This window comes from Mesorhizobium sp. M0437 (genome assembly GCF_040321335.1).
Taxonomy (GTDB): domain Bacteria; phylum Pseudomonadota; class Alphaproteobacteria; order Rhizobiales; family Rhizobiaceae; genus Mesorhizobium.
The window spans coordinates 54,217-108,591 of the sequence record NZ_JAMYRK010000019.1; the positions used below are offsets into that span (position 1 = coordinate 54,217).

General features: G+C 62.6%; 53 protein-coding genes and 2 tRNA genes (1 of these 55 only partly in view). 28 read left to right on the forward strand and 27 right to left on the reverse strand.

What is annotated here, in order from left to right:
• Nucleotides 1-1,044, forward strand: the 3' portion of a protein-coding gene (locus NKI72_RS14635; protein WP_352471988.1) for a polysaccharide deacetylase family protein. The gene continues 15 nt to the left of window position 1, outside the view; 1,044 of the gene's 1,059 nt are visible here — the last part of the coding sequence; its start codon lies beyond the left edge, outside the window; it ends in the stop codon at nucleotides 1,042-1,044.
• On the opposite strand, the gene NKI72_RS14640 is transcribed toward NKI72_RS14635, so the two are convergent.
• On the reverse strand, nucleotides 1,041-1,268 hold the full coding sequence (locus NKI72_RS14640; RefSeq protein ID WP_023674629.1) for a DUF2842 domain-containing protein: 228 nt from the start codon (nucleotides 1,266-1,268) through the stop codon (nucleotides 1,041-1,043). The genes NKI72_RS14635 and NKI72_RS14640 overlap by 4 nt on opposite strands.
• A gap of 151 nt (nucleotides 1,269-1,419) precedes the next feature.
• On the opposite strand from NKI72_RS14640, the gene NKI72_RS14645 reads away from it, so the two are divergent.
• Nucleotides 1,420-2,514, forward strand: coding sequence for a COX15/CtaA family protein (locus tag NKI72_RS14645; protein WP_352833314.1), 1,095 nt, complete (start codon nucleotides 1,420-1,422; stop codon nucleotides 2,512-2,514).
• On the opposite strand, the gene NKI72_RS14650 is transcribed toward NKI72_RS14645, so the two are convergent.
• The 3 genes from NKI72_RS14650 to speB are packed head-to-tail and all read right to left on the reverse strand — an operon-like array spanning nucleotide 2,504 to nucleotide 5,307.
• A complete protein-coding gene (locus NKI72_RS14650) occupies nucleotides 2,504-3,343 on the reverse strand; it encodes an aminoglycoside phosphotransferase family protein (RefSeq protein ID WP_352833311.1) in 840 nt (279 codons plus the stop codon). The two genes, NKI72_RS14645 and NKI72_RS14650, sit on opposite strands and share 11 nt — an antisense overlap.
• Nucleotides 3,344-4,270 carry an N-acetyl-gamma-glutamyl-phosphate reductase gene (argC, locus tag NKI72_RS14655; protein WP_352833308.1) on the reverse strand — a complete coding sequence of 309 codons (927 nt, stop codon included), beginning with the start codon at nucleotides 4,268-4,270 and terminating at the stop codon, nucleotides 3,344-3,346.
• A 29-nt stretch (nucleotides 4,271-4,299) separates the two neighbouring features.
• The gene (gene speB, locus NKI72_RS14660; RefSeq protein WP_352471982.1) at nucleotides 4,300-5,307 is read right to left on the reverse strand and encodes an agmatinase; all 1,008 of its coding nucleotides are present in this window, start codon (nucleotides 5,305-5,307) and stop codon (nucleotides 4,300-4,302) included.
• Nucleotides 5,308-5,611: 304 nt separating this feature from the next.
• Here speB and NKI72_RS14665 point away from each other — a divergent pair, with 304 nt between their 5' ends.
• Entirely contained in the window at nucleotides 5,612-6,670 is a 1,059-nt protein-coding gene (locus NKI72_RS14665; RefSeq protein WP_352745892.1) for a glycerophosphodiester phosphodiesterase family protein, read from the forward strand.
• Between the two features lie 336 nt (nucleotides 6,671-7,006).
• Here NKI72_RS14665 and NKI72_RS14670 read toward each other — a convergent pair whose 3' ends face one another.
• Nucleotides 7,007-7,885 (reverse strand): aldo/keto reductase family oxidoreductase, encoded by an 879-nt coding sequence (locus tag NKI72_RS14670; protein ID WP_352833305.1) that lies wholly within the window; start codon nucleotides 7,883-7,885, stop codon nucleotides 7,007-7,009.
• 94 nt (nucleotides 7,886-7,979) lie between these two features.
• Here NKI72_RS14670 and NKI72_RS14675 point away from each other — a divergent pair, with 94 nt between their 5' ends.
• Complete coding sequence (locus tag NKI72_RS14675) at nucleotides 7,980-8,888, forward strand: LysR family transcriptional regulator (RefSeq protein WP_352850240.1); 909 nt, start codon at nucleotides 7,980-7,982, stop codon at nucleotides 8,886-8,888.
• Nucleotides 8,889-8,975: 87 nt separating this feature from the next.
• On the opposite strand, the gene NKI72_RS14680 is transcribed toward NKI72_RS14675, so the two are convergent.
• From NKI72_RS14680 to NKI72_RS14695, 4 genes are all read right to left on the reverse strand, one after another.
• On the reverse strand, nucleotides 8,976-9,506 hold the full coding sequence (locus NKI72_RS14680) for a hypothetical protein (protein WP_352542425.1): 531 nt from the start codon (nucleotides 9,504-9,506) through the stop codon (nucleotides 8,976-8,978).
• Nucleotides 9,507-9,730: 224 nt separating this feature from the next.
• The gene (gene rpsI / locus NKI72_RS14685; protein ID WP_023674644.1) at nucleotides 9,731-10,213 is read right to left on the reverse strand and encodes a 30S ribosomal protein S9; all 483 of its coding nucleotides are present in this window, start codon (nucleotides 10,211-10,213) and stop codon (nucleotides 9,731-9,733) included.
• A 1-nt stretch (nucleotide 10,214) separates the two neighbouring features.
• On the reverse strand, nucleotides 10,215-10,679 hold the full coding sequence (gene rplM, locus NKI72_RS14690; protein WP_023674645.1) for a 50S ribosomal protein L13: 465 nt from the start codon (nucleotides 10,677-10,679) through the stop codon (nucleotides 10,215-10,217).
• A 214-nt stretch (nucleotides 10,680-10,893) separates the two neighbouring features.
• On the reverse strand, nucleotides 10,894-11,358 hold the full coding sequence (locus tag NKI72_RS14695; RefSeq protein ID WP_352542427.1) for a PaaI family thioesterase: 465 nt from the start codon (nucleotides 11,356-11,358) through the stop codon (nucleotides 10,894-10,896).
• A 156-nt stretch (nucleotides 11,359-11,514) separates the two neighbouring features.
• On the opposite strand from NKI72_RS14695, the gene NKI72_RS14700 reads away from it, so the two are divergent.
• The 5 genes from NKI72_RS14700 to NKI72_RS14720 all read left to right on the forward strand — a co-directional run bounded on the left by NKI72_RS14700 (nucleotide 11,515) and on the right by NKI72_RS14720 (nucleotide 15,169).
• Nucleotides 11,515-12,336 (forward strand): enoyl-CoA hydratase, encoded by an 822-nt coding sequence (locus NKI72_RS14700; RefSeq protein WP_352833301.1) that lies wholly within the window; start codon nucleotides 11,515-11,517, stop codon nucleotides 12,334-12,336.
• Between the two features lie 9 nt (nucleotides 12,337-12,345).
• Complete coding sequence (locus NKI72_RS14705) at nucleotides 12,346-12,768, forward strand: VOC family protein (protein WP_352833298.1); 423 nt, start codon at nucleotides 12,346-12,348, stop codon at nucleotides 12,766-12,768.
• Between the two features lie 76 nt (nucleotides 12,769-12,844).
• Nucleotides 12,845-13,366, forward strand: a complete 522-nt coding sequence (locus tag NKI72_RS14710) for a CoA-binding protein (protein ID WP_352682009.1) — start codon at nucleotides 12,845-12,847, stop codon at nucleotides 13,364-13,366.
• A gap of 166 nt (nucleotides 13,367-13,532) precedes the next feature.
• Nucleotides 13,533-14,813, forward strand: coding sequence for an O-acetylhomoserine aminocarboxypropyltransferase (locus NKI72_RS14715; RefSeq protein ID WP_352501542.1), 1,281 nt, complete (start codon nucleotides 13,533-13,535; stop codon nucleotides 14,811-14,813).
• Between the two features lie 5 nt (nucleotides 14,814-14,818).
• Nucleotides 14,819-15,169 carry a cupin domain-containing protein gene (locus NKI72_RS14720; RefSeq protein ID WP_352501543.1) on the forward strand — a complete coding sequence of 117 codons (351 nt, stop codon included), beginning with the start codon at nucleotides 14,819-14,821 and terminating at the stop codon, nucleotides 15,167-15,169.
• 159 nt (nucleotides 15,170-15,328) lie between these two features.
• On the opposite strand, the gene NKI72_RS14725 is transcribed toward NKI72_RS14720, so the two are convergent.
• Nucleotides 15,329-16,468: an LVIVD repeat-containing protein gene (locus NKI72_RS14725; protein WP_352682004.1), complete on the reverse strand. Its 1,140-nt coding sequence runs from the start codon at nucleotides 16,466-16,468 to the stop codon at nucleotides 15,329-15,331.
• A gap of 129 nt (nucleotides 16,469-16,597) precedes the next feature.
• On the opposite strand from NKI72_RS14725, the gene NKI72_RS14730 reads away from it, so the two are divergent.
• Both NKI72_RS14730 and NKI72_RS14735 read left to right on the forward strand, forming a co-directional pair.
• Nucleotides 16,598-16,768 carry a hypothetical protein gene (locus NKI72_RS14730; protein WP_352850241.1) on the forward strand — a complete coding sequence of 57 codons (171 nt, stop codon included), beginning with the start codon at nucleotides 16,598-16,600 and terminating at the stop codon, nucleotides 16,766-16,768.
• Nucleotides 16,769-16,895: 127 nt separating this feature from the next.
• Nucleotides 16,896-17,810, forward strand: coding sequence for a LysR family transcriptional regulator (locus NKI72_RS14735; RefSeq protein ID WP_352682001.1), 915 nt, complete (start codon nucleotides 16,896-16,898; stop codon nucleotides 17,808-17,810).
• A gap of 160 nt (nucleotides 17,811-17,970) precedes the next feature.
• Here the strand turns inward: NKI72_RS14735 and NKI72_RS14740 are convergent, their stop codons facing one another.
• Nucleotides 17,971-19,218 (reverse strand): cytochrome P450, encoded by a 1,248-nt coding sequence (locus NKI72_RS14740; RefSeq protein WP_352833292.1) that lies wholly within the window; start codon nucleotides 19,216-19,218, stop codon nucleotides 17,971-17,973.
• Nucleotides 19,219-19,314: 96 nt separating this feature from the next.
• On the opposite strand from NKI72_RS14740, the gene NKI72_RS14745 reads away from it, so the two are divergent.
• On the forward strand, nucleotides 19,315-20,418 hold the full coding sequence (locus NKI72_RS14745; RefSeq protein ID WP_352449347.1) for an NAD(P)/FAD-dependent oxidoreductase: 1,104 nt from the start codon (nucleotides 19,315-19,317) through the stop codon (nucleotides 20,416-20,418).
• A gap of 4 nt (nucleotides 20,419-20,422) precedes the next feature.
• On the opposite strand, the gene NKI72_RS14750 is transcribed toward NKI72_RS14745, so the two are convergent.
• Nucleotides 20,423-21,013: a hypothetical protein gene (locus NKI72_RS14750; RefSeq protein WP_352833289.1), complete on the reverse strand. Its 591-nt coding sequence runs from the start codon at nucleotides 21,011-21,013 to the stop codon at nucleotides 20,423-20,425.
• Nucleotides 21,014-21,356: 343 nt separating this feature from the next.
• On the opposite strand from NKI72_RS14750, the gene NKI72_RS14755 reads away from it, so the two are divergent.
• The 4 genes from NKI72_RS14755 (at nucleotide 21,357) to NKI72_RS14770 (ending at nucleotide 26,726) form a co-directional block, all read left to right on the forward strand.
• Nucleotides 21,357-21,986 carry an ATP-dependent Clp protease proteolytic subunit gene (locus tag NKI72_RS14755; protein ID WP_023674655.1) on the forward strand — a complete coding sequence of 210 codons (630 nt, stop codon included), beginning with the start codon at nucleotides 21,357-21,359 and terminating at the stop codon, nucleotides 21,984-21,986.
• A gap of 304 nt (nucleotides 21,987-22,290) precedes the next feature.
• Entirely contained in the window at nucleotides 22,291-23,565 is a 1,275-nt protein-coding gene (gene clpX, locus NKI72_RS14760; protein ID WP_006332719.1) for an ATP-dependent Clp protease ATP-binding subunit ClpX, read from the forward strand.
• A gap of 280 nt (nucleotides 23,566-23,845) precedes the next feature.
• Nucleotides 23,846-26,257 (forward strand): endopeptidase La, encoded by a 2,412-nt coding sequence (lon, locus tag NKI72_RS14765; RefSeq protein WP_352491903.1) that lies wholly within the window; start codon nucleotides 23,846-23,848, stop codon nucleotides 26,255-26,257.
• A gap of 196 nt (nucleotides 26,258-26,453) precedes the next feature.
• Nucleotides 26,454-26,726, forward strand: a complete 273-nt coding sequence (locus NKI72_RS14770; RefSeq protein WP_006201846.1) for an HU family DNA-binding protein — start codon at nucleotides 26,454-26,456, stop codon at nucleotides 26,724-26,726.
• A gap of 74 nt (nucleotides 26,727-26,800) precedes the next feature.
• Here the strand turns inward: NKI72_RS14770 and NKI72_RS14775 are convergent, their stop codons facing one another.
• On the reverse strand, nucleotides 26,801-27,823 hold the full coding sequence (locus NKI72_RS14775) for an aldo/keto reductase (RefSeq protein WP_352833286.1): 1,023 nt from the start codon (nucleotides 27,821-27,823) through the stop codon (nucleotides 26,801-26,803).
• Between the two features lie 184 nt (nucleotides 27,824-28,007).
• Here NKI72_RS14775 and hxlB point away from each other — a divergent pair, with 184 nt between their 5' ends.
• Nucleotides 28,008-28,574: a 6-phospho-3-hexuloisomerase gene (gene hxlB / locus NKI72_RS14780; RefSeq protein ID WP_352833283.1), complete on the forward strand. Its 567-nt coding sequence runs from the start codon at nucleotides 28,008-28,010 to the stop codon at nucleotides 28,572-28,574.
• Between the two features lie 5 nt (nucleotides 28,575-28,579).
• Nucleotides 28,580-29,323, forward strand: a complete 744-nt coding sequence (locus NKI72_RS14785) for a creatininase family protein (RefSeq protein ID WP_352833280.1) — start codon at nucleotides 28,580-28,582, stop codon at nucleotides 29,321-29,323.
• Between the two features lie 50 nt (nucleotides 29,324-29,373).
• Here the strand turns inward: NKI72_RS14785 and NKI72_RS14790 are convergent, their stop codons facing one another.
• The 3 genes from NKI72_RS14790 to NKI72_RS14800 form a co-directional block, all read right to left on the reverse strand.
• Entirely contained in the window at nucleotides 29,374-30,291 is a 918-nt protein-coding gene (locus NKI72_RS14790; protein WP_352833277.1) for a carbohydrate ABC transporter permease, read from the reverse strand.
• Nucleotides 30,292-30,304: 13 nt separating this feature from the next.
• Nucleotides 30,305-31,426 (reverse strand): carbohydrate ABC transporter permease, encoded by a 1,122-nt coding sequence (locus tag NKI72_RS14795; protein ID WP_352456633.1) that lies wholly within the window; start codon nucleotides 31,424-31,426, stop codon nucleotides 30,305-30,307.
• Between the two features lie 128 nt (nucleotides 31,427-31,554).
• Entirely contained in the window at nucleotides 31,555-33,219 is a 1,665-nt protein-coding gene (locus NKI72_RS14800) for an ABC transporter substrate-binding protein (protein WP_023674663.1), read from the reverse strand.
• A gap of 293 nt (nucleotides 33,220-33,512) precedes the next feature.
• Between NKI72_RS14800 and NKI72_RS14805 the strand changes: the two genes are divergently transcribed.
• Genes NKI72_RS14805 through rbsK form a run of 3 tightly spaced genes read left to right on the forward strand, consistent with a single transcriptional unit; the run spans nucleotide 33,513 to nucleotide 36,001 of the window.
• Entirely contained in the window at nucleotides 33,513-34,571 is a 1,059-nt protein-coding gene (locus NKI72_RS14805; protein WP_352449436.1) for an ABC transporter ATP-binding protein, read from the forward strand.
• A gap of 31 nt (nucleotides 34,572-34,602) precedes the next feature.
• Nucleotides 34,603-35,055, forward strand: coding sequence for an RbsD/FucU family protein (locus NKI72_RS14810; RefSeq protein ID WP_352471958.1), 453 nt, complete (start codon nucleotides 34,603-34,605; stop codon nucleotides 35,053-35,055).
• 4 nt (nucleotides 35,056-35,059) lie between these two features.
• Nucleotides 35,060-36,001 carry a ribokinase gene (gene rbsK / locus NKI72_RS14815; protein ID WP_352833274.1) on the forward strand — a complete coding sequence of 314 codons (942 nt, stop codon included), beginning with the start codon at nucleotides 35,060-35,062 and terminating at the stop codon, nucleotides 35,999-36,001.
• A gap of 93 nt (nucleotides 36,002-36,094) precedes the next feature.
• Here the strand turns inward: rbsK and NKI72_RS14820 are convergent.
• Nucleotides 36,095-36,171: transfer RNA gene (locus NKI72_RS14820), tRNA-Asp, on the reverse strand.
• Between the two features lie 217 nt (nucleotides 36,172-36,388).
• On the opposite strand from NKI72_RS14820, the gene NKI72_RS14825 reads away from it, so the two are divergent.
• Nucleotides 36,389-36,464, forward strand: a tRNA-Val gene (locus NKI72_RS14825).
• Between the two features lie 20 nt (nucleotides 36,465-36,484).
• Entirely contained in the window at nucleotides 36,485-36,988 is a 504-nt protein-coding gene (locus NKI72_RS14830; protein ID WP_352769716.1) for a hypothetical protein, read from the forward strand.
• A gap of 201 nt (nucleotides 36,989-37,189) precedes the next feature.
• On the opposite strand, the gene NKI72_RS14835 is transcribed toward NKI72_RS14830, so the two are convergent.
• The 6 genes from NKI72_RS14835 to NKI72_RS14860 all read right to left on the reverse strand — a co-directional run bounded on the left by NKI72_RS14835 (nucleotide 37,190) and on the right by NKI72_RS14860 (nucleotide 42,775).
• Complete coding sequence (locus NKI72_RS14835) at nucleotides 37,190-37,846, reverse strand: GNAT family N-acetyltransferase (RefSeq protein WP_352769713.1); 657 nt, start codon at nucleotides 37,844-37,846, stop codon at nucleotides 37,190-37,192.
• A complete protein-coding gene (locus NKI72_RS14840) occupies nucleotides 37,843-38,613 on the reverse strand; it encodes an SDR family oxidoreductase (protein ID WP_352766855.1) in 771 nt (256 codons plus the stop codon). Before NKI72_RS14840 ends, NKI72_RS14835 begins: the two co-directional genes overlap by 4 nt.
• Nucleotides 38,610-39,605: an ABC transporter permease gene (locus NKI72_RS14845; protein ID WP_352833269.1), complete on the reverse strand. Its 996-nt coding sequence runs from the start codon at nucleotides 39,603-39,605 to the stop codon at nucleotides 38,610-38,612. The genes NKI72_RS14840 and NKI72_RS14845 overlap by 4 nt, the downstream gene beginning before the upstream one ends.
• Before the next feature lie 162 nt (nucleotides 39,606-39,767).
• Nucleotides 39,768-40,808, reverse strand: a complete 1,041-nt coding sequence (locus NKI72_RS14850; RefSeq protein ID WP_292663104.1) for a sugar ABC transporter substrate-binding protein — start codon at nucleotides 40,806-40,808, stop codon at nucleotides 39,768-39,770.
• 39 nt (nucleotides 40,809-40,847) lie between these two features.
• Nucleotides 40,848-41,612 carry an ATP-binding cassette domain-containing protein gene (locus NKI72_RS14855; protein ID WP_292663106.1) on the reverse strand — a complete coding sequence of 255 codons (765 nt, stop codon included), beginning with the start codon at nucleotides 41,610-41,612 and terminating at the stop codon, nucleotides 40,848-40,850.
• The gene (locus tag NKI72_RS14860) at nucleotides 41,609-42,775 is read right to left on the reverse strand and encodes an ROK family transcriptional regulator (RefSeq protein ID WP_352833266.1); all 1,167 of its coding nucleotides are present in this window, start codon (nucleotides 42,773-42,775) and stop codon (nucleotides 41,609-41,611) included. The genes NKI72_RS14855 and NKI72_RS14860 overlap by 4 nt, the downstream gene beginning before the upstream one ends.
• Nucleotides 42,776-43,096: 321 nt before the next feature.
• Here NKI72_RS14860 and NKI72_RS14865 point away from each other — a divergent pair, with 321 nt between their 5' ends.
• Entirely contained in the window at nucleotides 43,097-43,888 is a 792-nt protein-coding gene (locus NKI72_RS14865) for an alpha/beta fold hydrolase (RefSeq protein WP_352501558.1), read from the forward strand.
• Between the two features lie 74 nt (nucleotides 43,889-43,962).
• Here NKI72_RS14865 and NKI72_RS14870 read toward each other — a convergent pair whose 3' ends face one another.
• Both NKI72_RS14870 and NKI72_RS14875 read right to left on the reverse strand, forming a co-directional pair.
• The gene (locus tag NKI72_RS14870) at nucleotides 43,963-45,243 is read right to left on the reverse strand and encodes a M23 family metallopeptidase (RefSeq protein WP_352833263.1); all 1,281 of its coding nucleotides are present in this window, start codon (nucleotides 45,241-45,243) and stop codon (nucleotides 43,963-43,965) included.
• 137 nt (nucleotides 45,244-45,380) lie between these two features.
• A complete protein-coding gene (locus NKI72_RS14875) occupies nucleotides 45,381-45,848 on the reverse strand; it encodes a peroxiredoxin (protein ID WP_352471944.1) in 468 nt (155 codons plus the stop codon).
• A gap of 96 nt (nucleotides 45,849-45,944) precedes the next feature.
• On the opposite strand from NKI72_RS14875, the gene NKI72_RS14880 reads away from it, so the two are divergent.
• On the forward strand, nucleotides 45,945-49,322 hold the full coding sequence (locus NKI72_RS14880) for a hypothetical protein (protein ID WP_352850242.1): 3,378 nt from the start codon (nucleotides 45,945-45,947) through the stop codon (nucleotides 49,320-49,322).
• Nucleotides 49,323-49,750: 428 nt separating this feature from the next.
• Here NKI72_RS14880 and NKI72_RS14885 read toward each other — a convergent pair whose 3' ends face one another.
• The gene (locus NKI72_RS14885; protein ID WP_352472054.1) at nucleotides 49,751-50,314 is read right to left on the reverse strand and encodes a TetR/AcrR family transcriptional regulator; all 564 of its coding nucleotides are present in this window, start codon (nucleotides 50,312-50,314) and stop codon (nucleotides 49,751-49,753) included.
• Nucleotides 50,315-50,424: 110 nt separating this feature from the next.
• Here NKI72_RS14885 and NKI72_RS14890 point away from each other — a divergent pair, with 110 nt between their 5' ends.
• Complete coding sequence (locus NKI72_RS14890) at nucleotides 50,425-51,213, forward strand: SDR family NAD(P)-dependent oxidoreductase (protein WP_352472053.1); 789 nt, start codon at nucleotides 50,425-50,427, stop codon at nucleotides 51,211-51,213.
• 58 nt (nucleotides 51,214-51,271) lie between these two features.
• Nucleotides 51,272-52,366 (forward strand): alkene reductase, encoded by a 1,095-nt coding sequence (locus NKI72_RS14895; protein ID WP_352501563.1) that lies wholly within the window; start codon nucleotides 51,272-51,274, stop codon nucleotides 52,364-52,366.
• Nucleotides 52,367-52,913: 547 nt separating this feature from the next.
• Here the strand turns inward: NKI72_RS14895 and tyrS are convergent.
• Complete coding sequence (tyrS, locus tag NKI72_RS14900) at nucleotides 52,914-54,167, reverse strand: tyrosine--tRNA ligase (RefSeq protein WP_352501564.1); 1,254 nt, start codon at nucleotides 54,165-54,167, stop codon at nucleotides 52,914-52,916.
• On the opposite strand from tyrS, the gene NKI72_RS14905 reads away from it, so the two are divergent.
• Nucleotides 54,154-54,375, forward strand: a 222-nt coding sequence (locus NKI72_RS14905) for a hypothetical protein (RefSeq protein WP_352850243.1), incomplete at its 3' end; no start/stop codon positions are given. The two genes, tyrS and NKI72_RS14905, sit on opposite strands and share 14 nt — an antisense overlap.

Genomic DNA, 54,375 nt, shown 5'->3' on the forward strand with positions numbered 1-54,375 from the left:
GAGGCAATCCGCAAACTGGCGCTCAATCTCGCCCGCTATTCCGGTCTCGCGCCGCTGGCCAAGCCGTTTATCGGCGGCCTTGGCGCCATCCTGATGCTGCATCGGGTAACCGCGACACCGGAGAAGCCGAACGGCGTCAACCGCCATTTGAACATCGCGCCGGGGTTTCTCGACACCGTGATCGCCGACATGAAGGCGAACGGCTACAGTTTCGTCACGCTTGACGAGGCGATCGAGCGCATCAAGGCCGGCGACAAGGACGGCCAGTTTGCGACGATCACCGCCGACGACGCCTATCGAGACAACATGACCGAGGCGCTGCCGGTGCTGGAGAAGCACGGCGCGCCGATCACCATCTACGTCGCGCCGGGGCTGATCGACGGCGCTGCCGATTTGTGGTGGGACGTGGTCGAGGACATCGTCAATGCGCGCGATCGCCTGACGCTGACGACGCCGGATGGCCCGGTGACAATCGACTGCTCGAGTCCGGGAAAAAAGGTCCAGGCCAATGCGCGCCTGCACGCTCATCTGACGCTGAAGGTGCGCGAGCAGGACCAGCGTGCGGTGTTGCGGGATCTGGCGCGCTCGAACGGCATCGAGTTGGGTGGTCCGCGCCCGAGCACGCTGATGAACTGGGACGAGATCCGCACCATGGCCGGGCACCCGCTGGTGGCGATCGGCGCACATAGCGTCAATCACTGCAATCTGAAGCGGCTTTCCGAGAGCGATGCGCGACATGAGATCGGCGACGTCAAGCGCATATTGCAGGCCAAACTCGGCGAGGAACCGCGCCATTTCGCCTATCCCTACGGTTATGCCAGTGCCGTCGGCCGCCGCGAAGTAGGCCTAGCCCGCGATGCCGGCTACGCCTCGGCGGTGACGACCCGCCACGGCATACTCCGCGCCGAGCATGCCGGCTTCCTGCACGCCCTGCCGCGCATTTCGGTCAATGGCCGCTATCAGAGCGTCGCCCACATCCGAACAATGTTGTCGGGCGTGACGACGCCGCTGGCCAATGCCGGCAAGACGGTGGTGACGATCTAACTGTTGCCTCGCCCCTTCGGCCGCGGCTCCAGGATCAGCCATTTGATGATGCCCATCGCCGGCAGCACCCACAAAAGCCCGCTGAGCAGGAAGAAGATGAAGTGCGCCAGCGGCCCGGACTGCGACAATTGGGCGACCGCCACGATCGAGGCGACCAGCGCATAGACAATGACCAGCACTACCAGCAGGAAGCTTCCGATCAGCTTTTTCAGGCGAATGGGCATGGCGCGATCTCGTTGATCGCTATCGCTTAGGCCGAACAGCCAATACGCGCAACCCGCCAGAAACGGCGCGACGGCGTGCCGCGCTGTCCGGTCTTGCAAGCCGGGTTGCGATGGTTCACCAATCCGCGACTTCAACTGCCGGGACAAATCCATGGCTGCTGCCATATCCGATGCCGCGCCTTTCGCCGCCCGCGATCGCGACCTTCGCAACCGCGCGCTGGTACGCGGTTGGCTCTATGTCGTGCTCCTGGTGCTGTTTGCGCTGGTACTGGTCGGCGGCGCTACAAGGCTCACCAATTCCGGCCTGTCGATCACCGAATGGCAGCCGATACACGGCGTCATCCCGCCGCTCAATGATGCCGAGTGGCAGGAGGAGTTCCTGCGCTACCAGCAGACCCCGCAATATGCCGAACTCAACAACGGCATGAGCATCGAGGCGTTCAAATCGATCTTCTGGTGGGAATGGGTGCACCGCATCCTGGCGCGTAGTGTCGGCGTGGTCTTCGCCCTGCCGCTGCTGTTCTTCTGGGCGACGCGCCGCATCGAGCGGGGCCTCGGCACGAAGTTGTCGGGCATCCTCCTTCTCGGCGCTCTGCAGGGCGCGATAGGCTGGTGGATGGTGGCGTCCGGGTTGGTTGACCGGGTTTCGGTCAGCCAATATCGGCTGGCGACGCATCTGACGCTGGCGGCGCTGATCTTCACGGCGACCATGGTGGTCGCGCGTGGGCTGGCGCCGCACTCGGAACCTGCCGCCGACAGCTCGACGCAACGTCTGGCCGGCTTTCTGGTGCTGCTGGCGCTGGTCCAGATCTATCTCGGCGGGCTGGTCGCAGGGCTAGATGCCGGCTTGAGCTACAACACCTGGCCGCTGATGGACGGTAAGCTGGTTCCCGGCGACCTGCTGCTGCTCGAGCCGGCATGGCGCAATTTCTTCGAAAACCCGAAGACGGTGCAATTCGTCCACCGGGTCGGCGCCTACACGATCTTCGCGGTCGCGCTCTGGCACATGATTGCGACACGCCGGCGCCTGCCGGGCACGACGCATGCCCGGCGCGCGACGCTGCTGTTCCTGATTGTCGCGGTGCAGGCGTCGATCGGCATCGGCACGCTATTGATGCAGGTGCCTCTGCACATGGCCCTGACGCATCAGGCATTCGCGCTGTTTCTGCTGGGCTTCGCCGCCGCGCATTGGCGCGGTACCAAGGGCGCTTACCCGCTGCCCCACGAGATCGCTCTCAGAGGCTGAGCCGCACCCGCCGGATTGCCGCGGCAATCGCCAGTTCGCGGTTTTCGTCGACCGCATTGCGATCTTCATGGTGCCATGCAGCCGACAGGCAGCCATAGGCGATGGCGTGGTCCAGTATCGCGGGCGGCGACTGGCCGAGCGTTGCTGCAAAGACATGCGCCATATGCGCGATCCGCCGCGGATCGGTGCAAAGATCGTCTCGGTCGAGTGGGTTGTAGAACACATTGGCGGCATCGAAGCCGGGGTCGCCGAGAACGCCCTTCGGATCGATCGCCAGCCAGCCGCGCGGACCGTGCATGATGTTGTCGTGATGCAGGTCGCCATGCAGCGGCCGTACGTCGTGCGGATTGGACAACAGCCGTTCCGCGATTTCGGCAGCTTCGACATACAGGCTCTTTTCGCCGGCGGCGCGATCAGCCTTCGCCTTTTTGAACAGGCTGGAAAACCGGATCCGCAACGGCTGAAGGTCCGGCGGGGCAGGGTGCTTCGACGGCGAGAACAGCTTGGCCATCACCTCCGCCGCGATCGCGGTGGCGGCATTGTCGCCGTGTTCGGCAAGATGGTGTGACAGCATCCTGTCGCCAGCATATTCGAGCAGCATGCACTGGCCATCGCGGCCCAGCAGCCGCACCGCGCCTTCGCCGCGTCGCCAGGCGAGGAAATGCTCGCCGCGCAACTCGTCCTCGACATCGTCGAAAGGCTTTAGATCCTTGACGATTGCCGGTGAGCCGTCTTCGCGAGCAACCTTCCAGATGCGGCTGCTGAACGTTTCGGCGATGAGTTCGGGCGCGCCGACCTTCCAGCGCTTCGGAAATGCTGGCGCATCCATTCAGAGGCCGAGCATCAGATCCATGTTCTGCACGGCAGCGCCCGAGGCGCCCTTGCCGAGATTGTCGTAGACGGCAAGCAGCAGCGCCTGCGCCCTGTTATCATTGGCAAAGACATAGAGCTTCATCCGGTTGGTGCCGTTGTAGATCTCCGGATCGATGTCGGGCATGCGTTCCTGATGCAGATACGGCGCTACCTCGACCACGCCGCCATCGATGGAAGCGAAATGATCGGCGATCGCCGCGTGAAGCTCGGCACCGCTGGGCACATGGTCGAGGCCGCCGAGTTGCAGCGGCACCACCGTGATCATGCCTTGCGCGAAATTGCCGACTGCCGGCTGCATGATCGGATCGTGCGAAAGCCTGGCATAGGTCCTGAGTTCCGGCACGTGCTTGTGCTGCAGCGTCAGTCCGTAGGGCAGGAATTCCGGCGCATCCTCGCCCTTGGCGACATAATCCTCGATCATCGGCCGGCCGCCGCCGGAATAGCCGGAAATGCCGTTGACGGTGACCGGAAAATCGGCCGGCAGCAGCCCCGCCGCAACCAGCGGCCGCAGCGTCGCGATTGGTCCTTGCGGCCAGCAGCCAGGATTGGCGACGCGCTTCGCCGAAGCGATCTTCTTCGCCTGGTCCTTGTCCATTTCGGCGAAACCATATTCCCACCCATCGGCGACACGATGCGCCGTCGAGGCGTCGATCACTTTGGTGGTGTCATTGGCGATCAGCGAAACGCTTTCCTTGGCGGCCGCGTCCGGTAGGCAGAGAATCGCGACATCGGCGGCATTGAGGAACTCGGCGCGCGCTGCCGTTTCCTTGCGGCGCTCGGTCGGGATGGAGATGATTTCCAGGTCGCCGCGCTCGGCAAGCAGCGCCCTTATCTGCAGACCGGTGGTGCCGTGCTCGCCGTCGATGAAGATTTTCGGTTTCATTGCGTGCCAAAATTCCTGTTATCTCAAAGCTATATGCCGCTCGCCTGATTCAATCCGGCAACGCTGTGATTGCCTTGGTTCATTTCCTCGAGCCGGGCCTTTCGTTCCGCCAGCAGCCCGAGATAGTGCATGGCCACCATCGAGCCGGCAATCGCCGTTATATCGGCGTGATCATAGGCTGGCGCAACCTCGACGACGTCGGCGCCGACGATATCGAGCTGGTTGATCTGGCGCAGCACCGACAGGATCTTTGCCGAAGACGGGCCTCCCGCGACCGGCGTTCCGGTGCCGGGCGCAAAAGCCGGGTCCAGGCAATCGATGTCGAAAGTGACATAGGTCTTCTTGCCGCCCGTACGGTCGACGATGGCATACGCGATGTCGGACGCACGCATTTCCTCCACTTCATGGCCGTATAGGATCTTGATACCGAACGTGTCGGGCGCATGGGTGCGGATGCCGATCTGGATCGACCGGTCGGGGTCGATGATGCCCTCCTTGACTGCACGGCCGACGAAGGAGCCGTGATCGATGCGCTTGCCGTCGTCGGGCCAGGTGTCCTGGTGTGCGTCGAACTGCACCAGAGCCAGCGGGCCATGGATGGCGGCATGCGCCTTGAGCAGCGGCCAGGTGACGAAGTGATCGCCACCGAGTGACAGCAGAAAGGCGCCGGATTTCAGGATCTTGGCCGCTTCGCGTTCGATCGTGGCAGGCGTCTTCTGGTGATTGCCGCTGTCGAGCAGGCAGTCGCCATAATCGACCACGGCAAGCTGTTCGAACAGATCGCGCGAAAACGGATATTGCGGGTCGTTGTCGAGGATGGCCGAGGCGCGGCGGATTGCCTGCGGTCCGAAACGGGCGCCCGGCCGATTGGTGACCGCAGCGTCGAAGGGAATGCCCCACACCACCGCATCGGCGTCCTTCACGTCCTTCGAATATTTGCGCCGCATGAACGACAGGGCGCCGGCATAGGTCGGCTCGAACGACGCACCCGTCCTGGAGCGGGTGGTGAAGGCATGATCGATGGTCCTTGGCGGCATGAAGCGATCTCCTGTGCGTCGACGCGCAACCTTATTGGACATAATTCTCAGAATTGCGACCCCTGCGGAGGATCATGGCCATTCGATCCGGTCACAAATCCTTGCTCGCCAGGCGAACCCGGCAGGCTCGCCAGGAGATTGCCTGGCAAGCAACCGAAAGTAGCCGCCGAAGACTGCTTCGGCCGGCGCTGACCTGATTTTCCGGCATTTTGCAAGCCGGCTTCGTTCACCTGCCTGTCACGGGCATCGCTTAACCGGGGTGCGATCCCGGTACGGAGCGATTCTCGTGCGAACGACCTGTCTCATGCGAACGATTTGGCTGAGCCTTCTACTTTCCGCGGCGCTGGCGCTCTCCCTTGGCCAGGCATCGGCAGGCGAAACGCGCGCCAGGCAGATTCTCGACCGCTTCGAGCACGCCAACCAATGGCGCGACCATGTGATAGTGGCCGCGCACCGCGCCGGCGGCATGCAATCCGGCAAGACGCTCTATCCCGAAAATTCGATCGCCGCCGCCGAGGCGTCGATCGCAATGGGCGCCGAAATCGTCGAGGTCGATATAAGGCGCTCGAAGGACGGACAGTTCGTCGTCATGCATGACAGTTGGCTCGACCGCACGACGAATTGCAAGGGTGAGGTGGTCAACCGCACGATGGCCGAACTCAAGACGTGCCGTTTGGTGATCGAAGGCACCGGCGCCGTTACGGGCGAGACGGTCTCGACGTTGCGCGAGATGTTGATGACGACCAGGGACAGGATCCTCATCAATCTCGACAACAAGCTCGACACCGAAAGCCTCGTCGGCATGGTCGCGGTTGCGCGCGACCTCGGCATGGCCGAACAGGTGATCGTCAAGGAGAACCTGTGGAATGCGGAGCGGATTGCCAGTGTCAAGGCCGCCATGGACGCGATCGGCAGCGGCTTCCAGTTCATGCCGATTATCGCCGATGACGCGGTTCGCGACGCCATGTTTGCCGAGAAAGTGGGCCGGGCCTTCCCGATGCGCGCGGTCGAGATGATCAACTGGCGCATGGGATCAGAGACACTGACCGAGACCGGCGGCCCGCTGTTCAGCCCGCGCATGCGCGCGCTGGCGGTGAGGGGCGACTGGCACATCTGGGCCGACACCTATGCCATCGTCAACAAGCCGGGAGGCTTCCTCGCCGGCGGTCGCGGCGACGAGCTGGCGGTTGCGGCCAGCCTGCCGCGCGAGACTTATGGCTTCTGGGTCGAGCGCGGCGCCACCATCATCCAGACCGACGAACCGAAGGCCGCCATCAGTTGGCTGGCGGCGAACGGTTTTCGCGTGCCCTATGCCGGTGAGAAGCGCCCGGCCGAGCCGGCCAACACGGCCAGCATCAACTAGACCGGCGCGGCGAGAATTGGATCTCCCTCTTGTGGTGACGATGCCCGGCAGGGCAGAAGGGCGCTGTCCCGCCTACCCCAGGCCGGCAGCGCCAAACTTTCGAAGGAACCCAGAAACAGAAAACCCGCCTCCGTGGGCGGGTCGCTGGAGCCAATTAGCACCATACCCAGATTAGTAGCATAGCTGCCGGCACAAAGCAAGAACAAAATGTGGCGTAGTAGCAGAAAAATGCGACGATCCTTCAGCGCCTCGGCGGTTCCTTCGCTGTCCTGCCGGCAATCTCCCCCGCAAGGGAACCCACTTGGGGGAGATTGGCTCATCACTGCCTTCGGCAATCTACCCGCAGGCCGCCATTGCCACACCATCCAGCTCCTTGATGACATCGTCCGACAGTTCGAGGTCGGCAGCGGCGAGGTTCTCCCGCAGATGCGCGACGGAAGACGTGCCGGGAATCAGAAGAATGTTGGGCGCGCGGCGAAGCAGCCAGGCGAGCGCGACCTGCATGGGCGTGGCGCCGAGGCGTGCGGCGACCTTGGACAAGGTCGACGACTGCAACGGGTTGAAGCCGCCAAGTGGGAAGAACGGCACATAGGCGGTGCCGTCGCGGGCCAGATCGTCGATCAAGGCATCATCGCCCCGATGCGCCAGATTGTACTGGTTCTGCACGCAGACGATCCTGCACATCCTGCGGCCTTCGGCGATCTGTGCGGCGGTGACGTTGCTCAGCCCGATGTGGCGCACGAGGCCCTGTCGCTGGAGCTCGGCAAGCGTCGCAAGCGGCGCCTCGATCGACCCTTCGGCGGGGCCATGCGCGTCGAACATGACCCGAAGGTTGACCACCTCCAGCACGTCGAGTCCGAGATTGTGCAGATTGTCGTGCACCGCCTGTGTCAGCTCTTCTGCCGAGAAGGCCGGCAGCCATGAGCCATCCGTGCCGCGTCGGGCACCGATCTTGGTGACGATAACGAGGTCGTCGGGATAGGGTGCGAGCGCTTCGCGGATCAACAGGTTGGTCACCTGCGGGCCATAGAAGTCGCTGGTGTCGATGTGGTTGACGCCTTGTGCAACGGCTTCGCGCAGTACGGCCAATGCCGTGTCATGGTCCTTTGGTGGGCCGAAGACGCCTGGCCCTGCGAGCTGCATGGCGCCGTAGCCGAGCCGTCTCACCTTGCGGTCGCCGAGGATGAATGTGCCGGACTGGTCGACGCTGGACATGGTCTTTCTCCTTCAGGAACGGTGCACAGATAGACGCTGTCCGATCTCATGATAATTGGGTACAATTCGCACGGGCTGTGCGGAATGACGAACAATGCAGATTGATCTCGGGGACCTGAACGCCTTCGTGGCCGTAGCGCGCGCCAAAGGTTTTCGGGATGCGGCACGCGCCAGCGGCGGCAGTGCGTCCGGCTTGAGCGAGGCGGTGCGGCGCCTGGAGACGCAGCTCGGTGTCAGGCTGCTCAACCGGACGACCCGCAGCGTTGTCCTGACGGAAGCCGGCGAAGGCCTGCTGGCGCGGCTCGGTCCTGCCTTGACCGAGGTGGAGTCGGCCCTCGACGTAGTGAACGGCTTTCGCGACAGGCCGGCAGGTACGTTGCGCCTCAATGTGCCGGTCAGCGCGGCGCGGCTGGTACTGCCCAGCATCGTTCCGCCTTTTCTCGCCGCCTATCCGGGCATCCGGTTGGAGGTGATCTCGGAGGAGAGCTTCGTCGATGTGCTGGCGGCGGGGTGCGACGCCGGCATCCGCTATGAGGAGCGGCTGGAGCAGGACATGATCGCTGTGCCGATCGGACCGCGTGTGCAGCGCTTCGCCACCGCCGCCAGCCCGGCCTACCTGGATCGTCATGGCCGGCCGCAACACCCGCGCGACCTGCTCGGCCACGCCTGCCTGCGCGGCCGCTTTGCCAGCCGTGCGATGCCGCCGTGGGAATTCGAGCGCGACGGCGAGGTGGTGCGGGTCGACCCGACGGGGCCGCTTCTCGTGACCCTGGGCGGGGCGACTGACCTCAAAGTCGATGCAGCCATCGCCGGCACCGGCATCATCAGCCTGTTCGAGGATTGGCTACGTCCTCACTTCGAGAGCGGAGCGCTCGAACCGCTGCTTGAACCCTGGTGGCAGAGCTTCTCCAGGCCGTTCCTTTACTATCCCGGCCGGCGCCTCGTGCCGGCGCCGTTGCGGGCGTTCATTGACTTCATCAAGGCGTCCGCCGGCCAGCCCTGACACCCGGGAGAGCCGCGCCCGAAAATAAGCGCGGCTCCCTTCCCTCAGGTGACCCGCCACTACGTTTCGCGGCAGGTCTTGCTTGATCTATTTGACTGGAATCATCAGGTGCGCGTAGGGCGTGTCGGGGAACATGACGTATGGTTGTGTGGGGTTCGGCTCGTGGGGATACAAGGCCATCATGTCTGGTGCGTTCATGACCATCACGTGCGGACCATCATGCAGCCATTCGGCCCCCTCCGGCGGCTTGGTTGCAAAGGGGTCGGTATTGCTGGCCGCATCGCCTCCTTTTAGCATGTAGGCGAAAGCAACTTTCCCTGCAGGCGGCTCCTTCTTGGACATGATCGCGTGCATCCACGCCATCCCGTTCTCATCCGTGCACATTGGGTCGTCGGCGGGAGTGCTCGGGTCGTCCGGGATGCAAGTGAAACCGTTGGTGCCCTTCCTCAACGTTTTCATCTCCCAATTCACGACGGCGGCGTTTTTGCCGACAGCCGCCGGTGCCGCTGTAATCGCATTCTCGATCAGCTGCTCGTCGCTTTTGTCGGCCGCAGGCGCGGCGAATGCCCAAGTGGCGGCGACAGCTGCCAGAAACACACTGCTGGAATGGATGCGCATTGCCTCCTCCTTCGCGAGCGTCGGGTTACCGGCGCGTCGCAACGTGCACAGCTCCCGCTCTGTGGAGTTGGCTGCTGGCCTGGGATCTGGAACGCGCCTGTAATTAAGATACTACTAATATTATGTTGGGTCACCTGAAGATGCGGGATTGCTATGTCGACAAAGAAAAGGGGCTGCGAAATACGCAGCCCATTTGACAAAATCGATAGAAAACAGGTCTCTGTTTAACGCTTCGAGAACTGGAAGGAGCGGCGGGCCTTCGCCTTGCCGTACTTCTTGCGCTCGACGACGCGGCTGTCGCGGGTCAGGAAGCCGCCCTTCTTGAGCACGGCGCGCAGCGCCGGCTCGTAATAGGTCAGCGCCTTGGAGATGCCGTGGCGCACGGCACCCGCCTGGCCGGAAAGGCCGCCGCCGATGACGGTGGCAACGATGTCGTACTGGCCGGCGCGATTGGCGGCGATAATCGGCTGGTTGAGGATCATCTGCAGCACCGGACGCGCGAAATATTCGGCGAACACCTTGTCGTTGACGACGATCTTGCCGGAGCCGGGCTTCACCCAGACGCGGGCGATGGCGTTCTTGCGCTTGCCGGTGGCGTAGGCGCGGCCCGACTTATCGAGTTTCTGGACGTGGACGGGTGCGGCCGGCTGGGTGTTGGTATTGCCGGTGGCAGCTCCGAGTTCTGCGAGCGAGGAAAGCTCAGCCATCTTACGAAACCTTCTTGTTCTTGGCGTTCAGCTTGGCCACGTCGAGGACGACGGGCTGCTGGGCGACATGCGGATGTTCCGTGCCTGCATAGACGCGGAGGTTCTTCATCTGGCGACGGCCGAGCGGGCCACGCGGGATCATGCGTTCGACGGCCTTCTCGACGACACGTTCGGGGAAACGACCCTCGAGCAGCTGGCGCGCGGTGCGCTCCTTGACGCCGCCGGGATGGCCGGTGTGCCAGTAATAGACCTTGTCGGTGAACTTCTTGCCGGTGAACACCACCTTGTCGGCATTGATGACGATGACGTTGTCGCCGTCGTCGACGTGCGGGGTGAAGGTGGGCTTGTGTTTGCCGCGAAGATGATTGGCGATGACAGTGGCGAGACGGCCGACGACGAGACCCTCGGCGTCGATCAGCACCCACTTCTTCACCACATCCGCAGGCTTCTGCGAAAAGGTTGCCATGGATTGTTGCTTTCGGTTCGGACCTTCAAAAGAAGGCGTTTCTTGTTGCTTGGATTGGCGAAAGGCGCTTGCCCGCCGCCAATAACAAAACGGCGGCCTTTGCGGGCCGCTGTTCCGTGAGGGCTTATAGGAGAGGACGGCGACTGCGTCAAGGCGCGTGAAATGTCGGCGAGCTATCAAAATCCAGCAAAAACAATGCCTTGGATGAAAGGTATTATTTTACCACACCGTCAATCCGCTTTGGCGGGATCGAATAGGTGCCCGTTGCGTGCGCTACCGTGTGTCCCTCCGGGCCGGCGACGATGTCGATATCGAACACCATCAGGCTCTTGCCGAGCTTGAGGATGCGGCAATGGCCGTCGATCGGCCCGGCCTCGGCCTTGCGGACGAAATTGATGTTGAGACTGGTGGTGACCGAAAGCGCATCCGGTCCGGCATGCGAGAGCACGCAGACATAGCCGCCTATGTCGGCCAGCGTGAACAGCGCCGAACCCGACACGGTGCCGCCGGGACGCAAATGGCGCTCGTCGGCGTTGAGCCGCACGACACAGCCGCCTGGAAACACCTCCAACGCCTCGTAGAAGGTGAACTGGTCGTTGAGCTGCGGGAAAATGGTCGCCATCAGCGCGTTGATTTCGGCAGCCGCCAGCACCGGCTTGAGATTGCTGTGGGCGGGCATTTCAGTCTCCCGGTTTGCGCCCTGCATGTATGAACGCGACGTGGCGTTTCTGGCAACACCCCATTCATTATGGCAGAAGCGGACGAGGGAGTTGGACGAAGCGAGGCGGCATACTAGATTAGTCCATCATCGATCCGGAATCGCAGAGGAATGATCATGGCCGAAATCGTCGCCATCAAGCCTGCCGTTGCCGAAGGGCCGGTCGTCTCCAGGCTGGACAACGGCGTGCTGCGCCTGACGCTCGCCAATCCGCCGGCCAATGCTCTTTCGCTTGCAGTGATGGCGGCGCTGACGGCGGAACTCGACCGCGCCAAGGCCGACAAATCCGTCCGCGTCATCGTCCTCGGGGCGGTCGGCAAGGTGTTCTGCGCCGGACACGACCTCAAGGAGTTGAGCGCGCACCGCGCCGATGCCGATCGCGGCAGGGGCTTCTTCGAAAAGACGTTTTCCGCCTGCGCTTCACTGATGCAGGCGATCGTTCGCCATCCTAAGCCGGTGATCGCCGAAGTCGACGGCCTGGCGACGGCGGCCGGATTGCAGTTGGTCGCCAGCTGCGATCTCGCCATCGCCTCGCACGAGGCGACCTTCTGCACGCCTGGCGTCAATATTGGACTGTTCTGCTCGACGCCGATGGTGGCGCTGTCGCGCAACGTCTCGCGCAAGCACGCCTTGGAGATGCTTTTGACCGGCGAGACGATCGATGCGGCAACCGCCAAGGAATTCGGCTTGGTCAACCGCGTCGTGCCGCGCGAATATCTGAATCAGATTGTCACCAAATACGCGCAAACCATTGCGTCCAAATCCTCTCTGGTCGTCAAGATCGGCAAGGAAGCCTTCTACGAACAGGCAGAAATGGGGCTGGCCGAGGCCTATGATTACACCGGGCGAGTCATGGTCGAGAACATGCTGGCGCGCGATGCGGAAGAGGGCATTGGCGCCTTCATCGGCAAGCGCAAGCCGGAATGGCCGGAGGAGTAGGAGGCGGATATGGAACCGCGCATCTCCATCATCACCATCGCCACCGACGATCTCGACCGTGCGACGCGCTTCTATGAGGCGATGGGCCTGACCCGCCATGCCGGGATCACCGACGGCGTTGCCTTCTTCCAGATGGGCGGCGCTATTCTTGGCTTGTTTCCGCGCCCAAGCGCCGAAGAGGATTCGGGCGTCAGCTTCTCGAAGGCGCCGTCGGCCGTCTACCTCGCCTACAACACCCGCTCTGACGCCGAGGTCGACGAAGTGCTTGCGGCGGCTGAGAAGGCTGGCGGCAAGATCGTCAAGCCGGCCGGGCGCGCCTTCTGGGGCGGCTGGTATGGCTATTTCGCCGATGCCGACGGGCATGTCTGGGAGGTTGCGTACAATCCGGCCTTTCCGATTGCGGAAGACGGAACGATCTCGCTGCCGGGCTGACGACGTTCTCCCTGGCCCATTGCAAGCCACTTGCTCGGCTGTTGGCACCTCACTCCGAAGCGCTGTATGACGAGGCATGAACCACGACGCCTACGACAACGCCTATATCGCCGGCATCCTCAATTCGGTGAAGACCATCGCCATGGTCGGCGCATCGGCCAATGACGTGCGGCCGAGCTATTTCGTGCTGAAATATCTGCTCGGCAAAGGGTTTTCGGTGTTCCCGATCAATCCCGGCCAGGCCGGCAAGGAAATCCTCGGGCGGATGACCTATGCCAGGCTGGCCGATGTTCCAGAGCCAATCGACATGGTCGACGTCTTTCGCGGCTCCGCTGCCGTGCCGGGCATCGTGGACGAGGTGTTGCGGCTCGATCCGCTGCCGAAAGTCATCTGGATGCAGCTTGGTGTGCGCAATGACGAGGCCGCCGCGCGCGCCGAGGCCGCCGGCATCAAGGTGGTGATGAACCGTTGCCCCAAGATCGAATATGGCAAGCTGTCCGGCGAGATCGGCTGGACCGGCGTCAATTCCGGCGTTTTGTCGTCGAAGAAGCCGCTGATGCGGCCGGGATTCCAGAGTTTCGGCGTTCGCCAGAAGTAGGTAGTGAATAGTGAATGGTGAATAGAAAGATTTTTCTGGAAGGCGGGCAAGGCGGCATATGAGCCGCTTGCAATCAGGGTGGGGCTGGCCGACTTTGCCATTCACCATTCACCATTCACCATTCACCATTCACCATTCACCATTCACCATTGAGGGAGGTTTTTCGATGGCCCGCACGCCCGGTTTCAACACGCTCGCCGTCCATGCCGGCGCCAAGCCGGATCCGGCGACCGGCGCGCGAGCGACTCCAATCTACCAGACCACCTCCTTCGTCTTCGACGATGCCGACCATGCCGCCTCGCTGTTCGGGCTGAAGGCGTTCGGCAACATCTACACCCGCATCATGAACCCGACGCAGGCGGTGCTGGAAGAGCGCATCGCGGCACTCGAAGGCGGCACGGCAGGCCTTGCGGTCGCCTCCGGCCATGCCGCGCAGGTGCTGGTCTTCCACAATCTGATGCAGCCCGGCGACAATTTCGTTTCCGCGACAAAGCTTTACGGCGGCTCGATCAACCAGTTCGGCCACGCCTTCAAGAATTTCGGCTGGCAGGTGCGCTGGGCCGACACCAATGATATCTCGACCTTCGAGAGCCAGATCGACGACAGGACCAAGGCGATCTTCATCGAGAGCCTGGCTAACCCTGGCGGCGTCTTCGTCGATATCGAGAAGATTGGCGACATCGCCCGCAAGCACGGCCTGCCGCTGATCGTCGATAACACGCTGGCCTCGCCCTATCTGCTGCGGCCGATCGAGCATGGCGCCGACATCGTCGTGCATTCGCTGACCAAGTTCATCGGCGGTCACGGCAATTCGATCGGCGGCGCTATTGTCGACGGCGGCACGTTCGATTGGTCGAAGTCGGGCAAGTATCCGATGCTGTCGGAGCCGCGCCCCGAATATGGCGGCCTCGTCCTGCACGAAACCTTCGGCAATTTCGCTTTCGCCATTGCCGCCCGAGTGCTCGGGCTGCGCGATATCGGCGCGGCGATTTCGCCGTTCAATGCATTCCTGATCCTGACCGGTCTGGAAACCTTGCCGCTCAGGATGCAGCGCCACTGCGACAATGCGTCGGCGGTCGCCGGATGGCTCTCCAACCATCCCAAGGTCGCTTGGGTTTCCTATCCCGGCTTGCCCGGCGACAAGAACAACGCGTTGCAGAAGAAGTACTCGCCGCTTGGCGCCGGCGCGGTGTTCACCTTCGGGCTGAAGGGCGGCTATGCGGCGGGCATCAAGTTCGTCGAGGCGCTCGAACTGTTCTCGCATCTGGCCAATGTCGGCGACACCAAGTCGCTGGTCATCCACCCGGCATCGACCACGCATCGCCAGCTTTCCGACGAGCAGAAGATCAACGCCGGGGCAGGGCCTGACACGGTCAGGCTTTCGGTCGGCATCGAGGACGTCAACGACATCGTCGCCGATCTGGAACAGGCTCTCGCCAAGGTTTGATCGCCATGACCACGCCGAAATTTCTTTCCGTCGGCGTCGACACCGTCGAACCGGAACTTGGCGCACCAGCGCCGGATCGCCTGATTTCGGGCGATCCGAAATTCCGCACCTGGAATGTCGAGGAACAGGACGGCGGCCTCTATGCCGGCATCTGGGAAGCAACGCCGGGCAAATGGCGCATCGAATATGACGAATGGGAGTTCTGCCACATCCTGTCAGGGGTCTCGGCGATCGCCGAAGACGGCGGGAAGGCGCGCACCGTCAAAGCCGGCGATAGTTTCGTGCTGAGGCCGGGCTTTAAGGGCAGCTGGGAAGTGCTTGAAACGACGCGCAAGGAGTATGTGATCAAGCTTTGATCTCGCATCGCGCCGGACTTTACAAAAGGCGATCGATGTCCGTGTCGGAAAATCCGTATCGGCTCATAATGCCGCGGTGCCATGAAACTTTCCCAGCAAATCATGACTGCCTCCGCTTCCGCGCTCCGACTAAGGCTTCATTCAGGGTGAATGTGACCGTCACGTTCGATCCGTTTCCGGCCGCGGGCCGGTGTAGCGGAGAATCCAGAGCCCCTGGTTCTTGTCAGTTATGTAAATGAAGCCGCGCCGGTCCACGACCACGTCCTCGGTCTGAACAACCAGCTTGTCTTCCGGCATAGGGCCGTAGCGTCGGACTGGCTCCGGCGGGATGAAGTAGCCGACCTCGCGCGGAAGCCGAGTATTCGAGACGTCATAGACCCTGAGCCCGGCGTTGAAGTGCGCGATATAGAACAGATCGCCTTGTTTCTGGACATCGGGATGATGCTGGTGGTGGTTGATGTTGTGCGGTCCGCGCCAGCCGCCACGAGTTGTGAAATCCGAATAGGGAGCGCCTTCGGGTGGCACTGGTTCGGGCAACAGCGACAGCAGAAAGGGTTCACTGGAATCGGAAATATCGACGATCGAAGCGTGATGCATCGGACCAAGTCCATAGGTGACGTTCTCCGAATTGGCGAAGGCAATGCCGCGCTCTGGAATCGGCAGCACGCTATGCACACCGAAGCGCGAGTGAAACGGAGGGCTGAAGCTCAGGCCGCCGACCTGCCTCGGCTGGGAGACATCGCTAATATCGAGCACAACGATTCCCGCCGCACCATAAGGCAAATAGACAAGATCGCCAGTGACATAAGGCGGGCCGTGCAGCGAGACATCCTCGCCCGTGCTGGCGCAGAAGGCGCCGCACATGCATTGCGGCTTCAGTCGCAACCGGTAGCGATCGGCGGTCTCCTGGTCGGCGGCGGGCTTCGCAGCCGCAAAGCTCTCGCCGCCGGCCTCGTGCTGGCCCGGCACCCACCAGCGTCCGGCTTCGCGCGGATTCGAGCGATCCGAAATATCGAGGATGACGTAGATGTTGCCCCTGTAACCCGGCATGCCGGCGGCAAGGTGGACATAACGTCCACCGGGATAGAGGTTGCGATGCGTGCCGTTTCCGCCGGTGCGGTAGTGACTGAGTTGTTTCGGATTGATGGGGTCCGCGATATCCCAGATCAGAACGCCTTCGCCGAACGGTGCGTCGGGGTCACCGCCGAAATTAGCAAAGGGCTTTTCGAGGGCGGTCACCATCGTGTCGCCGGACAAATCTATTTGTAGAGTCCAAGTATTCGTGCCGAGATAGGGCACGAACTTGACCGTCTCGGGCTTGGCCGGGTCGGTCACGTCCACGATGCTCCAGCCGGAGTGCCAGAAGTGCCCAGTGTAGAGATACCAACGTTCGCCAACCTGCCTGATCGCCATTTTGAAGGCTGGGCGATGATCGAGATCGGTATAGCCCACTGCTTCGACATTGTGGGCGAAAGCGCCAGGGGGCGCTGGCGACGAAGCTGGAACGGGTTGGGCAAGGGCCTCGCAAACAAGACCGGATTGAGATGTCGCGGCGATCGTCGCGCCGATGAGCGGCACTTTCAGCATCTGGCGGCGTGAAATCTCGGAATTTTTCAAAGCGCGTCTCCCGGATTTTGCAGCTTTCCGGATTTTGCAGATTCCGATACTTTCCCTCCAATATCGTTTGAGCCATGGGTAATTCTATTTGGGAAATTAAAGGCTGAAGATGAACCACAAGCTGATGCAGTCCTTCATGGCCGTCGCCGAAGAGCTGCATTTCGGGCGCGCGGCAGCGCGCTTGCATATCTCACAGCCGCCCCTGACAAAGCAGATCCAGCAACTGGAACAGGCGATGGGTGTGCGCTTGCTGGAGCGCACCAAGCGCAAGGTCGAACTGACTGCGGCGGGGCGTGTGTTCCTTGATGAGGTTAGGGCCGTGCTTCAGCAGACAGAGCAGGCGGTGGAGCTTGCTCGCAAAGCCGATCGTGGCGAAACCGGCCATCTTGCTGTCGGATTCATCGACGCGGCTATCTACAGCGTGGTGCCGTCTGTCGTCCAACGCTTCACCAAGCGCTATCCCGAGGTCGAGTTGAGCCTGACCGACCTGCGCATTCCCAATCAAGTCAGGGCTGTGGCCGAACGCCAGCTCGATATCGGTTTTGTTCATCCTCCCGTCGTTCACAACGCATTGAAGGTCGAAAGCATACTGGTCGAACCCCTGATCGTGGCCTTGCCGGAAACGCATCGGCTGGCCTCGGAAGCAGAGGTCGCGCTAGCCGACTTGGCCTCCGAAGCGTTGATTCAGTTCCCGCGCAGCATCAATCCATCCCTCTATGACGAGATCGTCGGGTTGTGCCGTTCATCCGGGTTCAGCCCGAGGATCGTTCGAGAAGCAACGCCGAAGCAGACAATCATCGGACTTGTATCCGTCGGGCTGGGCGTCTCGCTGCTGCCCGCCTGTCTGCAAAATTTGCGCCGGAGCGGCGTCGTTTATCGCCCTATCCAGGGACGAACCTTGTCTATCGACACTTCAATCATCTACCGGCATGAACAACCCTCGCCGGTGCTGAAGGCCTTCCTCGACATCGTCCGCGAGACGACGCAAAAAGATTCAAATCCCGTCTCTCTTCAAGCTTCATGACCGAATTTCTGTAGGCATCCGGGATTTTTAGTGTGAGGTCCTGCTTCCGGTAGCTTCATCGTTCAATCAGCGATTATTTGGCACTCGCGGCCTTGAGATGTTACCTATTTGACCGGAATTCGCCGGAGCCGGCTTCGAAGCCTGTCGTCGGAAGCCGTCCTCAGATTCTGACGGCAAGCGTTTCCAGCCCGTGGAAATGATAGGTGTCGCGGAAGCGCGGCTGTTCGGCAAGATGCAGCTGCGGTAGCCGGTCGAACAAGGTTTTCAGCGACACCTGCAGTTCGAGCCGGGCGAGCGGCGCGCCGATGCAGAAATGGATGCCGGCGCCGAACGATACGTTCTTCTGGTCGGCACGGTCCGGCCTGAAGGCGAGGGGCTCGGCAAACGCAGTAGGGTCGCGATTGGCCATGCCGAGCAACAGCCCGATCGTCTCGCCCGGCTGGACGATGATCCCCGGCCCGGCCTCGACCTCCTGATAGGCGTAGCGCGTGAACATGTGCAGCGGCGCGTCGAAGCGCAGGCACTCTTCGACCGTCGCGGCTGTTGCTTCCGGTGAGGCGAAGAAGCGGCGCGCGTCGCCGCCTTGCGCAAGGATCGAGCGCACCGCATTGCCGGTCTGGTGGACAGTTGCTTCATGGCCGGCATTGAGCAAAAGGATGGCCGAGGATACCAGCTCGTCCTCCGACAGTTTCTGGCCGTCCTCCTGTGCCGCAATCAGCAGCGACAGAAGATCCTCGCCCGGCCTCTTTCGCCGCTCGGCGACGTAGCCGCGCAGAAAATCGGAAAAGTCGCGCGCGGCGCGATTGGCCGTGTCCTCCGTCTCGCGGGTGCGGCCATGCATGTACATGGCGACCATCCGATGCGACCAGTCGAGCAGCTGCGGCCCCATGTCGACCGGCACGCCGAGCATCTCCGCAATGATGGTGATCGGCAAGGGAGCTGCGAATGCCGGCAGCAGGTCGACTCCTCCTGGTTCGAGACGGTCGATCAGTTCGTTGGCCAGCGCCTCGACACGTGGCCTGAGCCGCTCGACCTGGCGCGAGACGAAGGCGCGGTTGACCAGCGTTCTGAGCCGTGTGTGGACAGGCGGCTCCAGCTCCAGCATCGAATTGGCCTCGACGTCGTCGAAGGCGCTGAGATGCGTGCGGTCCTGGCCGATGCCCCGGCTGTCCGGAATGCCGGCCGGGTTCTGGCGGCCGAAGCGGCGATCGCGCAACAGACGGTTGACGTCGTCGAAGCCGCCAAAGCACCAGAAACCAAATTCTTCCCAGACGAAGGCGTTCGATGCGCCGTGCAGGAAGGCATAGGCTTCGTAAGGGTCCTGGAAAAAAGCCGGTTCGTGCGGATCGAGCCGCAGGCGGCGGGAGGCTGGATCAAAGGCAAGGTAGGGCGGCTTCAATTCGGTCATGCCAGATCATTAGCGCGGCTTGCCTGTCTGGTGCCAGACCGTATGTTGGCCCTCCCGTGAGGCGAGCCGCCGAAGCGGCTGCGGAAGGACGGTTTCATGAATGTGATCGTGGTCGGTGCAGGCATTGCCGGGCTTTCGACGGCGTGGTCGCTGGCCAAGGCCGGTCACCTCGTCTCGATCGTCGAGCAGGGACCAATCCCCAATCCGCTCGCCGCCTCCGGCGACCATCATCGCATCATCCGCCGCGCCTACCGGGCCGGAACGGGCTATGGCCGGCTGATCACCGAAGCGTATGAAGCCTGGGATGAGATGTGGGCCGATCTCGGTGAAAGCCATCTCGATCCGCGCGGCTTCATCTGCATTTCGCGCCAGCCGGGCGATGAGGCCGAGGAATACCGCGAAGGCATGGAAGCCGGGAACTACCCGTTCGAATTGTTCGAGCCGGATGCCGCGGTCGAACGCTGGCCGTTCCTAGAACCTGGTTCATTCCGCTATGCGTATTTTTCGCCGGACGGCGGCGCGCTGCACTGCCGCAAGATCGCTGCCGGCCTCGCCAGGTGGCTGCGCGCGAACGGCGCCAATGTCTACGAAAACAGCAAGGTGGTCGAGATCGACGCCGAGGCCGGGCATGTCGTGCTGGCGGGCGGCGAAACGATGCAGGCCGACCGGATCGTCGTCGCTGCCGGCGCCTGGGTGCTAAAACTGTTCCCGGAGCTGGATGGCGAGCTGAAAACCTGGCGCACCGCGCTCGCCTATGTCGAACCGCCGACGGACCTGAAAGCGGTCTGGCAGGAAGCACCGGTCGTCCTCAACATCGGCGGCACTGTCGACGGCTACGCCATCCCGCCCTCGGGCGGGGCCGGCATGAAATTCGGCTCGGGCCTGCACAGGGTGCCGACCAGCGATGCCGACTGGAACCGTCAGCCGGTGCCGGGCGAAGGCGAGGCGATCCGCAACCTGTTTTCACCGCCGATTGCCCGTATTGACGAGTACAAGGTCACCGAAGTGGTCACCTGCGCCTACACCTTCACCGCCGACGAGAAATTTCTGGCCCACCGGAAAGGCAGATGCCTGGTCGTCTCGGCCTGCTCCGGCCACGGCTACAAGTTCGGCGCGGCGGTCGGCAGAAGGGTTGCGGCCTGCGTCGGCAATGGCGATGTCGGCGGCCTGAAGAAATGGCTCAGGGCCGAGGCGGCCTGAGCGCCTAGTATCGGCAATGCCTCGGAATATGTACGCGCCGCCAGCTGGATGAGCCCTCCCTGACCACCACGCGGCGGGCCACTGTCTGATAAGACGACGGAATTTCGATGATGCGCCGCTGCTCCGGCCGCACCAGCACCTCTTCGGCGACGCTCTCGTATTCGGCGGGCAGGACAACGCGCCGCCGGCGTTCCGGCTCAATCACGACGATCTCGGCCACGCGTTCATAGCGCGCCCTGTGCCTGACCTTGCACAGCACCTTGCGGCCATGAATGATGCGCCATTCCCAGGAATAGCCGCCGTCATCGACCCTCACGGACCGGTAGATGGTGCGGGTGATGGCGGGCACGATCTCGTAGCTGACGCGCGCCGGCGCGATCTGCACCACGCGCTCGCGCGTCCCATAGATCGGCGCTTCATACTGCACCTGCTGGCCGGCTGGGCTGACGAGCACCTCCTCGTAGACGGTGTCGTAGACGGCCGGCCGATTGACCTGCTCGTAGCATTCGACCGCGCGTCCGCCGGCAGCCGTTTCGGACGCCATGCCGAGAACGCTGATGCCGGTAAGGGCCAAGGAAGCAACTTTCTTGATCATAGCACTCCCCTGTTTGAACTGCGAAGCGAGTTCAACGTTGAATTGTAGGGTAAGCCGTGGCCGGAAAAAGCGGTTTCACCACTTTTCGTTAAGCGATGGGGTTAAGAAACTGCTAACAACGGCCAAGCATGAGCGCCCCTTCCCACGGCAGGAGAGGGGCTACAGGCACGGCGACAGGCGAAACTGGTTTGGAAACCTTGATTCGACTTAACCGGATGGCTAGTAGAGGCGGCCTTGCGCTAGGGTGAGCCGGCATCCTATTTACACAATAACGATCCAGAACCGATTCTGCCCGATTGCAAATCTCCGGCGCCGGAATCCCATCCTCAAAAAGGGATAGTCCATGAAGAACCCCGTCGAAACCTACATGAACCTCGTTCCGATGGTGGTCGAACAGACCAATCGCGGCGAGCGGGCCTACGACATTTTCTCGCGGCTCCTCAAGGAGCGCATCATTTTCATCACCGGCCCGGTCGAGGATGGCATGGCGACGCTTGTCTGCGCGCAGCTGCTGTTCCTCGAGGCGGAGAATCCGAAGAAGGAAATCAACCTCTATATCAACTCGCCCGGCGGCGTCGTCACCTCCGGCATGGCGATCTACGACACCATGCAGTTCATCAAGCCTGCGGTGTCGACGCTCTGCATCGGTCAGGCCGCCTCGATGGGCTCGCTGCTCTTGACGGCGGGCCACAAGGACATGCGCTTTGCCACGCCGAACGCCCGCATCATGGTCCACCAGCCTTCCGGCGGCTTCCAGGGCCAGGCTTCCGACATCGAGCGCCATGCCCAGGACATCATCAAGCTGAAGCGCCGCCTCAACGAGGTCTACGTCAAGCACACCGGCAAGAGTTATGATGAGATTGAAAAAACGCTCGACCGTGACCATTTCATGACTGCCGACGAGGCCAGGGATTTCGGCCTCATCGACAAGGTCATTTCGTCACGTGAGCCGGTCGAAGGTATTGCCTTATAGGTCCGCGGTGGCCCCGCGGTGGCAATGAGTGGCGGGATCACGCGCTTTTGGCGCAGCTTGCGGCATTTCGGCCACAATTGGCTGTTCCCTCGACGGGTGCAATTGCCTACGTTAAGGCTATGTTGATTTTCGACGGCTTAGCTTTGCGTGGGGTTGTTCGAATCATTGCCCCGTTTTCCGATTTGTGTTTCGTACGGAATGCGTTGCGGGAGCCGGGGCACTGGCGGCAGCGGATTCCCGCGATAGATTGAATATGCGCCCTTTCAACCAGACCATCGGCGGGCGGCCATGAAAGGACATGAAAATGAGCAAGGTCGGCAACAACAGCGGTGATTCCAAGAACACGCTTTATTGCTCGTTTTGCGGCAAAAGCCAGCACGAAGTGCGCAAGCTGATCGCCGGGCCGACGGTGTTCATCTGCGACGAATGCGTCGAACTGTGCATGGACATCATCCGCGAGGAGAACAAGACCTCGATGGTGAAGTCGCGCGAGGGCGTGCCGACCCCGCAGGAAATCCTCAAGGTTCTCGACGACTACGTCATCGGCCAGCCTTACGCCAAGCGCGTGCTGTCGGTGGCCGTCCACAACCACTACAAGCGCCTCGCCCATGCCGGCAAGAACAACGACGTCGAGCTGGCGAAGTCGAACATCCTGCTGATCGGCCCGACCGGCTGCGGCAAGACGTTGCTGGCGCAGACGCTGGCCCGCATCATCGACGTCCCCTTCACCATGGCCGACGCGACGACGCTGACCGAGGCCGGCTATGTCGGCGAGGACGTCGAAAACATCATCCTGAAGCTGTTGCAGTCGGCCGACTACAATGTCGAGCGCGCCCAGCGCGGCATCGTCTATATCGACGAGATCGACAAGATCTCGCGCAAGTCGGACAATCCCTCGATCACCCGCGACGTGTCGGGCGAGGGCGTGCAGCAGGCACTTTTGAAGATTATGGAAGGCACTGTCGCCTCCGTGCCGCCGCAGGGCGGCAGGAAGCATCCGCAGCAGGAATTCCTGCAGGTCGACACCGCCAACATCCTGTTCATCTGCGGCGGCGCTTTCGCCGGCCTGGACAAGATCATCTCGGATCGCGGCAGAAAGACCTCGATCGGATTCGGCGCCATCGTCGCTTCGCCCGAGGATCGCCGCACCGGCGATGTTTTCCGCCTGGTCGAGCCTGAGGATCTGTTGAAGTTCGGCCTCATTCCCGAGTTCGTCGGCCGTCTGCCTGTCCTGGCGACGCTGGAGGATCTCGACGAGCCGGCGCTGATCCAGATCCTGACCGAACCGAAGAACGCGCTGGTCAAGCAGTATCAGCGGCTGTTCGAGATGGAGAATGTCGACCTGACCTTCCATGAGAACGCGCTGTCGGCGATCGCCAAGCGCGCCATCGAGCGCAAGACCGGCGCACGCGGCCTGCGTTCGATCATGGAAGCGATCCTGCTCGACACCATGTTCGAGCTGCCGGCACTGGAAGGCGTGCGCGAAGTGGTTATTTCGGAAGAGGTGGTGTCAGGCAACGCCAGGCCGCTCTACATCTATTCCGAGCAGAAGGAAAAGAAGGGCAACGTCAGCGCCTGACGTGAGCCGGCAATGGATTTTTCTGAAACGGCGCCGCAGGGCGCCGTTTTGCTGTCGCACACCGCGTACGGCGCCGCGTAGTGGCTGCGGATTGGAGGGACGGACCGTGTTGACCCTTGATCTTTACCCCCTGTGCCTCCAACTAAAGGCGGAAGGCCGTGGTGCCGAATTCTGTGCTGTAAAACTCCCGTCACAAACGGTGGTAGGCGGAACGATCCCCGGTCGTTAATATGAGATTCGCGGTTGGCCGATTGGCGGCCGCGACATGAAAGGTTGGACAATGGCCAAATTATCCAAGGCTCCCAGCGACGGCGTCTTCGCAGTCCTCCCACTGCGCGACATCGTGGTGTTCCCGCACATGATCGTTCCGCTCTTCGTCGGGCGTGAAAAGTCGATCAAGGCGCTGGAAGAAGTGATGGGTCAGGAAAAGCAGATCCTGCTCGCGACCCAGATGAATGCCGCCGACGACGATCCGGAGCCCGATGCCATCTTTGACATCGGCACGCTCGCCAATGTGCTGCAATTGCTGAAACTGCCGGACGGCACCGTGAAGGTGCTGGTCGAAGGTGCCTCGCGCGCGAAAATCGTCGCGTTCACCGACCGTCCCGATTTCCATGAAGCCCGTGCTGCGGCGCTGGTCGAACCGGATGAGGAAGAGGTCGAGGTCGAGGCGCTGGCGCGTTCCGTGGTCACCGACTTCGAGAACTACGTCAAGCTGAACAAGAAGATCTCGCCCGAAGTGGTGGGTGCTGCCAGCCAGATCGACGACTATTCCAAGCTCGCCGACACGGTCGCTTCGCACCTTGCCATCAAGATCCCCGAGAAGCAGGAGATGCTCGCCACGCTGTCCGTGAAGGAACGGCTGGAAAAGGCGATGGGCTTCATGGAAGCCGAAATCTCGGTGCTCCAGGTGGAGAAGCGCATCCGCTCGCGCGTCAAGCGCCAGATGGAGAAGACGCAGCGCGAATACTACCTCAACGAGCAGATGAAGGCGATCCAGAAGGAGCTCGGCGAGGGCGAGGACGGCCGCGACGAGGCCGCCGAGATCGAGGCGCGGATCAAGAAGACCAAGCTCTCCAAGGAGGCCCGCGAAAAGGCGGAAGCCGAGCTGAAGAAGCTGCGGACGATGTCGCCGATGTCGGCTGAATCGACCGTCGTGCGCAACTATCTCGACTGGCTGCTGTCGATCCCGTGGGGCAGGAACTCCAAGGTCAAGCAGGACCTGGCCTTTGCCCAGAATGTGCTCGATACCGATCATTTCGGCCTCGACAAGGTCAAGGACCGCATCGTCGAATATCTCGCTGTGCAGAGCCGCCAGAAGAAGCTGAAGGGGCCGATCCTGTGCCTCGTCGGACCTCCCGGCGTGGGCAAGACCTCGCTCGGCAAGTCGATCGCCAAGGCGACCGGCCGTGAGTTCATCCGCATGGCGCTGGGCGGCGTGCGCGACGAGGCCGAGATCCGTGGTCACCGCCGCACCTACATCGGCTCGATGCCCGGCAAGGTCATCCAGTCGATGAAGAAGGCGAAGAAATCCAACCCGCTCTTCCTGCTCGACGAGATCGACAAGATGGGCCAGGATTTCCGCGGCGATCCGTCATCGGCTTTGCTCGAGGTGCTCGATCCCGAGCAGAACTCGACGTTCATGGACCATTACCTCGAGGTCGAATACGACCTGTCGAGCGTGATGTTCGTGACGACGGCGAACACGCTGAACATCCCTGCGCCCTTGATGGACCGCATGGAGATCATCCGCATCGCCGGCTACACCGAGGACGAGAAGATCGAGATCGCCAAGCGTCACCTGATGCCCAAGGTGATCCGCGACCACGCGTTGCAACCGAAGGAGTTCTCCGTCGGCGAGGACGCGATCCGCGGCATCATCCAGACCTACACCCGTGAAGCGGGCGTCAGAAGCCTGGAGCGCGAGCTGATGAAGCTCGGGCGCAAGGCGGTGACCGAGATCCTGAAGACGAAGAAGAAGACGATCAACATCACGGCGGACAATCTTGCCGATTACCTTGGTGTTCCGCGCTTCCGCTTCGGCCAGGTCGAGAGCGACGATCAGGTCGGCGTGGTCACCGGGCTCGCCTGGACGGAAGTCGGCGGCGAGCTGTTGACGGTGGAAGGTGTCATGATGCCCGGCAAGGGCCGCATGACCGTGACCGGCAATCTGCGCGACGTGATGAAGGAATCGATTTCGGCGGCGGCGTCCTATGTCCGCTCGCGGGCCATCGATTTCGGCGTCGAGCCGCCACTGTTCGACAAGCGCGATATCCACGTCCACGTGCCGGAGGGTGCAACCCCGAAGGACGGACCGTCGGCTGGCGTGGCGATGGCGACGGCGATCGTCTCGGTGCTGACCGGTATCCCGGTCAGGGCCGATGTGGCGATGACTGGCGAGATCACGCTGCGCGGCAGGGTGCTGCCGATCGGCGGCCTTAAGGAAAAGCTGCTTGCCGCACTCCGCGGCGGCATCAAGAAGGTGCTGATTCCGGAAGAGAACGCCAAGGATCTGGCGGAGATTCCGGAGAACGTGAAGAGCGGCATGGAGATCATTCCGGTCTCACGGGTTGGCGAAGTGTTGCGCCATGCGCTGGTGCGCATGCCGGAACCGATCCAGTGGGTCGAACCCGTCAATGCGCCGGCCGTGGTCGATGTCGGAGACGAGGCTGGTAAATCGCTGGCGCATTAGTGCTTGCTAAAGTTGCAATGCACAAAGAGAGAGCCGGGCCTTGAGCCCGGCTTTTTCATGTGAAGAACCGCGGATTTCCGGGCTTTTTTCGACTTTCCCGGCGCTTTTCGACTTGGTTGCCGGAGCGCTTCTTTCTAAAGTCCGTTTCCTGCCGGATGAGTCGAGTGTTCCGGTTTTCTCATGGAAGGGAATTTTTATGAACAAGAACGAACTGGTGTCCGCTGTCGCCGATGCCGCGAGTATTTCGAAGGGTGACGCGCAGTCGGCGGTTGATGCGGTGTTTTCCGTCATCACCGGCGAACTGAAAAAGGGCGGCGATGTCCGGCTTGTCGGCTTCGGAAATTTCACCGTGTCAAAACGCGCCGCGTCGACCGGCCGCAATCCGCAGACCGGTGCGGAAGTGAAGATCCCGGCGCGCACCGTGCCGAAGTTCTCGGCCGGCAAGGGCCTCAAGGACGCGGTCAACTAGGCGCCTCCTTAAGTCTTTCAGAGAAAAGAAAAGCCGGCATATCCGGTTTTTCTTTTCTGTTGGAAAAGGCGGCGCTATGCCGTCGGCGCGTCCGTGCGCATCAAGCCTTCTTTCTTGAGATCGGTCCACAGCGCCGATGGCAGCTTTGCGTCGAGCAGGGAGCGATTGCTTTCGACTTCGCCCGGCCGCTGGCCGCCGGGGATTACCGAGACGACGGAAGGATGCAGCAGCGGGAACTGCAGCGCCGCCTCGATCAGGCGCACGCCGTGGCGTCTGCAGACGGCCTCGATGCGGGTGACGCGGTCGATGATGTCCTGCGGCGCCTCCGAATAATTGTAGTAGGCGCCGGGCTTCGGCCCGGTTGCCAGGATGCCGGAATTGTAAGGCCCGCCGAGAACGATGCCGATGCCGCGTTGCTGGCATAGCGGCAGGAAAGACTGCAGCGCTTCCTGCTCCAGCAGCGTGTAACGCCCGGCAAGCAGGAACAGATCGAAATCGCCGCGCTCGGCCAGCGTCTGGGCAACCTGCCACTCGTTGATGCCGCCGCCGAATGCCTTGATCACGCCCTGGTCGCGCAATGCCAGCAATCCGTAGTAGCCGGAGCTCATGAATTCCTGGATGCGCTGGTCCGAGGCTTCCTTGCTGCCATGGGTGAAGATGTCGACATCGTGCACGAAGAGGATGTTGATGCGGTCGACGCCGAGCCGTTCCAGCGAGGCCTCGAAGGAGCGCATGACGCCGTCATAGCTGTAATCGTAGACCTCTCGGCGCGATGGGGTGTCGAAGAATTTGCCGATGCCGGTGCGCTGTTCCGGCGGGCAGGCGCGCATTATGCGCCCGACTTTGCTGGACAGCACGTAGTCGTCGCGCTTCTTCGAACGCAGGAACGGATTGAGCCGCGTTTCGGCTAGGCCTAGCCCATAAAGCGGCGCGGTGTCGAAGTAGCGGCAGCCGACCCGCCATGCCGCCTCCAGCGTAGCATTGGCATCCTCGTCGGGGACGGCGCGGTAAAGATTGCCGAGCGGTGCGGTGCCGAAGCCGAGCTCGGTGAAGGTGATGCCGCCATTGCCGATGCGGTCGAAATGCCGTGTCTTCATATGTCGTCGTTTCCTCATTCACGATTTGCCGTGACACTATCACGGCTGTAGCGCATCAAAAGCACTGCGTGTCGTTGGACACCGATTTTCGCGGTGATAGCATGAATGAAAACAAGCTGTTCGGGGCAAAGGTGACTAAGATATTCAAATGGTTCTCCGGCACCGGCAGGCTGGTGCAAATGTCATGACAGACGCCGGCGAAAACCTGTTTGGGATTGCGCTGAACGAGCTTGGCACCGTGCTGGAGCGTATCGACGCAAGCCGCATCGACGCCGCTTGCGCCATCTTGGCCGGTGCGAAAAAGATCGTCACCTATGGCTGCGGCCGCGAGGCGCTGCAGGTCAAGGGTTTTGCCATGCGGCTCTATCATCTCGGTCTGCCGGTGTCGGTCGTCGGCGACATGACCACGCCGCCGCTGGGCGAGGGCGATGTCTTCCTCGCCAGTTCCGGCCCCGGTGAGACGTCGACGGTGCTGACCTTGATGCAGGTCGCGCGCGAGGCCGGTGCCACAGTCCTGCTGCTCACCGCGCAAGCCGACAGCACTGCCGCAAAGCTGGCCGACTTCACATTGCTTATCCCGGCTCAGACCATGGCCGACGACCAGGGTCCCGAAAAGACATCCGTCCTGCCGATGGGCTCGGTTTTCGAAGGCGTGCTGTTCGTCCTCTTCGAAGTGATGGTGCTGAAGCTCAGGGACCTGACCGGCGTCTCGGCGGAAGCGATGCGCGCCCGCCACACCAATATGGAGTAGGTGTCATGCGCTACGAATTGATGCTGCCGCATCAGATACGCAAGGTGATCGCCGAAAACCGGCCGGTCGTGTTGCCGCTGGGTGTGCTTGAATATCACGGCGAGCACATGGCCGTCGGCATGGACACGCTGGCGGTGGTCAAGAGCCTGGAACTGTTCGAAAAAGAAGCCGAAATCGTCATTCTGCCGCCCTTCTATTACGGCGCGGCGAGCTATGCCGTTGCAGCACCGGAGGGCAGTGGTTCGCTGCAGGTCGGCGGCAATGTGCTGGCGCCATTCGCGGAAGAACTGTTCTATAGCCTGCTGCGCATCGGCTTCCGCAACATCCACGCCATCATTCACCACCAGACCGAAAATTTTGCCGCCGGCATGCCAACCGATCTCGCCTTCAAGGCCGCCGGCCGGCAGGCGATCTTCCGCTTCCTGGAGAAAGAACGTGGCGAAGGCTGGTGGGGCTCTGCGGCGATGGCTGACTATTATGCCGAACACGCCGAGGGCAGCAATTTCTTCAACTGGGTGCAGGTGCATCCGCTGATGCCGGCCTCACTGCACAGCCAGTACCCGTTCGACCATGCCGGCATCGGCGAGACGTCGCTGATGCTGGCGCTGTGCCCGGAGGCGGTGGATGCCGGCCGCTTCGCCGACAACACCGGCTGGTACACGGCAAGTGCGCCCGAAGCTTCGGCGGAATTGGGGCAAAAAGGGGTTGCCATGATCCTCGAGCATTTGCGAGCAACACTTTCGGGTTAGCGCGCTTTTCCCTTCTCCCGCAACAAGGGGAGAAGGGAGAGCCGGCGCAGTTATTTCACCGCGCCCGCTGTCATGCCCATGATCAGGTAACGCTCGAGCGCGATGCCGATGACGGCGAGCGGCGTGATGGCGGCGGTGGCAAGCGCTGCCATCGACCACCAGTTGATGCCTTGTGAGCCGGTCTGGCTGGCCACCATGACAGGAATGGTCTTTGCGTCGGTCGAGGTCAAAAGCGCTGCGAAGAAATACTCGTTCCAGCACAGCACCATCGCCAGGATGAAGGCGGCGACCATGCCCGGCAGCGCGATCGGCATGACGATGCGCAAGAAGGCGCCCCAGATCGACAGGCCGTCGACGAGTGCTGCCTCCTCCAGCTCCACCGGGATGGAGTTGAACTGGTCTCGCATGATCCAGATGACGATCGGCAGCACCATCAGCGTATAGAGCAGGATCAGCCCGACGCGTGTGTCGAGCAGGCCGACCTCCCGGTAAAGCACGAGGAAGGGCAAGGCCAAAACCACCGGCGGCAGGATCAGCTGAGACAGGAAGAAGAAGGAAATATCCTCGTTCCTGAACCAGGCAAACTTGTAACGATAGCGGGTCAGCCCGTAGGCGGCGAGGCTGCCGATGACGATGGCGAGGGTCGACGCACCGACCGAAGTGATGACCGAATTCATGAAACGCTTGATGAATTCGTCGCGGACCGTCGACGTCCGAAAGATCGAGTCCGGCGACAGGCCGAGCGAACGCCAGCCTTTCCAGTCGGGCCGGAAGTCGACGAACGGGATCAGATGGCCCTGGGTGACGTCGACCGCGGTCTTGAACGAAGTGGTTATCGTCCAATAGATCGGGAACAGGCAGATGAAAGCCCAGAAGATGAGCGCGCCATAGATGAAGACGCGGTTAGCGAGGAAGCTCGCCGGCGAGCGGATTTCGGAAGCGGCATAGTCGGTGGTCTGAACGCTCATCTTGCCGGCCCGATCAGTTGACGTTGCGCACGAAGCGGCTGGCGAACTTCAGCAGCCAGGTCACGAACACGATGATGATGATCAAATAGGCCATCGCCAGCATCGTGCCGTAGCCGACGTTCGAACGGTCGCGATATTCGCGGTAGATGAAACTGGACACCGAATCGGTCGCGCCGCCCGGCCCGCCGGAGGTGACGGTGATGATGATATCGGCGAGCTTCAGCTTGAAGATGATGCGCAGGATGACCGCTGTCACCGACACCGGCAGCATCAGCGGGAAGGTGACCTGCCAGAAAGTCTGCCAGGCAGTGGCGCCATCGACACGCGCTGCCTCGAGCACCTCGCGCGACATCGCCTGCAGGCCGGCGAGCAGCATGATCATCATGAACGGGATGAACGTCCACGCGTCGAGCACCATGATCGAGATGCGGGCGGTGATCGGGTTGGAGAAGAAGGCCGGGTTTTCCCAGCCGAGGTGGCGCGCCAGCGTCGCGGCGGGCCCGAAGCGGTATTCCATCAGCGACTTGCCGATCATCCACGACACCGCCACCGGCGACAGCATCAGCGGCATGAGAAACACGACGCGGAAGAATTTTCGTGCCCTAATCTGCGCGTTGAGCAGCAGCGCCAGGCCGAAGGCGATGACATATTCGACGAACACCGCCAGCACGTAGAGCACCATGTTGAACAGCGCGTTGCGATAATAGGCGTCGTTCAGCATCTGCCAGAAATTGTCGAGCCCGTTGAACTGCCGTCCGCTGAAGGAACTGAGGTTCCAGTCGGTCAGCGCGATGTAGAAGCCGAATAGCGTCGGGAAGATCACCATGGCAATGGTAAACAGCAGCGCCGGCAGCAGGAACAGCGCGCGCTGGCCGTCCTCGCCGCGCGTCAGCACCTGGCCGATGCCGAGCGCGACACCCCACAGCACGTAGGCATAGACCACCGGCCGCCAGGTGTCGAAGCCGATAGTGTCGACCTCGCTCTTGTAGAGGATTTGCAGCGCGATCACCGCCAGAAGGCCGAGCGTCGCAGCAGCCATCAGCGCCCAGCCAAGCCGTTTGCGGCTCCGCGGAATCAGGTCGGATGGCACGGCGCCTGCCGGCCATTCACTTGTCGACAAAGTCTGGTCAGCCAGGGTCCGGTCAGCCACGCGTCTTGCCTGTTCACAGGAGGCTCGATGACCGGCCGAGCCGATCGAGGCCGGGCCGGTCAAGCGGATGTCCGGCGGCTGTGCGCCGCCGGACCAGGTTTCACGATCTCAGCCTACATGCCGAGCGAGGCCTTGTAGAGCTTGACCTGTTTGTCGCGGCCGATCTGGTCGGTCAGCTTCTCCCAGGCGGCTGCGATGGCGTCGGCGCCTTCCTGCGCCTTCATCTTGCCGGCAAAGGTGTTGGCCAAAATGTCCTCGGCGGCGCTGTAGTACTGGAATATGCCGGGGATGCGCGGCTCGATCGCCGCGTTGGGATGGTTGTAGCTGTCGGCTTCCGACTTCAGATACGAGGTGATGAACGCCTCGTCGTAGCCCGCCGCCACCCATTCCGGAATGTTGAAATGCGAGTTGCGATAGGGCTGGAAACCCGACGGATAGGCCGCGCACCAGAGCGACAGGTCCTTGCCGCCGAGATGGGCAGCGGCAGACCATGCCGCCTTCTTCTTCTTTTCGTCGCTGTCGACGCGGGCCATGACGTAAACGCCCCAGCCGAGATAGGCGCAGTTCGGCGCATGGTTCGGGCCGCTGGCGAGCTTGTCCCACTGGCCGGTCTTGGAGTTGTAGACATCGTCCGAGCCCGGCAGGATCGAGAAGCCGGTGATGTCGCCGACGACCGAGGAATCGTTGGTCTTGACGTTCGAACCGACGTCGCCCCACCAGGTAACCATCGAACCGGTGCCTGCCAAGAATTGCTGGAAGGCGGTGGTGTTCGGGTCGGCGTTGATCTGGTCGGCAGGTTCGGAGGGCAGGGCATCGATGACGTCCTGGATCGCCCGCACCCATGCCGGATTGTTGACGCGCGGCTTCATCGTGTCGGCATCGAACAGCCAGGCCTTGTCATCGGGATGCTTGGCGTAGGCGCTGGCGCGGCTGCCGAGGAAATAGAAGCCGAAACCGCCCCAGGGCTTGGGCGCATCGAGGTAGCCAAAGACATCCTGGCCCTTCACCTGCTTGCCCTTGAGGAATTTCGTCACCGCCTGCACCTGCTGCCAGGTCTTCGGCACGCCCCATTCGCCTTCTCCGCCGCCGTCCTTCCAGGCCTTGGCGAGGTCGGCATCGGCAAACACGTCGGTGCGGTAGTTGAAATTATGTGCGTCGCCGTCAACGGTCACGCGATATTGCTTGCCGTCCCATGTGCCCACCGGCGGCTGCAGATAGGCCACGACATCCTTCATGTCGATCTGGTCCTTGACCCAGTCCGGCATCTCGGAGGTGAGACCCTTGCCGCAGACGTCGCCTTCGAACGGTGCCCCCATTTCGATGATGTCGAAATCGACGGTGCCGGTCGCGATCGACTGCTGCAGGCGGGCGTTGTAGTCAGCCTGCGCCAGGTCGATCCAGTTGATCTTGGCGCCGGTATAGGTCTCCCACGGCTTCAGGAAGCCGCGAAACAGCACATTGTGCAGGTTCTGGTTGTTGAGGCCCATGAAGGTGAGTTCGACGCCGGCGAATTCGCCTTCCTTGACATTGGCCTTGGTGGCTCCCAGGCAAAGCTCGCCGACCTGCTGGAAATCGGCATCGGTCGGCTGACCCTTGCCGACACCCGGAATCTGCAGGATCTGCGCGCGCAGGTCGTCGGCGGCCGCAGCCGTGCGCGTCAGCGCACCAAGTCCGGCGCTTGAGGCCGCCGCGAGGGCGGCCATGCTGGCCGCTCCCTTCAGCACGTCGCGGCGGGTGGCCCCGGCGCGGACAAGTTGGTTATAAAGGCTGACTTTCATTTCGTTCCTCCCAGAAGGTCAATTGTGAATTGGTTCAGATGGTGGAGCGCCGATTATGTTCCCCAACGACAGCGACTCCGGTAAATAGCGGCCCGAATTCTCCCTCCCGCGACGCTTGGCATTCAGTGCCGGACAAGCGTACCGGTGCGCCCGGAACAGGGTCATAAGCCGGGCACTGTCACTATTCGCACAACGAAGTGCGGTGTCAACGTGAATGGGTTTTTTATCTATAAGAGACTGACTTGCCCTAGCCGTTTGCGTTGTTTAGCTTCACGGCAACTGAAGGGGGAATGATGGCTCAAGTCGCGATCCGCAATGTGGCCAAGGCGTTCGGAACCGTCAAGGTTCTGCACGATGTCAGCGTCGACATCGCCGACGGACAGTTCGTGGTGCTGGTCGGGCCTTCCGGTTGCGGCAAGTCCACGCTGCTGAGGATGGTGGCCGGGCTGGAAACGGTCTCCGGCGGCACCATCGCCATCGGCGAGCGCATCGTCAACCATTTGCCGCCGGCCAAGCGCGACATCGCCATGGTGTTCCAGAACTACGCGCTCTATCCGCACAAGACGGTCGAGCAGAACATGGCCTTTGCTCTCAAGCTGCGCAAAACCGACCCGGCGGTGGTCACTGAGCGGGTCAAGCGCGCCGCCGACATCCTCGACCTCAATCCCTACCTCAAGCGCTATCCGCGCCAGCTCTCTGGCGGCCAGCGCCAGCGCGTCGCCATGGGCCGCGCCATCGTGCGCAACCCGCAGGTGTTCCTCTTCGACGAGCCGCTCTCCAATCTCGACGCCAAGCTGCGTGTCCAGATGCGCACCGAGATCAAGGAACTGCACCAGCGGCTGAAGACCACCACCATCTACGTCACCCACGACCAGATCGAGGCCATGACCATGGCCGACAAGATCGTGGTGATGCGCGACGGTCGCATCGAACAGGTCGGCGCGCCGCTGGAATTATTCGACCGGCCAGCCAACCTGTTTGTCGCCGGCTTCATCGGCTCGCCCTCGATGAACCTGCTCAAGGGCGTCGTGCGCAAGGGCGACAAGCCCGTCGTCGAGATCGCCGGGACGCCGTTCCCGATTGCGGCGACCAGTGCCGTCGAGGATGGCCGTAATGTCGTCTACGGCGTGCGGCCCGAGCACCTCGAAATCCATCCCGATGGTGTTCCGGCGAAGATTTCGGTGGTCGAGCCGACCGGTTCCGAGACTTTGGTGTTCCTGCGCTTCGGCGAGGGCGAGATGGTGGCGCTGTTCCGTGAGCGCCACGACTTCAAGCCGGGCGACACACTGCACCTGAAACCGCGGCTCGACCAGGTGCATCTCTTCGACGCAGAGACCGGCAAGCGTCTCTGATTTCGCCCCAGCAAACTTCGCGAGGAATACCATGCTCAAAGGAATCAATCCGCTGCTCAATGCCGATGTGCTGCAGGCGCTGCGGGCGATGGGCCACGGTGACGATCTGATTATCGCCGACACCAATTTCCCGTCCGATTCGGTGGCGCGCCAGACCGTGCTTGGCCGGCTACTGCGCATCGATGCGTCGGCGGCCGACGTGGTCAAGGCGGTACTGTCGCTCTATCCGCTGGACACCTTCGTCGACGATGCCGCCGCGCGCATGGAGATCGTCGGCAAGCCGGACGACATTCCCGCCGTGCAGAAGGAAGTGCAAAAAGAGATCGATGCCGCCGAGGGCAAGGCCTGGCCGATGATCTCGGTCGAGCGCTACGCCTTCTACGAACGCGCCAAGAAGGCCTATTGCGTCATCCAGACCGGCGAGCGCCGCTTCTATGGCTGTTTTGCGTTCCGCAAGGGCGTCGTGCCACCGGATGCGGAGTAGCGGGATGCCGGCGAATCCGATCGTCATGAAGCCGGTTGTCATATTGGGCGTCTTCGTCGCCGATACGGCCTACCGCGCCGCCCGCCAGCCGCGCATGGGCGAGACGATCCTGGGCACGTCCTTCACGCTCGGCCCCGGCGGCAAGGGCTCGAACCAGGCGGTGGCGGCCGGCCGGCTCGGCGCCGACGTCACCTTTCTTACCCGCCTCGGCGTCGACCCCTTTGCCGATATGGCGAGACAGACCTGGTCGCACGCCGGCGTGAAGAGCGCCGTCATCGACACACCGGAAAGCTACACCGGTGCCGCCTATATCTTCGTCGAGGAGACGAGCGGCAACAACGCGATCATCGTCAGTCCGGGTGCGGCGATGCTGATCTCGCCCGCCGATATCGAGGCAAATGCCGGCCTGATCCGCGCGGCCGGCGTTTTCGTCACCCAGCTCGAACAGCCGATCGAGGCGGCGCTGCGGGCGCTGGAGATCGCGCGCGGGGCAGGGGTGACCACCATCCTCAACCCGGCGCCCGCGGCCAGGCTTCCGGACCGCATCTACACGCTTTGCGACTATGTCACGCCGAACGAAACCGAGGCCGAGGAACTGACCGGCATCAAGGTGTCCTCGATCGACGACGCCCGCCGTGCCGCCGACAGCCTGCTTGAGAAGGGCGTTGGGGCAGTCATCGTGACGCTTGGCGAAAACGGTGCGCTGCTGCACACGGCCGATCGTTCCGAGCATGTCGCAGCGGTCGCCGCCGGCCCGGTGGTCGAGACCACAGGCGCGGGCGACGCCTTCAACGGCGGCCTGGCTGCCGCGCTGTCGAGGGGGATCGAACCTCTGGAAGCGGTGCGCTTCGCCTGCGCCGTCGCCGGCATCTCGGTGACGCGCCCAGGCACCGCCCCGTCCATGCCGACGCTGCAGGAGGTCGAGGCGCTGCTCGCCGAGGGGTGAGACCGTATGGATTACATCATGAACGACGACGGTTTTTGACAAATCAACGTCGACATTTCTCCGACACCAGGGGACGTGACCCCAAAGGAGAAATGGCGCGAGTGACGGGGCTCGAACCCGCGACCTCCGGCGTGACAGGCCGGCACTCTAACCAACTGAGCTACACCCGCGCATGGACGAACACGTGTCAGCCGTGTTCGTCGTTGGGGCGGTGGATAAGGGGTAAGCCACCGGGTGTCAAGCGGACCCGGACAGCATAACAGCAAACAGCAGAAGGTTTTTTGACAAGCCGAACTTTGTTGCCGAAACCGGCTCCCGGCCAAGCCACTGGCCGCTCATTTGGCCTTGCGAAGCCGGTCCTAACTGCTTAAAGGTCCGGCCCGGAGCGGGCGATTAGCTCAGTTGGTAGAGCGCTTCGTTTACACCGAAGATGTCGGCGGTTCGAGCCCGTCATCGCCCACCATTTTCCTCGATGTGTTCAGTTTGGGCTACACCGCTCAAGCTGATCGCCAGGTGAGACGCATCCGACCACTGTGCTACTCGGACTTTGGTCTGATTCAAACTGTCTTTCCGCAGGGACTTAAGTCTGATCTGCTTGCCTCTCATGAGGGAAACGATTGCCGAAAGCTACAACTTGCAGTATCTCAATTGCGTATGGGCATGGGCGGGAGCGAAAATATTCCTGGATGGCTTGCGAGTCATCTTCCGGACGATCCCGTGATCGCAGGAGATCTCGCGGATAAGATATCGAAGGAAGCTGAAAAAAACCGGCTTCCAGGCGAACGGATTGTGAAGACAACCCGTAACGAAGAAGACACCTTCAAGAAAGAACAAGTCGAAGCTTATCCCGACGCCGCGGTTGCAGGAGTCTTTGCCAGCGGTTCATTCCTCGCCCTGTTGGTATTAGCCATTTATCTGCTTTATGTGCTCTCGATTGTGGCCGGGGGAACGGTCGCGGATGTTCCCCTGCCGCCCATACTGCACTAGTAGACGCTCCGCCAACACTCGGATTAGCCCCGCACCGTGTTGATGCTGGTGACTTTCGTGTCTGCGGTGGAGCACGCGACGAAGGTTTCGTTCCCGCGGCAAAGGTGTTCACGCGGGGCAACTGGCTGCTGCAGAACGGCAGCATTGTACGTCCATAGGCCTCCCGGTTCTTTGCAACTTGGGCGATTGGCCTGTCGCAGATCAGCCTGCAATCGCCGGAGCGTGAGCAATCCGTTTCGCCACATAAACACAACGCTTCGATGAATCAGCGTCCTGCACCACCTCAAATCCAATCGCCTTGTAGAACCTTAGCGCACCATCGTTCTCCGGCATGACTTCGAGGTGGATGCCGGTCGAGCCGCTCGCGGCAAGCCCCTGCTCGAGGAAGGCCATCGCGCGCCGGCCGATGCCTTTCCCGCGCGCTTGCGGCAACAGGTCGATATGGCCATGCGACGGATAGGCGGTCAGCGCAGGCGGAACAGCGAAATCGGGACGATGGACCCGATGCCGCGCCCAGTCGCTGCCGCGCCAGCGCGAGCTGTCGGGTCCGGGGTCTGCCACGCGCCGCTGAAGGTCGGGATACCAGTCTGATGCCAGGCTGGCATTGAAAGCGCCCGTATCGGCCGCGCCAAGCAGGTAGCCGGCCGCACCTGCGGGACTATCGATAATGAAGGCCAGCTCGGGTTCGAGCACCTGGTAGGGAATGGTGTAGAGGAGGCCGAGCAGTTCCGGGTCGTCCTCGCGGCCGCTGGCGTCCTTGCCGGCATCGCCGGTCTTGAGACAGATCATCGCAAGCGCTGCACGATCGGCGGTGGTCGCCCGGCGCAGGAAGAAACCGCCGCCGAAATCGAGGATCATGGCGGCAGCAGCCGGAAATCCTTGCCCTCGGGCAAAAGCTGCCCGCCGTCGACGATGATGGTCGTGCCCGTGATGTAGCTGGCATCGTCAGAGGCTAGGAACAGGAAGGCATTGGCCACATCGCGCGGGCTGCCGAGACGGCCGAGCGGGATGGCGTCTTCCATGTTCTTGATGAAGGCCGCACCGCGATGCTGCTCTATGCCTTCGGTCAGGATGTTGCCGGGCTCGACGCCGTTGACTGTAATGCCGTAGCCCGAGAATTCGAGCGCAGCCGAACGGATCAGCCCATTGATGCCGGCCTTGGTCGCTGAATAATGGCCGTGGCCGGGGCTGGTGACATGCGGGCCGGTGATCGAGGAGGTGAACAGCATGCGGCCAAAATGCTGTGCCTTCATCGGCACCAGTGCGGCGCGAGCAGCGATGAAGCTGCCGCGCAAGTTTACCGCCATGACCCGGTCCCAATCGTCGGGACTGGTGTTTTCCAGCAATTGCCAGGGATAGATGCCGGCGTTCTGGACCATGATGTCGAGCCGGCCGTGACGGTCGAGCGCCAGTGCAACAGCGGCCTCGGCATCGGCCATCTGCGAGATGTCGGTGCGTATGAAGGCGGCACCGAGCTCGTCCGCAGTCGCTTGCCCGACCTCAGCCTCGGTATCGGCCAGGACAAGCGTCGCGCCCTCTTCGGCAAAGCGTCGTGCGATGCCCTTGCCGATCCCGCGCGCACTTCCAACGATCAGCGCGACTTTGTCTTCCAGACGGCCGGTCATGCCAGCCTCTGGCGTATCGTCTGCTTGAACGCATCGAGCAGCACGGCGGCAAGCACCAGCACGCCATGGATCACCTGGGTGAAGTTGGCCGGCAGGCCCATCAAATTGATCGCCGTGTTGATGGCCGAGAGCAGCAGCACGCCGGCATAGACGCCGGGCAAGGTGCCGACGCCGCCCTTCAGACTGACGCCGCCGATGACGACCGCGGCGAAGGCATTGAACAACAGGCCGACCCCGAGATTAGCTGTCGCGCCGGAGGTACGGATCGCCAGCAGCCAACCGGCAAGGCCGGCGATGGCGCCGGCGAGAACGAAGGCTATGACCAGGTTGCGGTTGACGCGGATGCCGGCGCGAAAGGTCGCCGTCTCGTTGCCGCCGATCATGACCAGGTGCCGGCCGAAGGGCGTCTTGGCCATGATCAGCGAGAACACCACGAAGCACGCAATGGCGATCCAGGCAGTCAGCGGCAGACCACCCAGGCGCTGGATGGCGAACCAGCGGATTGCCGGCGCCAGGTCCTGTGCCGAGCGGCCACCGGAAATAACCAGCACCAGGCCGCGCACCCAGATGTAGGACGCCAGCGTGATGATGAAGGCGCTCATCTTCACCTTGACCACGAGGACGCCGTTGAAGGCGCCGATGAGGCCGCCGACGGCAAGCGCGATGAGCAGCGAAACCGGAACCATCAGCCATTGCGGCTGCAACTGGATGCCAAGGCCGATGCCCGACGAGCAGAACAGGATGCCGACCGCCATGGCGCTGAGCGCCGCGACCGATTCGACCGACAGGTCCATATGGCCGGCGATGATGACCAGCGCCAGGCCGATCGACATTACGCCGAGCACGCTCGACGCCTCGATGATGTTGGCGAAGATACCGAGTTGGAAGTAGTTCGGGATAAGGATGGAAAAGACCACCAGCACGAAGACCAGCATGAACCAGACAAGATTGTCGAGGATGAACTCGAGGGTTTGGCGCGTGCGGGGGTTCATCTCAGGATCCGGTTGGCGCCGACCCCGAAAAACCACTCGGTTTTCGGACTATCAGGCGTGGTTGAAAATTGCTGCAGCATTCCCGCGCGCGTCCGTTTGAACGCACCCGGGCTGCAGGGCTGGGCTCCGGGCCGGCATGGCCCGGAGCTTCTGGCGAGTTCGCTATTCGACCGGCTTTATGGTTTCGGTCGGCGGCTTCATGTTGCCCCAGAAGGCCGGGTTATCGACATTTTCCTTGGTGATCGCAGCGCCGGGGATCTTGATGTTCGGTCCCCACGCTTCCTTGGTCAGGGTTGATTTCAGGCCAAGCACATCATATTCGCCGGGCTTGATCTCCTGCTTGTTGACCACCTTGTCCATGAACATCGCGACCGCCGCGGCCTGGGCGTAGAGCGGCTGCTCGACTTCGACGTTGAGCCAGCCCTTGCGGATCAAGTCGAGGCCGACCGGAGCGCCGTTCGAGCTCATCAGCATGACGTCGCCCGGCTTCTTGCCGGCGGCCTCGAGCGAGGCGACGGCAGCGACCGAAAGATGCGCGGCATGGCTGAAGATCAGGTCGATGTCGGGGTTGGCGAGCAACTGGTCGTTCACGATGGTCCCGGCTGCATCCGCCGCCCATTGCATGGCCGGCAGCGAGATGATCTTGACGTCCGGGAACGCCTTCATTTTCTCCTCGAAACCCTTCTGGATGTCGAGCGTGTAGGGATCGCCCGGATCGCCGAGCACCTGCAGGATCTTGCCCTTCACCGAGCCGTTCTTCGCGGTCAGGAGCTTTTGCGCCTGGTCGGCGGCGACGTAGCCGATCTCGACGGTTCCGGCCACCGAGGTGAAGTCGGACGGGGTCGAGGTGATCTGGCGGTCGAACTCGACGACCGGGATGCCGGCGGCACGGGCCGCCTCGATCGACGGTTTCAGCGCATTGAAATCGACGGCGGCAAGGATGATCGCCGCCGGCTTCAGCGCGATGACGTCGTTCATCTGCGATTGCTGAGCGTCGGTCTTGTTGTCGGCGTTCAACGTCTTCATCTCGTAGCCGACCTGCTTCAGGAACAGTTCCAGCGCGCTCACCGAGCCGGTCTGGAACTCATCGAGCAATGTCGGCACCATGTAGTAGACGGTGCCCTTGGACTGGGCGAATGCCGGCGTGAGCGTGGCAAAGGCCAGTGCCAGGATACCGAAGACGGAAAGAAGTATTTTCTTCATGTCGTTCGCTCCTCTTGCGCCGGACCCCTCATTTGTCCCTCAGCTCGCCGGTCCGGCACCGGCGAGCGTCTCTCCGGTGATCATGTTGATCACCGCGTCGGGACTTGTTTTGTTGCGTGCGACATCGCCCGCCACGACGCCTTGCCGGATCACCACGATCCGGTCGGCGACCTGGAAGGCCTGTTGCATGATATGGGTGATGATGACGACGCCGATGCCCTGGCTCGCCACCTGGCGGATCATGTCGAGGCCGCGCCGCGTCTGCTCGACACCGAGCGCCGCGAACGGCTCGTCGAGAAGCACCAGCTTGCCGCCAAAATGCACGAACCGGTTGAGCTCGATGGCCTGCCGTTGGCCGCCGGAAAGATGCTCGACATTGGTGCGAAGCGAGGGAATGCGGGTGCCGGCGCTGGCCAGCGCCTTTTGCACCACCTGCTCCATGGCGCGCTCGTCGAGCACCGGAATGCCGAGAACCTTCCTGGTGATCTCGCGGCCCATGAAGAAATTGGCGACCACGTCGACATTGGTGCAAAGCGACAGGTCCTGGTAGACCGTCTCGATCCCCGCGGCCTTGGCCTCGGCGGGAGATTTGGCCAGGAATTCCTTGCCTTCGAACAGCATGCGGCCGGAGGTCGGCTCGAGGCCGCCGGCAATGATCTTGACCAGCGTCGATTTGCCGGCGCCGTTGTCGCCCAGAAGCGCCACCACTTCGCCCTTGTCGATCGAAAAGCTGATGCCTTTCAGCGCTTCGATGGCGCCGTAATTCTTGGCTACGTTGTCGAGCACCAGCAGCGGTTCGCTCATGCTGCGATCCCCTTGTTATGCAAGAGATCTCGTCCGCGTTCGCGCTCGGCGGTGAAGATCTGGCCGAAGCGTGGCGAAAGCACTCCTGAGACGGCAAGCGCGGCGGCGCCGCGCAACACCGCATGCTGGCCGCCGCGCGCGACGCTGACGCGGGGCGTCGTGCGATCGCTTCGCGCCGACACCGAATTGGGCAGGTGCACGGCCGCGCCGGCAAGCCTTTCGAGCAGCTCGGTGGACGCCAGCCCGCCGAGGATGATGGTTTCGGGATCGAACAGGTTTTCGATGATGGTGACGGCGTTGCGGAAGATCGGCGCAATCTCGCTCACCCACTCGGCGTCGGCGATGTTGCGGCGCCGCAGCGCCTCGAGCGAGAGATACCGTTCGAGGCAGCCGCGATTGCCGCACGGGCAGGGCTCCCCGCCTGGCACTGCGGGAATGTGGCCGATTTCACCGGCGTTTCCCCAGGCGCCGCGCAATGCCGCCCCGTCATGCACCATGACGCCGCCGAGACCGACGCCGAAATAAAGATAGTAATACTCGGAATATGCCGTTCCGAGGCCGTAGAGGCGCTCGCCGATAGCAGCCGCCGCCATATCGGTTTCGAAAAAGGCCGGCAGTCCGGTCGAGGCGGCCAGCCGCTCGCGCAGCGCCACATCCTTCCAGCCGGTCATGGTGGTCGGCCCGACAAAGCTCATGGACTCCACGCCGAACGGTCCGGGCAGCGCCATGCCAATGCCGAGAACGCGGCCACCGGGCCGCAATGCCGTCAATTCGAGCACCATGGCGCCGATCAGCTCGAAAGCGTGGTCGGGCGTTGCATTTGGGGCTTCGCGGTAGGTGCTCTCGATAACATCGCCGCTTAGGTTGATCAGGGCGGCATTGATGCCCAGCGGGGTGACGTGGATGCCGACGGCATAGCCGCCTTCCGGATTGATGCGCAGCGTTGCCGGTGGCAGGCCGCGCCCCTTGGGCTCTTCGCGCAGCGACAGCACGTAACCGTGCTCTTCCAGCTCGCGAACGATGGTTGACACCGTCTGCACGGTGAGTCCGACCCGCCTGGCGATATCGCCGCGGGCGATCGGTCCGTGAAGGCGGATGGATTCGAGCACGATGCGCCGGTTATACGGCCGCCCGAACTCCTGATTGGTTCCCCGCAGTGCCATGCCTTGTGCCCTCGAGAGAGGCCAGACTGGCACTGAAGATTTATTCAGTCAAATGGAATTCAAAAATAATTCGCCTGTGGCCAAGGTCCTTTTAACGCCGGCGGATTCGCGCCCGCCGGCGGATGGGCCAACTCTGGCAATTTTCCAGCATGAAGCGCCACCGGCTGGACGGGACGCCGGGCATGACCTTGGCCGGCATTCCGATCAGCGCCCTGAAGCCCATTTCGGAACCGGCTGTGAGCCGGCCAGGGATCGGAGTTCGTTGCGCCTTTCCGTTGCGGGGAGCATACTTCCTCTCGCCGGTCTGCGGGAGGAGATGCGATGCCGAAGCTGACCCTCGACGGGATTGATCTCGGCTATGAGGTGCGGGGCGACGGGCCGCCGGTTCTGTTCGTCCACGGCAGCGTCACGAACGGCATGATGACGTGGTCCGCGCAGCAACCGCTTGCGGAGCGCTGGAAGCTGGTTGTGGTCGACCGGCCGGGATACGGATCAAGTTCCCCTGCCGAACGCGAGGATTTCGTCGTCGACGCCAGACTGGTCGCCGGATTCCTCGATCGGACGCATGACCTCTGGGGCGAAAGCCGCGTCCATCTGGTCGGGCATTCCTATGGCGGCGTCATCTCTCTTCTTGCAGCAGCGATGCGCCCGCGAGCAATCCGTTCGCTCACGGTGATCGAGCCGCCGGCCTTTGACCTTGCGCGCGAGGATGTTGCCGTCAATGAACTCGTGACGCGCCTGAAGACCCACTGGCAAAGCGGACCGCGCGACGATCCCGCGCTTTTCTTGCGCCAGTTTCTCCATCTGGTCGGCTCGGCGATACAATTGCCAGACCCGCTGCCGCCCCCGCTCGCGCAAGGCGCGGCCATGCTCGTCGTCGAACGCGGGCCATGGGAGGCCGAAATTCCGCTTCGGCAACTTGCCGATGCGCCGTTCCCGAAACTGGTGGTATCCGGCGGGCACAGCGCAGCATTCGACGCCGTCTGCGACGTGCTCGAAAACGTGCTTGGTGCCGATCGTGCCGTGATCGCCGGCGCGGGGCACAGCGTTCAGCAGACCGGTGAGCCGTTCAACCGGCGGCTCGGCGCGTTCATGGCTGCTGCTGAGGGCTGAAAGCGATCTATCTCTGATATTGCCTGGCGGGCGGTTGGCGCGCGACAGGCTTCACGCCGAATGAATCGCCGGCTCTACAGATACCGCTCGACCTTCTTGCCGACGGTCAGGAAGCGCAGCGGATCGATCGCCTCGCCATTGTGGCGGACCTCGTAGTGCAGGTGCGGGCCGGTCGAGCGGCCGCTGTTGCCGGTCTTGCCGATGACGTCTCCGGCATCGAGCTTCTGGCCGACGGCGACGTCGATTTCGCTGAGATGCCCGTAACGCGTTACAAAACCGTTGCCGTGGTCGACCTCGATCATGCGGCCGTAGCCGCCGTTCCAGCCGGCCTTGACGACGACGCCGCCTGCCGTGACCTTGGCCGGCACACCGACCGGCGCCCTGAAATCCATGCCGGAATGCAAGGCGGCCGTGCCGAGGATGGGGTCGGTGCGCACGCCGAACGGGCTGGTGACGCTGCGGCCGGGGGCGGGGTTGGCGAGCGGCAGCCGGCGCGCTTCCTTTTTAAGATGATCCAGCGCGTCAAGAGCCTCGTCCAACTCCTTGACCTTGCTGTCGAAGACCAACGAGCTGTCGAGTGGTATCAGCGGGCCGCCGACGTCGCTCTTTTCGAATTCGCTGTCGACGGGCAGGCCGGCGGCCTCGAGCGCCTGCGAAATCGCGTCGGCGCTTTTGTAGGCATTGTCGGCAAGTGTGGCGATGCGGGTGAGCTGCTGGCTCTCGATGGCCTTCAGCGAGTTGTTGATCGAAACGAAGAGCTTGTCTGCCCGGTCGGCCGCGCTTTCGCTCGGCAGCGGATCGGCGCGGGTCGACCACAGCGAGAACGGCCTGGTGTCGTTGCTGGGAAGGGGGGCAGCAAGGCTGGCGACGGAATAGGCCATCGGCTGGATGCTGCCGGTCGCGTCGGCATGTTCGTCCGGCTTTGCCGTCGGCATGGGCGGCGTTGCGACCTCGTTTTCGGCTCGTTCGAGGATCGGGCCGAGACGGCCGTGACGCAGGCTGAGCTGGCTCTGCCGTTCCAGCAGCTCGCTGACCTTGGTTTCCATCAGTTGCTGATCGAGTAGCTGGCGGCTGGTGATGCGGTCGACCTGGCTGCGCAGTGCCGAGATGCGGTCTTCGTAGGTCTGCTGCATGCGCGCCTGCCGCGCCGTCGTGGCGCCGATTAGATCGTCGCGCAGCACCAGATAGGAGGTCGCCAGCAGGTAGCCGATGACGACCGCCGCCAGCGCCGAGCCGCAAAATGCAGCCAGCCACGGGCGTATGGTGAAATGCCTTATCTGGTCGCCCCGGGCGATGATGACCGTGTGGGGCTCTCTGCGTCTGCCGAAGACCGCTGACTGACTGGCTACGTTCACGGGACCAAGCTTTCGTTACGACACCAACGACAAGCCTGATTACACATTATTAGGGTTAACAAAGTTTTGCCGATCGAACGACAGGCAAAGGTCTTCGCGCAAAACGGGTATCGAATTACAGCGGCCTGGCGCAGCTCTCAAAGGGCGTGAACCGCCTCCAGCACCTCTTCGGCGTGCCCCTTGACGCGGACGTTGCGCCAGATCCTGGCGATGCGTCCGTCCCGGCCGATCAGGAACGTCGCCCGCTCGACGCCCATATAGGTGCGGCCGTAGAGCTTCTTTTCCACCCACAAATGGTAAGCCTCGATCACTTTGCGCTCTTCGTCGGCGACAAGGTTGACGCTCAGATCGTATTTCGCCTTGAATTTGTCATGTTTCTTGACGCTGTCCGGCGAGAGCCCGATGACGACAGCGCCGGCCTTTTCGAACTCCGGCTTCAACTGCGAAAAGCCGATCGCCTCGTTGGTGCAGCTTGTGGTGTCGTCCTGTGGGTAGAAATAGAGTACGATGGGTTTTCCCAGCAATGCGGCGAGGCTGAGTGAACCGCCGCCGTCGCGCGGAAGATCGAACTGCGGCGCAACATCGCCCACGTCGAGGCCAGCCATACCGATGCCCTTGTTTGAGGTTACGCGCCAGGCTGCATCGATATAATGTCGAGCGGGGATTCGTCCACGATCGAATTCGTTTCAACGGAAGATTGCGTGGATCAGGAGCTACCGCAGCACGAGAAGATCAGGTTCAGGCGTGACGAGATCACCGACCTGGGAACCTTTCCGTCCGCGTGCCGCGTCCCGCCGCTCGGCCAGGCGTCGATCGGTCGCGGCGTCCGTTTGATGGCGCGGCTGTTTGCCGGCCTTGTCGCCCTTGTGCTGCTGGCTAGCGCCGGCGTCTACGCGATCGGCGTGTCCGGCTTCGGCTCGGAGCGGCTTCGCGCGGAAGCCGAAACGGCAATCGAGAGATTGGCCGGCTTCGATGTCGACGTTGCCGTCGGGCCGGCCCGGCTGACGCTTGACGGGTCGAGCTTCATTGCGCTGCAGGTCAGCGACGTCAGCCTCAAGACCGCCGACGGCAAACCGATGGCCGATGCCGGCCGGGTCCGCTTCGGCATCCGGCTGATCCCGCTGCTTTCGGGCGAGGTACGGCTGACCAGCGCCCGGATTTCCGACGCGCACATCGTCATGGCCGCGATGCCGTCCGGCGGCGACTGGACGGCCGGGCTGCGCAACCAGGATGGCCTCATCGATCCGGAAAAACTTTCCGCCGCCGTCTTCGCCAACGTCAACCGCGCGCTCGATGCGGTGCGCGTGGATTCGATGCGCCAGATCGATCTGCGCAACGTCGAGCTGGCACTGCCCGAGACCGGATCGGTCAAGTCGGTCACCATCGCCGACGCCTCCGTGTCGCAGACGGGACCGGGAAGCATGGAGTTTTCATCCGATGCGGATGTCGACGGCAGGGGACTTACCATCGCCGCTTCCGCCACCCGCGATCCGGCGACGCGACGCATCACCACGCTGGATGCCAGCATCCAGGCGGCGGATGCCGAAGCTGCGGCAGCAGGCGGCAAATTGGGCGCGATCGCCTTGAAGCTGGCGGGGTCGGAAGGGACCGGCGACAACAGTTCGCGGCTGACCGCTGCCCTGTCACTGACCGGGTCGGTGCTCAATCTCGGTTCGCGCGGCCTGCTTCCGGCCGACATCGATCTCGATGCGACGCTCGTCGCCGGGTCGAACAAGATCCAGGTCGAAAGCTTGCTGGTGAAAACCGGCCGCTCGACCTTCGATTTCGCCGGTTCGATCGGCCCGAAGCCCGCTACCGGCGCAGCGGGCGAGGAGCCATCCTATCGTTACGACCTGACCAGCGACGGTTCGACCCTGGCGCCTTCGGATTCGCCGGAGCCGGCGCTCAGCTTCATTGCCCGTATTGCCGGCGTCTACCAGCCGACGAGCCAAAAGCTGGTCGCCGAGCAGATCGGCGTCCGGTCCGGACCGGGCAGCGAAGTGCTGGGCACGGCTTCGGTTTCATTCGTCGCCAACCAGGCGCCGGGCATATCGGTGGCGCTCAATGTCCACGACATGCCGGTCTCGCACGTCAAGCAATTATGGCCCTGGTTTTCGGCGCGCAATGCCAGGCTGTGGGTGCTCAAGAACCTGTTCGGCGGCCGCGTCGTCGATGGCAGCCTGCAGTTCCAGGTCGTGCCCGGACGGCTCGGCAACGGCGTGCCACTTTCGGCCGATGAAGTGTTCGGCCGATTCCAGGTCGAAGGATCGCGCTTCGACACGGCCGGCCGCATTCCGCCGATCCGCGATGCCGTCGGCGTCGTCGGCTTCCACGGCAATGACGTCGACGTCGCGCTGTCGTCGGGCAGCGTCTATATGCCGAGCGGCCGCACGGTGGCGGCGAGCAACGGCACGCTCACCGTCAAGGCGGCGAACCATCCGCCGGTGATCGGCGCGCTCGACATCGATGTCGCCGGCGAGGCGCCGGCAATCGCCGAGCTGGCATCCTTTGACCCGATCAACGCCATGCGCCATGTCGGCCTGCTGCCGGACGACCTGTCCGGCACGGTGACCGGCCACGTCAAGGCCGATATTCCGCTGCAGTCCGGTGTCGACTCTTCCAAACTCGATTGGCTGGTGGCGCTCGACTACAAGGACCTGTCGCTGGGCAAGCCGTTCGAGGGCCAGACGGTCAGCCATGCCGACGGCTCGATCACGGTCGCGCCCGACCGGGCGGTGATCTCGGCCAAGGCGCTGCTCAACGGCATTCCGGCCGAGCTCGACCTGATCGAGCCACTCAGGGATGGCGGCCCGCCGCGCAGTCGTAAAGTGGAGCTGGTGCTCGACGACAAGACGCGCGCCACCGCCATGCCTGGCCTGTCGACGCTGCTTTCCGGAACCATCAAGGTGGCGATCGACAAGAGTGGCACCGGCAACCAGAACGTGTCGGCCGACCTGACCAATGCCAGGCTGGACATTCCCTGGGCCGGCTGGAGCAAGGGCCCCGGCATTCCCGCCAAGGTGGTCTTCGCCATGGCGAAGACCGGCGACACCACGACGCTGTCCAATTTCGAACTCGACGGCAAGACCTTCTCCATCGACGGCAGCGCCGTGCTGGTCAACGGCGCCTTGTCCTCGGCCCGGTTCAGCAAGGTCACGTTGAACAGGGGCGACGACGTCGCCGTCTCGGTGAAGCGGTCGGGCAAAGCCTATGCGGTCGAGGTCAGCGGCAGCGCGCTGGACGCACGCTCGCTGATCAAGCAATTCACGTCCGATGTCGATACCGCCACCAAGACCACCGGCGTCGATGCGATCTCGGTCAGCGCCGACGTCAGCTCCCTGACCGGCTTCCACGACGAGGTGCTGTCGAATCTGAAACTCGACTACAGCGCCGCAGGGTCCCGGGTGAACGGGCTCAAGGTGAGCGCCACGGCAAGTTCGGGAGCCGCCATCACCATCAGCAACACGACCGGCGGCGGCCTGCGCACGCTCAACATGAAGTCGGCCGACGCCGGCGCCATACTGCGCTTCCTCAACATCTACGAGCATATGGAAGGCGGCTCGATCACGCTGGCGCTCACCGGGGCCGGCGACGGTCCGATGAAAGGCCAGGTCGACGCCAAGAACTTCTTTGTCGTCAACGAGCCGAAGCTCGCCTCGATCGTGTCGACGACGCCGGCCGGCGACAACCGCAGCCTCAACGAGGCGGTCAAAGGCAATCTCGACACGTCGAGGGTGAAGTTCGAGCGCGGTTTCAGCGAGATCGATAAGGGCAGCGGCTATCTCAAGCTGCGCAACGGCGTACTGCGCGGCTCGCGCATCGGCACCACCTTCCAGGGCACGCTCTACGACCAGAACAACAATATGGACATGACCGGCACGTTCATGCCGGCCTACGGCGTAAACCGCATCTTCGGCGAACTGCCGCTGATCGGCGCACTGCTCGGCAACGGCCGCGACCGCGGCCTGATCGGCGTCACCTACAGGCTCAAGGGCAACGCCAACAAGCCGAACCTGGAGGTCAATCCGCTATCGGTGATAGCGCCCGGGATTTTCAGGTCGATCTTCGAGTATCGCTGAGGTCAAAACCCAATTACCTCGAGCGACCGAGTTTTGATCTTAAGCGGCCGCTCGTCCGCCCCGCGAATTCACGCCCATGATCCAAAGGCGACTGACGTCCGCCCGGGCCTAAATGGCCGCTTTGCGCCTAATGTCGGCCGTTAAAGTTAGTTGTGCCACCGCCTTACAGCGGACATCACCGGCGATCGCGCTTGAGGGCGTAGTTGCGCCAGGAGCGGTCATTCGATGTTCTGCCGTTGAACGGCTTCATTCGCCAGTTTAGCGGAAATTGGGCGACAGCATGGTTCCCTCAACAGGGAAGTTCGAAACCCTCTTGGTCCGCGGATCCCGCTGATTGCACGCTGCCGTGCGATATTCTGCAAGATAGCCACCCAACCAACGCCGATAGCCGCATTGCTCTCGACAAGAGCACTCCTGCCGCAGACCACCTAGCTGGCAGACACTTGGCTGATCCCGGCATCGACCCAGGCACGCGTCTGCTCAAGCACTTCATCCGAGAGCGCGGGATCGTCGATCGCCCGGGCGAGGATTACTGCCCCCACCATCGCTGCCCAGCTTCCGATCGCCGCGCGGCGTCTGTCTGCCGGATCCAACTCCGGGAGCGCCTTGCCGATACGGTCGATCTGCGATCGTAGGCCTTCCGTCATGGCCGAGCGTGCAGCCGGGGTCTGATGGCGGATGGCTGCGGCAAGGCCCGCCGTCGGGCAACCGCCGGCGCAGTTGTCGCGATGCCGGGGCGAAAGATAGGAACCTACATAAGCGCGAAGATCGCCCCCTCCGCCTGAGTCCGCGGCGAGGACGTGGGCAAGGGTCTGCGCGATCAGGTCGTCCTTCGAACTGAAATGGCCATAGAAGCCGCCATGGGTGAGCCCGGCGGCCTTCATCACTTCCGCCACGCTGACCGCGTCGAACCCCTTCTCGCGAAACAGCCGGCTGGCCGCATCCAATATCCGGTGACGGTTCTCCGTCATCTGCTCTCGACTGACCTTCATTTCAAAATTCTCCGTCGGCCCCGTTGACATTTACATGATGCCCATCATATTTAGCCGCAATCATGATGATCGTCATGAATATAGGTTCCATCAGAGAAAAGAGCAATGCCATGACCACCATTCCATCAGTCCTCATCACCGGCGCCTCCACGGGCATCGGAGCTTCCTATGCCGAACGGTTCGCCCGCCGCGGACACGACCTCGTGCTGGTTGCCCGTGACGTGGCACGAATGGAGGCACTGGGAGCCCGGCTCCGTCAGGAAACTGGCGTTGCGATCGATATCATCCAGGCTGATCTTACGCAGCCTGCCGAGCTTGCAACGGTAGAGACGAGGCTGCGCGATGACGCCCGCATCGGGATTCTCGTCAACAATGCCGGAACAGCCATCGGCGGAAGCTTCATCGAGCAGAGTACCAATGACGTCGCCCGGCTCGTTGCGCTCAACACGACCGCGCTTCTGCGACTTGCCAGCGCCATCGCCCCGCGTCTTGCGAAAGCTGGCGAAGGGTCGATCGTCAACATCGGCTCCGTGGTCGGGCTGGCGCCGGAGTTCGGGATGACGGTTTACGGCGCAACCAAAGCCTTCGTGCTGTTTCTGTCGCAGGGGCTCAGCCTCGAGCTCGCGCCGAAGGGTGTCTACGTCCAGGCCGTGCTGCCCGCCACGACGCGTACGGAGATCTGGGACCACGTCGGCGCCGACATCAACACGCTCTCCAACGTGATGGAGGTGGACGATCTGGTTGATGCGGCGCTGGTCGGCTTCGACCGCCGCGAACCGGTGACCATCCCGCCGCTTCCCGATGCCGGGCAGTGGGATGCGCTTCAGGCCGCGCGCCAGGCCATGCTTCCGAACTATCGGAACGAACATCCCGCCGAGCGGTACCGCAAGGTCGCCTGAGCACCAACGAAACCATTTGATAACGACCTCGTCGCGGCGGGGACAAACAAGGTGACCTATGACCAACAAAGCACTTTTTGAGCCTTATTCTCTCGGCTCGCTGACGCTCTCCAATCGTATCGTCATGGCGCCCCTCACGCGCAATCGCGCTGGCCCGGGCTTCGTTCCGGGCGACCTTGCCGCCGAGTATTACGGCCAGCGGGCCTCCGCCGGCCTGCTGATCTCCGAGGCCACGCAGATCTCGCGGCAGGGACAAGGTTACCAGGACACGCCCGGCATCTATTCTCAGGCTCAGATCGACGGCTGGCGAAAGGTCACGACCGCGGTGCACGCCAAGGACGCGCGGATTTTCCTGCAGCTCTGGCACGTCGGCCGCGTCTCGCACGTCGATCTGCAGGAGAACGGCGCCGCGCCCGTCGCGCCCTCGGCAATCCGGGCCGCGACCAAGACGTTCGTGAACAACGGCTTTGTCGAGGTTTCGGAGCCCCGCGCGCTGGCGCTCGACGAGCTTGCGGGGATCGTCAACGATTTCCGGCAAGCAGCCGCGAACGCCATTGAGGCCGGCTTCGATGGCGTCGAGATTCATGGCGCCAACGGCTATCTGCTGGACCAGTTCGCCAAGGACGGTGCCAATGTCCGCACGGATGCTTATGGCGGATCGGTCGAGAACCGCGCCCGGCTGATGCTGGAGGTTGCGACTGCGGTGGTCGAGGAGATCGGCGCAGAGCGCACCGGCATCCGGATTTCGCCCGTCTCGCCCGCCAACGGCGTCTCGAGCAGCGCCCCCCAGGCGCAGTTCGACTATATCGTCGATCAACTCGATGCTTTGGGCATCGTCTATATCCATGTCGTCGAGGGCGCCACGGGCGGATCGCGCGATGTCGCGCCGTTCGACTTCGGATCGCTCCGCCGGCGCTTCAACAATACCTATATCGCCAATAACGGCTATGACCTCAACCTCGCGGCGTCGCGGCTCGCCGAGGGCAAGGCGGACCTCTTCGCCTTCGGGCGCCCGTTCATCGCCAATCCCGACCTTGTGGAACGGCTGAAGACGCGCACGCCGCTGACGGAGTTCAACTCGGCGACGCTCTATGGCGGCGGCTCCGCTGGCTATACCGACTATCCCGCGATCGCCGCCTCAAGCCGCCCATGAGCTATCGGAGGGCGGCGCCTGCGAGGCAGCCATCCCACGTGACAGCAGCGCCTCAGGGCATCTCTCTGGCGCTCCGCTCGAACTGGTGTCCAAACCCAGGGATTCAGGAGGGCCATGGAGGGCTATAGCATAGACGTTAGCTCCTCTGGTCCGCCCAGGACCAGCCAGGCGAGATTCGTAGCACGTCGTACGTTCGCTTTACCGGCGCAAGCGGACCCGTTCACCGTGATTTCGACTGTCGTGAATGGGTCAGATCGCGTCGATGCATGGGGGCGCCTGAACGTCCGCTTCTCACATTCCAAGCCTCCAAGCCTCCAAGCCTCCAAGCCGCAAGTCCGCTTCCGTGCCCCGAACAAGACGTTCATCGAAGCGCCGCAGAACGTCCGCTATTTGCGCTACCTGCTCGATCCGATCGATGAGACGAATGGCACCTCGGCCATTCTCGGGAGCTAGCTGATTAGCCTCGGCGGTGATTCCGAACCGAAGGTCAGCGCCGCAAGATGAAACCGGTTTCGGAAAAGATCTAACAGGAAGTACCGGGCCCTGGTCAGACCGGCCGCACCAGAACGTGTTTCTTCTTGCCGAGCGACAGTTTCGCGACGTTTTCCGGGCCAAGGTCCTGCAGCGTCACCATCCTGCGATCGTCGGCCACGAGCTGGTCGTTGAGGCGCACGGCGCCGCCCTGGATATGCCGCCGTGCCTCGCCGTTGGACCCGGCCAGCCCGGCGGTGACGAACAGCGACAATATGCCGACGCCGGCTTCAAGATCGGTCCTGCCCACCTCGACGGTTGGCAGTGTTTCGGCGAGCGCCCCTTCTTCGAACGTCTTACGCGCCGTTTCGCTGGCCTCCTCCGCCGCCTCGCGGCCATGCAGCATGGCGGTGATTTCGGTGGCGAGGATCTTCTTGGCTTCGTTGATCTCCGAGCCGCCGAGCCGTTCGAGGCGTCCGACCTCGGCGAGTGGCAGGGTCGTGTAGAGCCTCAGGAAACGGCCGACATCGGCATCCTCGGTGTTGCGCCAGTATTGCCAGAACTCGTATGGGCTCAGCATCTCCGCATCGAGCCAGACCGCGCCCGAGGCCGACTTGCCCATCTTGGCGCCGGACGAGGTGGTGAGCAGCGGCGTGGTCAGCGCATAGAGCTGCGCGCCTTCCATGCGATGGCCGAGATCGATGCCGTTGACGATGTTGCCCCACTGGTCGGAGCCGCCCATCTGCAGCCGGCAGCCGAGGCGCTTGTAGAGCTCGACGAAGTCGTAGGCCTGCAGGATCATGTAGTTGAATTCGAGGAACGACAGCGACTGCTCGCGATCCAGCCGGAGCTTGACCGAATCAAAGGCCAGCATGCGGTTGACCGAAAAATGCCGGCCGACATCGCGCAGGAAATTGACGTAGTTGATGTCCATCAGCCAGTCGGCATTGTTGATCATGACGGCGTCGTTGGGGCCGCCGCCAAATTTGAGGTAGGGCGTGAAGTTGCGGCGGATGCCGGCGAGATTGTCCTCGATGTCCTGCGGCGTCAAAAGCTTGCGCGCCTCGTCCTTGAACGACGGATCGCCGATCATCGAGGTGCCGCCGCCCATCAGCGCGATCGGCCGGTGGCCGGTCTGCTGCAGCCAGTAAAGCATCATGATCTGGATCAGCGACCCGGCATGCAGGCTCCTGGCGGTGGCGTCGAAGCCGATATAGGCGCTCACCGTTTCCGTGGCGAAAAGCTGGTCGAGGCCGGCATCGTCCGAGGTCTGGTGGATGAAACCGCGCTCGCTCATCGTGCGCAGGAAATCGGATTTGAAGGCGGACATTTTCTTTCCCGAAAAGCTTCCGGCCGAACGCGGCTCGGCTATGCATGAAGGCGGGCGTTTAGCACTCAAGCGCGATCAGCAAAAGTGGAATCCGGTTTTGCGACACCCTCTTGCCTTCTCCCCTTGTGAGATCTTTGCACAGAAGCCGATCAGTGATTCTGTTGTGAGGTTGGAGCAGGGAGATTCGCGATGGTGGATCGTGTTCTGG

Coding starts and splice junctions, on each gene's coding strand:
- NKI72_RS14640 (WP_023674629.1), bottom strand. CDS start 1,268: ATGCCCATTCGCCTGAAAAAGCTGATCGGAAGCTTCCTGCTGGTAGTG.
- NKI72_RS14645 (WP_352833314.1), top strand. CDS start 1,420: ATGGCTGCTGCCATATCCGATGCCGCGCCTTTCGCCGCCCGCGATCGC.
- NKI72_RS14650 (WP_352833311.1), bottom strand. CDS start 3,343: ATGGATGCGCCAGCATTTCCGAAGCGCTGGAAGGTCGGCGCGCCCGAA.
- argC (WP_352833308.1), bottom strand. CDS start 4,270: ATGAAACCGAAAATCTTCATCGACGGCGAGCACGGCACCACCGGTCTG.
- speB (WP_352471982.1), bottom strand. CDS start 5,307: ATGCCGCCAAGGACCATCGATCATGCCTTCACCACCCGCTCCAGGACG.
- NKI72_RS14665 (WP_352745892.1), top strand. CDS start 5,612: ATGCGAACGATTTGGCTGAGCCTTCTACTTTCCGCGGCGCTGGCGCTC.
- NKI72_RS14670 (WP_352833305.1), bottom strand. CDS start 7,885: ATGTCCAGCGTCGACCAGTCCGGCACATTCATCCTCGGCGACCGCAAG.
- NKI72_RS14675 (WP_352850240.1), top strand. CDS start 7,980: ATGCAGATTGATCTCGGGGACCTGAACGCCTTCGTGGCCGTAGCGCGC.
- NKI72_RS14680 (WP_352542425.1), bottom strand. CDS start 9,506: ATGCGCATCCATTCCAGCAGTGTGTTTCTGGCAGCTGTCGCCGCCACT.
- rpsI (WP_023674644.1), bottom strand. CDS start 10,213: ATGGCTGAGCTTTCCTCGCTCGCAGAACTCGGAGCTGCCACCGGCAAT.
- rplM (WP_023674645.1), bottom strand. CDS start 10,679: ATGGCAACCTTTTCGCAGAAGCCTGCGGATGTGGTGAAGAAGTGGGTG.
- NKI72_RS14695 (WP_352542427.1), bottom strand. CDS start 11,358: ATGCCCGCCCACAGCAATCTCAAGCCGGTGCTGGCGGCTGCCGAAATC.
- NKI72_RS14700 (WP_352833301.1), top strand. CDS start 11,515: ATGGCCGAAATCGTCGCCATCAAGCCTGCCGTTGCCGAAGGGCCGGTC.
- NKI72_RS14705 (WP_352833298.1), top strand. CDS start 12,346: ATGGAACCGCGCATCTCCATCATCACCATCGCCACCGACGATCTCGAC.
- NKI72_RS14710 (WP_352682009.1), top strand. CDS start 12,845: ATGAACCACGACGCCTACGACAACGCCTATATCGCCGGCATCCTCAAT.
- NKI72_RS14715 (WP_352501542.1), top strand. CDS start 13,533: ATGGCCCGCACGCCCGGTTTCAACACGCTCGCCGTCCATGCCGGCGCC.
- NKI72_RS14720 (WP_352501543.1), top strand. CDS start 14,819: ATGACCACGCCGAAATTTCTTTCCGTCGGCGTCGACACCGTCGAACCG.
- NKI72_RS14730 (WP_352850241.1), top strand. CDS start 16,598: ATGATCGAGATCGGTATAGCCCACTGCTTCGACATTGTGGGCGAAAGC.
- NKI72_RS14735 (WP_352682001.1), top strand. CDS start 16,896: ATGAACCACAAGCTGATGCAGTCCTTCATGGCCGTCGCCGAAGAGCTG.
- NKI72_RS14740 (WP_352833292.1), bottom strand. CDS start 19,218: ATGACCGAATTGAAGCCGCCCTACCTTGCCTTTGATCCAGCCTCCCGC.
- NKI72_RS14745 (WP_352449347.1), top strand. CDS start 19,315: ATGAATGTGATCGTGGTCGGTGCAGGCATTGCCGGGCTTTCGACGGCG.
- NKI72_RS14750 (WP_352833289.1), bottom strand. CDS start 21,013: ATGATCAAGAAAGTTGCTTCCTTGGCCCTTACCGGCATCAGCGTTCTC.
- NKI72_RS14755 (WP_023674655.1), top strand. CDS start 21,357: ATGAAGAACCCCGTCGAAACCTACATGAACCTCGTTCCGATGGTGGTC.
- clpX (WP_006332719.1), top strand. CDS start 22,291: ATGAGCAAGGTCGGCAACAACAGCGGTGATTCCAAGAACACGCTTTAT.
- lon (WP_352491903.1), top strand. CDS start 23,846: ATGGCCAAATTATCCAAGGCTCCCAGCGACGGCGTCTTCGCAGTCCTC.
- NKI72_RS14770 (WP_006201846.1), top strand. CDS start 26,454: ATGAACAAGAACGAACTGGTGTCCGCTGTCGCCGATGCCGCGAGTATT.
- NKI72_RS14775 (WP_352833286.1), bottom strand. CDS start 27,823: ATGAAGACACGGCATTTCGACCGCATCGGCAATGGCGGCATCACCTTC.
- hxlB (WP_352833283.1), top strand. CDS start 28,008: ATGACAGACGCCGGCGAAAACCTGTTTGGGATTGCGCTGAACGAGCTT.
- NKI72_RS14785 (WP_352833280.1), top strand. CDS start 28,580: ATGCGCTACGAATTGATGCTGCCGCATCAGATACGCAAGGTGATCGCC.
- NKI72_RS14790 (WP_352833277.1), bottom strand. CDS start 30,291: ATGAGCGTTCAGACCACCGACTATGCCGCTTCCGAAATCCGCTCGCCG.
- NKI72_RS14800 (WP_023674663.1), bottom strand. CDS start 33,219: ATGAAAGTCAGCCTTTATAACCAACTTGTCCGCGCCGGGGCCACCCGC.
- NKI72_RS14805 (WP_352449436.1), top strand. CDS start 33,513: ATGGCTCAAGTCGCGATCCGCAATGTGGCCAAGGCGTTCGGAACCGTC.
- NKI72_RS14810 (WP_352471958.1), top strand. CDS start 34,603: ATGCTCAAAGGAATCAATCCGCTGCTCAATGCCGATGTGCTGCAGGCG.
- rbsK (WP_352833274.1), top strand. CDS start 35,060: ATGCCGGCGAATCCGATCGTCATGAAGCCGGTTGTCATATTGGGCGTC.
- NKI72_RS14835 (WP_352769713.1), bottom strand. CDS start 37,846: ATGATCCTCGATTTCGGCGGCGGTTTCTTCCTGCGCCGGGCGACCACC.
- NKI72_RS14840 (WP_352766855.1), bottom strand. CDS start 38,613: ATGACCGGCCGTCTGGAAGACAAAGTCGCGCTGATCGTTGGAAGTGCG.
- NKI72_RS14845 (WP_352833269.1), bottom strand. CDS start 39,605: ATGAACCCCCGCACGCGCCAAACCCTCGAGTTCATCCTCGACAATCTT.
- NKI72_RS14850 (WP_292663104.1), bottom strand. CDS start 40,808: ATGAAGAAAATACTTCTTTCCGTCTTCGGTATCCTGGCACTGGCCTTT.
- NKI72_RS14855 (WP_292663106.1), bottom strand. CDS start 41,612: ATGAGCGAACCGCTGCTGGTGCTCGACAACGTAGCCAAGAATTACGGC.
- NKI72_RS14860 (WP_352833266.1), bottom strand. CDS start 42,775: ATGGCACTGCGGGGAACCAATCAGGAGTTCGGGCGGCCGTATAACCGG.
- NKI72_RS14865 (WP_352501558.1), top strand. CDS start 43,097: ATGCCGAAGCTGACCCTCGACGGGATTGATCTCGGCTATGAGGTGCGG.
- NKI72_RS14875 (WP_352471944.1), bottom strand. CDS start 45,848: ATGGCTGGCCTCGACGTGGGCGATGTTGCGCCGCAGTTCGATCTTCCG.
- NKI72_RS14885 (WP_352472054.1), bottom strand. CDS start 50,314: ATGAAGGTCAGTCGAGAGCAGATGACGGAGAACCGTCACCGGATATTG.
- NKI72_RS14890 (WP_352472053.1), top strand. CDS start 50,425: ATGACCACCATTCCATCAGTCCTCATCACCGGCGCCTCCACGGGCATC.
- NKI72_RS14895 (WP_352501563.1), top strand. CDS start 51,272: ATGACCAACAAAGCACTTTTTGAGCCTTATTCTCTCGGCTCGCTGACG.
- tyrS (WP_352501564.1), bottom strand. CDS start 54,167: ATGTCCGCCTTCAAATCCGATTTCCTGCGCACGATGAGCGAGCGCGGT.